48 protein-coding genes and 1 pseudogene (1 of these 49 running past the window's edge) are annotated in these 57,671 nt (G+C 70.4%); 33 read left to right on the top strand and 16 right to left on the bottom strand.

Annotated elements, in window-relative coordinates:
• Window positions 1-42, bottom strand: the 5' portion of a protein-coding gene (map, locus tag LY625_RS11225; RefSeq protein ID WP_233740300.1) for a type I methionyl aminopeptidase. Its footprint begins 735 nt before the window's first position; the window shows 42 of its 777 coding nt (coding positions 1-42); it begins with the start codon at window positions 40-42; the stop codon falls past the left edge of the window.
• Between the two features lie 305 nt (window positions 43-347).
• Between map and rpsB the strand changes: the two genes are divergently transcribed.
• A complete protein-coding gene (gene rpsB / locus LY625_RS11220) occupies window positions 348-1,211 on the top strand; it encodes a 30S ribosomal protein S2 (RefSeq protein WP_233740299.1) in 864 nt (287 codons plus the stop codon).
• Window positions 1,212-1,272: 61 nt separating this feature from the next.
• Entirely contained in the window at window positions 1,273-2,142 is an 870-nt protein-coding gene (gene tsf, locus LY625_RS11215) for a translation elongation factor Ts (RefSeq protein WP_233740298.1), read from the top strand.
• 144 nt (window positions 2,143-2,286) lie between these two features.
• Here tsf and LY625_RS11210 read toward each other — a convergent pair whose 3' ends face one another.
• Window positions 2,287-5,322, bottom strand: a complete 3,036-nt coding sequence (locus LY625_RS11210) for a TonB-dependent receptor (protein ID WP_233740297.1) — start codon at window positions 5,320-5,322, stop codon at window positions 2,287-2,289.
• Between the two features lie 231 nt (window positions 5,323-5,553).
• On the opposite strand from LY625_RS11210, the gene pyrH reads away from it, so the two are divergent.
• The 19 genes from pyrH (at window position 5,554) to LY625_RS11115 (ending at window position 25,419) form a co-directional block, all read left to right on the top strand.
• On the top strand, window positions 5,554-6,285 hold the full coding sequence (gene pyrH, locus LY625_RS11205; RefSeq protein ID WP_233740296.1) for a UMP kinase: 732 nt from the start codon (window positions 5,554-5,556) through the stop codon (window positions 6,283-6,285).
• A gap of 60 nt (window positions 6,286-6,345) precedes the next feature.
• A complete protein-coding gene (locus LY625_RS11200; protein WP_233740295.1) occupies window positions 6,346-7,248 on the top strand; it encodes a cation diffusion facilitator family transporter in 903 nt (300 codons plus the stop codon).
• 65 nt (window positions 7,249-7,313) lie between these two features.
• A complete protein-coding gene (gene frr, locus LY625_RS11195; protein WP_233740294.1) occupies window positions 7,314-7,871 on the top strand; it encodes a ribosome recycling factor in 558 nt (185 codons plus the stop codon).
• 23 nt (window positions 7,872-7,894) lie between these two features.
• Window positions 7,895-8,659 (top strand): polyprenyl diphosphate synthase, encoded by a 765-nt coding sequence (uppS, locus tag LY625_RS11190; RefSeq protein ID WP_233740293.1) that lies wholly within the window; start codon window positions 7,895-7,897, stop codon window positions 8,657-8,659.
• Window positions 8,656-9,492 (top strand): phosphatidate cytidylyltransferase, encoded by an 837-nt coding sequence (locus tag LY625_RS11185; RefSeq protein WP_233740292.1) that lies wholly within the window; start codon window positions 8,656-8,658, stop codon window positions 9,490-9,492. The genes uppS and LY625_RS11185 overlap by 4 nt, the downstream gene beginning before the upstream one ends.
• Window positions 9,489-10,724 (top strand): 1-deoxy-D-xylulose-5-phosphate reductoisomerase, encoded by a 1,236-nt coding sequence (locus tag LY625_RS11180; protein ID WP_233740291.1) that lies wholly within the window; start codon window positions 9,489-9,491, stop codon window positions 10,722-10,724. Before LY625_RS11185 ends, LY625_RS11180 begins: the two co-directional genes overlap by 4 nt.
• Before the next feature lie 24 nt (window positions 10,725-10,748).
• Window positions 10,749-12,110 carry an RIP metalloprotease RseP gene (rseP, locus tag LY625_RS11175; protein WP_233740290.1) on the top strand — a complete coding sequence of 454 codons (1,362 nt, stop codon included), beginning with the start codon at window positions 10,749-10,751 and terminating at the stop codon, window positions 12,108-12,110.
• A 96-nt stretch (window positions 12,111-12,206) separates the two neighbouring features.
• Window positions 12,207-14,693, top strand: a complete 2,487-nt coding sequence (gene bamA, locus LY625_RS11170; RefSeq protein ID WP_233740289.1) for an outer membrane protein assembly factor BamA — start codon at window positions 12,207-12,209, stop codon at window positions 14,691-14,693.
• A gap of 10 nt (window positions 14,694-14,703) precedes the next feature.
• Complete coding sequence (gene lpxD, locus LY625_RS11165) at window positions 14,704-15,753, top strand: UDP-3-O-(3-hydroxymyristoyl)glucosamine N-acyltransferase (protein WP_233740288.1); 1,050 nt, start codon at window positions 14,704-14,706, stop codon at window positions 15,751-15,753.
• On the top strand, window positions 15,750-16,211 hold the full coding sequence (gene fabZ / locus LY625_RS11160) for a 3-hydroxyacyl-ACP dehydratase FabZ (protein WP_233740287.1): 462 nt from the start codon (window positions 15,750-15,752) through the stop codon (window positions 16,209-16,211). The genes lpxD and fabZ overlap by 4 nt, the downstream gene beginning before the upstream one ends.
• The gene (lpxA, locus tag LY625_RS11155) at window positions 16,208-16,993 is read left to right on the top strand and encodes an acyl-ACP--UDP-N-acetylglucosamine O-acyltransferase (protein ID WP_233740286.1); all 786 of its coding nucleotides are present in this window, start codon (window positions 16,208-16,210) and stop codon (window positions 16,991-16,993) included. The genes fabZ and lpxA overlap by 4 nt, the downstream gene beginning before the upstream one ends.
• Complete coding sequence (gene lpxB, locus LY625_RS11150; RefSeq protein WP_233740285.1) at window positions 16,990-18,156, top strand: lipid-A-disaccharide synthase; 1,167 nt, start codon at window positions 16,990-16,992, stop codon at window positions 18,154-18,156. The genes lpxA and lpxB overlap by 4 nt, the downstream gene beginning before the upstream one ends.
• A gap of 31 nt (window positions 18,157-18,187) precedes the next feature.
• The gene (locus LY625_RS11145) at window positions 18,188-18,817 is read left to right on the top strand and encodes a ribonuclease HII (RefSeq protein ID WP_233740349.1); all 630 of its coding nucleotides are present in this window, start codon (window positions 18,188-18,190) and stop codon (window positions 18,815-18,817) included.
• Window positions 18,818-18,848: 31 nt separating this feature from the next.
• The gene (gene dnaE, locus LY625_RS11140) at window positions 18,849-22,394 is read left to right on the top strand and encodes a DNA polymerase III subunit alpha (protein WP_233740284.1); all 3,546 of its coding nucleotides are present in this window, start codon (window positions 18,849-18,851) and stop codon (window positions 22,392-22,394) included.
• 51 nt (window positions 22,395-22,445) lie between these two features.
• A complete protein-coding gene (locus LY625_RS11135) occupies window positions 22,446-22,703 on the top strand; it encodes a type II toxin-antitoxin system prevent-host-death family antitoxin (protein WP_233740283.1) in 258 nt (85 codons plus the stop codon).
• A complete protein-coding gene (locus LY625_RS11130; RefSeq protein WP_233740282.1) occupies window positions 22,691-22,996 on the top strand; it encodes a type II toxin-antitoxin system RelE/ParE family toxin in 306 nt (101 codons plus the stop codon). Before LY625_RS11135 ends, LY625_RS11130 begins: the two co-directional genes overlap by 13 nt.
• 65 nt (window positions 22,997-23,061) lie before the next feature.
• The gene (locus LY625_RS11125) at window positions 23,062-23,415 is read left to right on the top strand and encodes a DMT family protein (RefSeq protein WP_233740281.1); all 354 of its coding nucleotides are present in this window, start codon (window positions 23,062-23,064) and stop codon (window positions 23,413-23,415) included.
• 99 nt (window positions 23,416-23,514) lie between these two features.
• The gene (locus LY625_RS11120) at window positions 23,515-24,351 is read left to right on the top strand and encodes a hypothetical protein (RefSeq protein WP_233740280.1); all 837 of its coding nucleotides are present in this window, start codon (window positions 23,515-23,517) and stop codon (window positions 24,349-24,351) included.
• A gap of 108 nt (window positions 24,352-24,459) precedes the next feature.
• Window positions 24,460-25,419 carry an acetyl-CoA carboxylase carboxyltransferase subunit alpha gene (locus tag LY625_RS11115; RefSeq protein WP_233740279.1) on the top strand — a complete coding sequence of 320 codons (960 nt, stop codon included), beginning with the start codon at window positions 24,460-24,462 and terminating at the stop codon, window positions 25,417-25,419.
• 15 nt (window positions 25,420-25,434) lie between these two features.
• Here the strand turns inward: LY625_RS11115 and LY625_RS11110 are convergent, their stop codons facing one another.
• The gene (locus LY625_RS11110) at window positions 25,435-26,499 is read right to left on the bottom strand and encodes an NADH:flavin oxidoreductase/NADH oxidase (protein WP_233740278.1); all 1,065 of its coding nucleotides are present in this window, start codon (window positions 26,497-26,499) and stop codon (window positions 25,435-25,437) included.
• A 114-nt stretch (window positions 26,500-26,613) separates the two neighbouring features.
• Here LY625_RS11110 and tilS point away from each other — a divergent pair, with 114 nt between their 5' ends.
• The 3 genes from tilS to LY625_RS11095 are packed head-to-tail and all read left to right on the top strand — an operon-like array spanning window position 26,614 to window position 29,106.
• Window positions 26,614-27,936, top strand: coding sequence for a tRNA lysidine(34) synthetase TilS (tilS, locus tag LY625_RS11105; protein ID WP_233740277.1), 1,323 nt, complete (start codon window positions 26,614-26,616; stop codon window positions 27,934-27,936).
• Between the two features lie 32 nt (window positions 27,937-27,968).
• Window positions 27,969-28,232: an exodeoxyribonuclease VII small subunit gene (locus LY625_RS11100; protein WP_233740276.1), complete on the top strand. Its 264-nt coding sequence runs from the start codon at window positions 27,969-27,971 to the stop codon at window positions 28,230-28,232.
• The gene (locus tag LY625_RS11095) at window positions 28,225-29,106 is read left to right on the top strand and encodes a farnesyl diphosphate synthase (RefSeq protein ID WP_233740275.1); all 882 of its coding nucleotides are present in this window, start codon (window positions 28,225-28,227) and stop codon (window positions 29,104-29,106) included. Before LY625_RS11100 ends, LY625_RS11095 begins: the two co-directional genes overlap by 8 nt.
• Before the next feature lie 5 nt (window positions 29,107-29,111).
• Here the strand turns inward: LY625_RS11095 and LY625_RS11090 are convergent, their stop codons facing one another.
• Together LY625_RS11090 and pmbA are read right to left on the bottom strand one after the other, a co-directional pair.
• Window positions 29,112-29,567, bottom strand: coding sequence for a DUF4870 domain-containing protein (locus LY625_RS11090; RefSeq protein ID WP_233740274.1), 456 nt, complete (start codon window positions 29,565-29,567; stop codon window positions 29,112-29,114).
• A 77-nt stretch (window positions 29,568-29,644) separates the two neighbouring features.
• Window positions 29,645-31,012 (bottom strand): metalloprotease PmbA, encoded by a 1,368-nt coding sequence (gene pmbA, locus LY625_RS11085; protein ID WP_233740273.1) that lies wholly within the window; start codon window positions 31,010-31,012, stop codon window positions 29,645-29,647.
• 74 nt (window positions 31,013-31,086) lie between these two features.
• Here pmbA and yjgA point away from each other — a divergent pair, with 74 nt between their 5' ends.
• Window positions 31,087-31,641, top strand: coding sequence for a ribosome biogenesis factor YjgA (yjgA, locus tag LY625_RS11080; RefSeq protein WP_233740272.1), 555 nt, complete (start codon window positions 31,087-31,089; stop codon window positions 31,639-31,641).
• A 53-nt stretch (window positions 31,642-31,694) separates the two neighbouring features.
• Here the strand turns inward: yjgA and tldD are convergent, their stop codons facing one another.
• From tldD to LY625_RS11060, 4 genes are all read right to left on the bottom strand, one after another.
• Window positions 31,695-33,137, bottom strand: coding sequence for a metalloprotease TldD (gene tldD / locus LY625_RS11075; protein ID WP_233740271.1), 1,443 nt, complete (start codon window positions 33,135-33,137; stop codon window positions 31,695-31,697).
• A 97-nt stretch (window positions 33,138-33,234) separates the two neighbouring features.
• On the bottom strand, window positions 33,235-37,095 hold the full coding sequence (locus LY625_RS11070) for a YhdP family protein (protein ID WP_233740270.1): 3,861 nt from the start codon (window positions 37,093-37,095) through the stop codon (window positions 33,235-33,237).
• A 33-nt stretch (window positions 37,096-37,128) separates the two neighbouring features.
• Window positions 37,129-38,637 carry a ribonuclease G gene (rng, locus tag LY625_RS11065; protein WP_233740269.1) on the bottom strand — a complete coding sequence of 503 codons (1,509 nt, stop codon included), beginning with the start codon at window positions 38,635-38,637 and terminating at the stop codon, window positions 37,129-37,131.
• Window positions 38,634-39,239 (bottom strand): Maf family protein, encoded by a 606-nt coding sequence (locus LY625_RS11060; protein WP_233740268.1) that lies wholly within the window; start codon window positions 39,237-39,239, stop codon window positions 38,634-38,636. Before LY625_RS11060 ends, rng begins: the two co-directional genes overlap by 4 nt.
• A 186-nt stretch (window positions 39,240-39,425) precedes the next feature.
• Here LY625_RS11060 and LY625_RS11055 point away from each other — a divergent pair, with 186 nt between their 5' ends.
• On the top strand, window positions 39,426-40,166 hold the full coding sequence (locus tag LY625_RS11055) for an SIMPL domain-containing protein (RefSeq protein ID WP_233740267.1): 741 nt from the start codon (window positions 39,426-39,428) through the stop codon (window positions 40,164-40,166).
• A 6-nt stretch (window positions 40,167-40,172) separates the two neighbouring features.
• Entirely contained in the window at window positions 40,173-40,367 is a 195-nt protein-coding gene (locus LY625_RS11050; RefSeq protein ID WP_233740266.1) for a hypothetical protein, read from the top strand.
• Window positions 40,368-40,375: 8 nt separating this feature from the next.
• Here the strand turns inward: LY625_RS11050 and rlmH are convergent, their stop codons facing one another.
• The 6 genes and pseudogenes from rlmH to leuS form a co-directional block, all read right to left on the bottom strand.
• Window positions 40,376-40,846: a 23S rRNA (pseudouridine(1915)-N(3))-methyltransferase RlmH gene (gene rlmH / locus LY625_RS11045; protein WP_233740265.1), complete on the bottom strand. Its 471-nt coding sequence runs from the start codon at window positions 40,844-40,846 to the stop codon at window positions 40,376-40,378.
• Between the two features lie 98 nt (window positions 40,847-40,944).
• A pseudogene (gene rsfS, locus LY625_RS11040) lies at window positions 40,945-41,355 on the bottom strand (ribosome silencing factor); the annotation flags it as partial.
• 42 nt (window positions 41,356-41,397) lie between these two features.
• Window positions 41,398-42,066, bottom strand: coding sequence for a nicotinate-nucleotide adenylyltransferase (gene nadD / locus LY625_RS11035; protein WP_233740264.1), 669 nt, complete (start codon window positions 42,064-42,066; stop codon window positions 41,398-41,400).
• Window positions 42,059-43,105: a DNA polymerase III subunit delta gene (gene holA / locus LY625_RS11030; RefSeq protein WP_233740263.1), complete on the bottom strand. Its 1,047-nt coding sequence runs from the start codon at window positions 43,103-43,105 to the stop codon at window positions 42,059-42,061. The genes nadD and holA overlap by 8 nt, the downstream gene beginning before the upstream one ends.
• A gap of 1 nt (window position 43,106) precedes the next feature.
• A complete protein-coding gene (gene lptE / locus LY625_RS11025) occupies window positions 43,107-43,817 on the bottom strand; it encodes an LPS assembly lipoprotein LptE (protein WP_233740262.1) in 711 nt (236 codons plus the stop codon).
• Between the two features lie 59 nt (window positions 43,818-43,876).
• A complete protein-coding gene (leuS, locus tag LY625_RS11020) occupies window positions 43,877-46,642 on the bottom strand; it encodes a leucine--tRNA ligase (RefSeq protein WP_233740261.1) in 2,766 nt (921 codons plus the stop codon).
• Between the two features lie 186 nt (window positions 46,643-46,828).
• Between leuS and LY625_RS11015 the strand changes: the two genes are divergently transcribed.
• From LY625_RS11015 to LY625_RS10995, 5 genes are all read left to right on the top strand, one after another.
• Window positions 46,829-48,442 (top strand): GGDEF domain-containing protein, encoded by a 1,614-nt coding sequence (locus LY625_RS11015; RefSeq protein WP_233740260.1) that lies wholly within the window; start codon window positions 46,829-46,831, stop codon window positions 48,440-48,442.
• Window positions 48,443-48,508: 66 nt separating this feature from the next.
• The gene (gene trxA / locus LY625_RS11010; RefSeq protein ID WP_233740259.1) at window positions 48,509-49,387 is read left to right on the top strand and encodes a thioredoxin; all 879 of its coding nucleotides are present in this window, start codon (window positions 48,509-48,511) and stop codon (window positions 49,385-49,387) included.
• A 1-nt stretch (window position 49,388) separates the two neighbouring features.
• On the top strand, window positions 49,389-49,844 hold the full coding sequence (locus LY625_RS11005; RefSeq protein WP_233740258.1) for a DUF4442 domain-containing protein: 456 nt from the start codon (window positions 49,389-49,391) through the stop codon (window positions 49,842-49,844).
• 104 nt (window positions 49,845-49,948) lie between these two features.
• The gene (locus LY625_RS11000; RefSeq protein ID WP_233740257.1) at window positions 49,949-51,952 is read left to right on the top strand and encodes a bifunctional serine/threonine-protein kinase/formylglycine-generating enzyme family protein; all 2,004 of its coding nucleotides are present in this window, start codon (window positions 49,949-49,951) and stop codon (window positions 51,950-51,952) included.
• A 102-nt stretch (window positions 51,953-52,054) separates the two neighbouring features.
• A complete protein-coding gene (locus LY625_RS10995) occupies window positions 52,055-53,869 on the top strand; it encodes a DUF885 family protein (protein ID WP_233740256.1) in 1,815 nt (604 codons plus the stop codon).
• Here LY625_RS10995 and LY625_RS10990 read toward each other — a convergent pair.
• Window positions 53,799-55,937, bottom strand: coding sequence for a bifunctional diguanylate cyclase/phosphodiesterase (locus LY625_RS10990; RefSeq protein ID WP_233740255.1), 2,139 nt, complete (start codon window positions 55,935-55,937; stop codon window positions 53,799-53,801). The two genes, LY625_RS10995 and LY625_RS10990, sit on opposite strands and share 71 nt — an antisense overlap.
• 215 nt (window positions 55,938-56,152) lie before the next feature.
• Between LY625_RS10990 and LY625_RS10985 the strand changes: the two genes are divergently transcribed.
• Complete coding sequence (locus LY625_RS10985) at window positions 56,153-57,664, top strand: acetyl-CoA hydrolase/transferase family protein (protein WP_233740254.1); 1,512 nt, start codon at window positions 56,153-56,155, stop codon at window positions 57,662-57,664.
• The last annotated feature ends 7 nt before the right edge of the window (window positions 57,665-57,671 follow it).

Genomic DNA, 57,671 nt, shown 5'->3' with positions numbered 1-57,671 from the left:
CATCTTCTCGATTTCTTCGGGGGTCTTCAGGGTGATGGCCATTCGGGCATTATCCCCCACCCGCGCCCCACCGGGCGACCGCACGCTTCCAGGGCGGCTATTGCGCCCTACGGGGTGCGGGCGTAGAATCCGGCGGCTGCGTGTTTACGCGCCGCCCACGCCGGGCGTCACCGGTGAATACACACCTGCTGCAACAGCCCGTGCCGGGGTGCTCCAGTCCGCAAGGACGGGGTTCGGCCACGGAGGCAGCGGGGAGGCCCAACCCCGGAATCCCACGCCCGGCTCCAAGCCGGTGCAGCCGCCCCACCTGTCCGGCGGCCGGGATTCCACAGCCTGGAGTCACAGCAATGCCCCAGATCACCATGCGCCAGATGCTGGAAGCCGGCGTCCACTTCGGCCACCAGACCCGCTACTGGAACCCGAAGATGGGCCCGTACATCTTCGGTGCCCGCGGCAAGATCCACATCATCAACCTCGAGAAGACGGTTCCGCTGTTCAACGACGCGATGAACTTCATCTCGGGCATCGCCCAGAAGCGCGGCATCGTCCTGTTCCTGGGCACCAAGCGCAGCGCCCGCGAGTCGATCCGCGAAGAGGCCGAGCGCTGCGGCATGCCGTTCATGACCCAGCGCTGGCTGGGCGGCACCCTGACCAACTTCGCGACCGTGAAGAAGTCGGTGGGCCGGCTGAAGGAGCTGGAGTCGTTCGAGACCGACGGCACCTTCGAGAAGCTGGTCAAGCACGAAGTGCTGACCCTGCGCCGCGAGCGCGACAAGCTCGAGGCCTCGCTGGGCGGCATCAAGGAAATGAACCGCCTGCCCGACGCGCTGTTCGTGATCGACATCGGCCACGAGGACATCGCGGTCAAGGAAGCCCGCAAGCTGGGCATTCCGGTCGTGGCGGTGGTCGATACCAACTACGACCCGGCCCTGGTGGACTACGCCATCCCGGGCAATGACGACGCGATCCGCGCCATCCAGCTGTACGCCCGCGCCGCGGCCGACGCCGTGCTCGAGGGCAAGGCCGCCGCGCCGCAGGCCGCCAGCGTCCGCGAGGAGGACTTCGCCGAGTCCGCCGGCGAGGACAAGCCGCGCCGCGCCGCGAAGAAGGCCGCCCCGGCCAAGGACGCCGCCGCGGCAGGCGAGGACGCACCGGCAAAGGACGCGGCCCCGAAGAAGGACGCCGCAGAAGCACAGCCGGCCGCCGAGTAAGTACGGCGTAACGCGGCCGCCCGATGCTGGCGGCCGCACTCCCCCATAGAGAGGAATCCCCATGGCACAGATCACCGCATCCCAGGTCAAGGAACTGCGCGAGCGCACCGGCGCCGGCATGATGGAGTGCAAGAAGGCGCTCACCGAGAACAACGGCGACGTCGACGCCTCCGCCGAGTGGCTGCGCAAGCAGGGCCTGGCCAAGGCCGACAAGAAGGCCAGCCGCATCGCCGCCGAGGGCCGCGTCACCGCCGCCCAGGCCGACGGCAAGGCCGCACTGGTCGAGATCAACTCCGAGACCGACTTCGTCGCCAAGGACAGCAACTTCCTCGCCTTCACCGACGCGGTCGCCGAGGCCGCCCTGGGCGCCAGCGATGTCGAGGCGCTGAAGGGCACCGCCCTGCCGACCGGCGAAACCGTCGAGGACGCGCGCTCGGCGCTGGTCGCCAAGGTCGGCGAGAACGTGCAGGTCCGCCGCATGGCCCGCATCGACAGCAGCAATACCGTGGCCTCCTACGTCCACGGCGGCCGGATCGGCGTGCTGGTCGAGCTCAAGGGCGGCGACGCCGAGCTGGCCCGCGGCCTGGCCATGCACATCGCCGCGATGAACCCCCCGTATGTCTCCCCGGCCCACGTCCCGGCCGACTTCGTCGAGAAGGAAAAGGAGATCGCCCTGGCCCAGGTGAAGGACACCGGCAAGCCGGTCGAGATCCTGGAGAAGATGGTGGCGGGCAAGGTCGCCAAGACCGTCAACGAGCTGTGCCTGACCGGCCAGCCGTACGTGCTGGACACCAACCAGTCGGTCGAGCAGGTGCTCAAGGGCGCCGGCGCCGAGGTGCTGGGCTTCGTCCGCCTGGCGGTTGGCGAGGGCATCGAGAAGCAGGAAGACGACTTCGCTTCCGAGGTCATGAAGCAGGCCGGCTTGGCGTAAGCCGCCGGTCCCGCTGGACCCCGAAGGGCCCCGGATGTTCCGGGGCCCTTTTTTGTCTGCTGGAAGAAAAAGGCCACCGGCATGCCGGTGGCCGAATGACTTCAGAGGAGAGAGCGCCCGGTAACCGCCGGGCGCAGCGGGGGATCAGAAGTCGTATCGCACCGCGAAACGGACACTGCGGGGGGCGGAGTAGCTCACCACTCGCCCGGCATGGGCGTAGGGACCACCCGGACCGCCGTTCTCCCCATACTCGATCCGATTCTGGGCGACCTGCTCGTCGAACACGTTGAACACATCAACCGAGAACACCAGTGCGTTGTCGGCAAAGGCCGGAGCGTACGCTACGCCCAAGTCCACCTTGTTGGTCCAAGACAACCGCCCTTGGCTACCGCGCGGCGTGGGTTCGCCGTTGCAATAGAAGTAGTACGGTCCACCATATGCCCAGTTCGTATTGAAGTCTTCGTTCTCCGGGGTCTGGGGGTAATAGCCCATGCAGTTCTTCGGGCGTCCCGAATGGAAGGTCGCCGCGGCCGAGAAGCGCCACTCGGGGGTCAGCTGGTAGAAGCCGTAGGCCTTCAGGTAGTGGCGACGATCGTTGGGCAGGTAGCCGTCGGCGTGGTCCATCAGTTCCGGGTGATCCCAGTCCTGGGTCTGGGACACGTCCTCCTGTCCGATATCCGACTTCAGCTGGCCTTCGGCGTTGCCATAGTTTCGCGAGAGCGTGTAGTCCAGGCGGCCGTACCAGGTGCCGTCGAATGGCCGCTCCAGGAACAGGTCCAGCCCTTGGTACTTGCGCTTGAGCTTCGGGAAACCGAGTTCGTCGGCGGTCAATGCCACTTCGACCAGTTGCCCGCTACCGTCGTCGAGCATGAAGGTGTTGCCTTCGCCCGGGTTGAAAAGGCGGCAATTCGCCAGTTCGTTGCCGAGCTGGTCCGCCATCTCCTCCGACATACCCTGCGCGATTGCCCAGTTGTACGCCGGACGGTAGTCGCACATGTCGTCGATGGCGGCCTTCAGGTCACGATGAACGAAGCGCCCTCCCACATTGATGGACTCGGTCAGCTGCTTTTCAAAGCCGATGACAAACTCGTCCTGATAATGCGACTTCAGGTCCTTGGCAGTCACCGAATCCGGATGTGGAGCCTGGCCGTACTCGCGGTTGGACGAATACGGGCCATCGCCAAGTGGCGTGAGGCCGAGCGGTTCGCCGGTGACCGGGTCGATGTCGGTGAAGGCGAAGTATTCGTTGGTGTAGAGCGATGCGGCCGCACCGCGCAGGGCGACGTTGTTGGGCATCGCCAGGTGGTACCGGCCGGCATTGGCGAACACCTTGAAGGTCGAGTCGCCGAACACGTCCCAGCTGAGGCCCAGGCGCGGGGCCCATTGGTCGTCCTGCTCGGCATAGATGATGCCGTCGGCATTGAAGTTCTTGAAGCTCTCGTTGCGTACGCCCAGCGTCAGCAACCAGTTGTCGTTGACCTGCCACCTGTCCTCCAGGTAATAGGCGGCCTGCTCAACGGAGAACGTGCCGCCGTTGGCATACTTGTACTGCGAAACGTAATCACCGTTGCCGCCGGGGCACACGGCACCGCCGCCGCCCGGGATGGTGTTGACGTCCGCGGCGCACCGGTTGTAGATCCAGCGATACCCGGGACCCGAGGTCACCTCGCCGGCACGGGATGTCGAGTCCTGTCGGTCATAACCCAGGCGCAGCGCATGGCCGCCCACGCGCCACTCCACGTCTAGGCGCCCGCCTTCGGTTTCATCGAACGCATCCTGAAAGTCCAGCTGGGCGTAGGTGCCGCGCTGCACCGGATTGGCGATGGGACGGCTGTCGCTGACATAGACCACGGAGGGGTCGTAGCCGAACGGATCGGCGACATGGTCCTGGTCCTGCTTGCCGTACAGCGCAGTGAGGGTCAGGTCGTCGGTGATGTAGCCGGTGTACCGTCCGATGAACAACTCGCCGCCATCCTTGTAGTAGTACCCGCCGGTCTTGGTATCCCCCTGGACCGTCTCGTTACTGTCAGGCACGTACTCGTACGGGTAGTAGTCGACCGCGTTCTTGGTGATGTCCGAGACCGCGGTGAGCTCAAGGATGTGGTTGTCGGTGATGTTCCAGTCGACCTTCGCCATCCAGCGCGGAATGTCGTAGCGGTATTCGCGATACCCGTTGGTCGCGCCGCCGGGACGGCCCAGCACGCTGGTCTGGTCCTGCTGTTCAATTTCACCTGAGACATAAACGAACAGCCGGTCGCGGATCAGTGGCCCTCCCGCATAGGCGCCGTAGCTCCACGAATCTAGGCTGTGCTCCGTACGCTTCTGATAGATTAGGCCGTCGTTAGGGGTGCCGTTGTGCGGGTAGTAGATGTTGCGCGACTCGGCACGCAGCGAATCCGGCCGATAGGTAATTTGGCCACCGAACTCCCATTCGTTGCCGCCGCGCTTGGTCACGATGTTGACCACGCCACCGGTGGCGCGCCCGAACTCGGCGCCATATCCGCCGGTGATGACCTGCATCTGGCTGATCGCATCGAACGGCAGCGTGCTCGAGCCCATGTTGGTCAACGGGTTGGTGACCGCGTACCCGTTGATGTAAAACGCGTTCTCAGAAGCGGCGGAACCGCCGAACGAAGCGGTGTTCGGATAGCGCGAATCGGCCTCAACCACGCCGGGGGCGAGCAGGGTCACGGACTCTATGCTGCGTCCCACCGGCAGCATCTCGAGTTGGTCTGCGGTGAAGACGGTTCGTGTGTCGGTGGATGACACGTCAATGTATGACGCCGAGGACACACCGGTCACGACCACCCGATCGAGATCGGTAGCGCCTGCGCTGCTGGCCCCACCCGTAGTAGCAAACGAGACTTCCTGTCCACCACCAATGGTGACCTGTACGTCCTCGCGCGTGGCCAGCACTTGGCCATCACGCTGAACAGTCACCGTGTAGCGGCCGGTCGGCAGCGAACTGGCTGAATAACGGCCGTTGGCGTCCGCGGTGATCTGGCGGGTCAGCCCGGTGTCGGCATTGCGGATCACGATGGTGGTACCCGGCTCGCCGGCACTGCCAAAGATCGAACCCGCGGTATTGGACTGGGCATGAGCCGCGCCCGCTGCCATGCAGGCCAACAACGCGATGGTCAGGACACGCGGACGTAAACGTGGAATGTGATTTCGCGACACCTTGCAGCCTCCTGAATAGTGGATGAAGCAGTTGCACGCCTCTTCTACTACTGCACGGATGCACGCACAAGTCATTTTTTACCTTTTTTTTGCCAAATCCTGACAATTTCTGGCCACTTGGTGGGTTCCCGCCGGGGCACAGATGCGATCGCTTCCGTCCCGTGCCTGTGCGGGGCCGTCTGGCGTTGGTGCAGTACAATCGCACCCGCCTCCACAGTCCGGAACCACCCCATGTCCGACCTTGCCTACCGCCGCGTCCTGCTCAAGCTGTCCGGGGAGGCGCTGATGGGCGATGAGGACTACGGCATCGATCCCAAGGTGATCGGGCGGCTGGCGCGCGAGGTGATGGAGGCCCAGCAGGCCGGTGCGGAGATCGCGCTGGTGGTCGGCGGGGGCAACATCTTCCGCGGCGCCGGCCTCGCTGCCGGGGGCATGGACCGGGTCACCGGCGACCACATGGGCATGCTGGCCACGGTGATCAACGCGCTGGCCATGCAGGACGCGCTGGAGAAGCTCGGCGGCAAGGCCCGGGTGATGAGCGCGATCAAGATCAACGACGTGTGCGAGGACTACATCCGCCGCCGCGCGATCCGCCACATGGAGAAGGGCCGGCTGGTGATCCTGGCCGCCGGCACCGGCAATCCCTTCTTCACCACCGACTCGGGCGCCGCGCTGCGCGCGATCGAGATCGGCGCCGACCTGCTGCTCAAGGCGACCAAGGTCGACGGCGTGTACGACAAGGACCCGGCGCGGCACCCCGATGCGGTCCGCTACGACCGGCTGAGCTACGACGAGGTCATCGCCCGCGACCTGCAGGTGATGGACACCGCCGCCTTCGCCCTGGCGCGCGACAGCCACCTGCCGCTGCGCATCTTCAACATGGGCCACCCCGGCGAGCTGCTTCGCATCCTGCAGGGCGAGGCCATCGGCACCCTGGTCCAGGGTCGCGGCGCGACTTCCTGATCCGCGGGCGCAGTGACGCATGAAATAGTGTCCACCGCGACGCGGTGACACCATCGCGGCATGCACGGACATCACCACGACCACAGCCACCCCACCAGGGCGCTGGCCGCCGTCACCCTGATCAACCTGGCCTTCACCATCGTGGAGGCCGGCTACGGGTTTGCCACCAACTCCCTGGCGCTGCTCTCCGACGCGCTGCACAACCTCGGCGACGTGCTCGGCCTGGGCCTGGCCTGGGGCGCGGCGGTGCTGGCCCGGCGTGCGCCCACCGACCGCCACACCTATGGCTGGCGCCGGGCGACGCTGCTCTCGCCGCTTGCCAACGCGCTGCTGCTGGTCGGGTTCTCCGGCGCGCTGCTGTGGGAGGCGGCGCGGCGTTTCGCCGCCCCGCCGGAAGTACCGGGCACGGCGGTGATGCTGGTCGCCGCGCTGGGCATCGCGGTCAACCTCGGCACCGCCTGGATGGTCCGCGGCGGCCACGAGCACGACCTCAACCGCCGCGGTGCCTACCTGCACCTGCTCGCCGATGCCGGGGTGTCCTTCGCCGCGGTCCTGGCGGGGGCCGGCATCTGGTGGCTGGGCTGGGCCTGGCTTGATCCGGCAATCGCGGTACTGGTCGGCGTGGTCGTGGCGCTGGGTGCGGCCGGGCTGTTGCGGGCCGCGTTCGAGGCGGCGATGGACGCCGTCCCGCGCACGCTGGAGCGCTCGCAGGTGCTGGAGTTCCTGGCCGGCCAGCCCGGCGTGGAGGCCGTGCACCACCTGCACATCTGGTCGCTGGGCACCGGCGAGATCGCCATGACCACCCACCTGGTCCGTCCGCCGCTGGAGGACCACGACCGCTTCATCGACCGGCTGGTGCGGGAGCTGGACGAGCGCTTCCGGATCAACCATCCGACGATCCAGATCGAGCACGGGACCAGCTGCGAGCACGATCTCCATGACCGCGCCCCGCACGCCCACTGAGGGGCCCGCCGGCCGCACCGCTGACGCTATACTGGCGCGCTTACCGCACCTGACCGGAGCCGGCGATGCTCAACGAGATCAAGAATGACGCCCAGACCCGCATGCACAAGAGCGTCGAATCGCTGCGCGACGCCCTGCTGAAAGTCCGCACCGGACGCGCCAACACCGCGCTGGTCGACCACATCAAGGTCAACTACTACGGTTCGGACATGCCGCTGTCGCAGGTCGCCAGCGTATCGGTGACCGACTCGCGCTCGCTGACCATCACTCCGTGGGAGAAGCCGATGGTCTCCGCGGTCGAGAAGGCGATCATCAACTCCGACCTGGGGCTGACGCCGAACACCGCCGGCACCGTGATCCGCATCAACCTGCCGGCGCTGACCGAGGAGCGCCGCCGCGAACTGACCAAGGTCGTGCACGGCGAAGGCGAGAACGCGAAGGTCGCCATCCGCAACGTGCGCCGCGACGCCAACAACCAGTTCCGCGAGCTCCTGAAGGAAAAGGAAGTCTCCGAGGACGACGTGCGCCGCAGCGAGGACGAAATCCAGAAGATCACCGACTCGGCGATCAAGGACGTGGACGAGGTGGTCAAGGCCAAGGAGCAGGAGCTGATGGCGGTCTGACGGCCTCGCCGTTGCTGCCCGCCATGGCCGGACCCGAGTCCACCCCCCGCCTGCCCCGCCACCTCGCCGTCATCATGGATGGCAATGGCCGCTGGGCCGAGCGCCGTCGCCGCCCCCGCGCGGTCGGCCACCGGGCCGGTGCGCGGGCGGTCAACATCTGCATCGACTTCTGCCTGGAGCGCGGGATTGGCGCGCTGACCCTGTTCGCCTTCTCCAGCGAGAACTGGGGCCGGCCGCAGGACGAGGTCGGTGCGCTGATGAAGCTGTTCATGGGCGCACTGGAACGCGAGGTCGAGGAGCTCGCCCGGCGCGGCGTGCGCGTGCGCTTCATCGGCGAGCGCGGGCGCTTTTCCCCCGCGATCGTCGAGCGCATGGCGGCCGCCGAGGCGCACACCCAGGCCAACTCCACGCTGGAACTCGCGATCGCCGCCAGCTACGGCGGGCGCTGGGACATCACCGCCGCCGCCCGTCGGCTGGCAAGCGAAGCCGCGGCGGGACGCCTTGATCCGGCGGCGATAGACGAGTCGTTGCTGGCCGCGCACCTGTCACTGGCCGACCTTCCGCCGCCCGACCTGTTCATCCGCACCGGCGGAGACCAGCGGATCAGCAACTTCCTGCTGTGGCAGATGGCCTATACCGAGTTGTGGTTCACCGACGTGTTGTGGCCGGAGCTGGACACGGCGACACTTCAGGCCGCGCTGGACGACTACGCCGGTCGCGAGCGCCGCTTCGGCCTGACCGGAGCCCAGAGCCGGCAACCAGCACACGCCCCGGAGGGCGCCCGATGACCCGCATCCGCACGCTCGCCGCACTGGTGATGGCTCCCGTTGCGATCGCCGCGATCCTGTTGCTGCCCACCGGATGGATGATGGTGCTGGCCGCGGTGGTACTGCTGCTGGGCCTGTGGGAGTGGCTGGAACTGGCCGGAGTGGACGACAGCGTGGCGCGCTTCGCGCTGCTGGCCGCGCACCTGGCGGTCATGGTCGGCCTGGTCTGGGCCTCGCGCTCGGGCAGCGGTATCAGCCTGGTGCTGTTCCTGCTGGCCAGCGCGGTGGGCGTGGCCTGGTGGCTGGTCTCGCTGTTGTGGCTGCGCTACCCCGGTTTCGCCCGCGATCCGGGTGGCTACTCGCGCATGGCCAAGCTGGCCGCCGGCGCGCTGGCGATGATCCCGGCCTGGACCGCGGTGGGCTACATCCACGCCGGCCAGCCGCATGGCGACCGCTGGCTGCTGGTGGCGCTGTTCGTGGTCTGGGGCGCGGATACGGGGGCTTATTTCGTCGGTCGCAAGCTCGGCCGGCACAAACTGGCGCCGCGGGTGAGTCCGAACAAAACCATCGAAGGCCTGCTCGGCGGGCTGGTGGTCGGCGTCGGCGTCGGCCTGCTGGTCGCGCTGAGCACCGGCATCCCGGTCGCGCGGCTGCCCGGCCTGGCGGTGGTCTGCCTGGTCGCGGCGCTGTTCTCGGTGATCGGCGACCTGGTCGAGAGCCTGCTCAAGCGCCAGGCCGGGGTGAAGGATTCGGGCAAGCTGATTCCCGGGCACGGCGGCGTGCTCGACCGGGTGGATGGGGTGCTGGCCGCGCTTCCCGCGTTCGCGCTGGGCAAGGCGGTGCTCGGGCTGTGACCAGCGCCGGATCCAATCCGCAGCGCATCGCGGTGCTGGGGGCCACCGGCTCCATCGGCAGCTCGGCGCTGGACGTCATCGCCCGCCATCCCGGCCGGCTGCAGGCAACCGTGCTGGCCGCCGGCCGCAACGTGGAGGCACTGGTGGAGCTGTGCGTGCGCCACCGGCCGGCGCACGCGGTGATCGCCGACGAGGGCGGTTATCCGGCGCTGCGCGATGGCCTGCGCGCGGCCGGGCTGGACACCCGCGCGCAGGCCGGCGGCGATGCCCTGGAGGCGCTGGCCGCGAGCGATGCCTGCGACACCGTGGTGGCGGCCATCGTCGGCGCGGCGGGCCTGCCCTCCACCCTGGCCGCGGCCCATGCCGGCAAGCGCCTGCTGCTGGCCAACAAGGAATCCCTGGTGCTCGCCGGCGAGCTGCTGATGTCGGCGGCCCGCGCTGGTGGGGCAACGGTCATCCCGGTCGACAGCGAGCACAACGCGATCTTCCAGTGCCTGCCGCCGCAGCCCGCCGGCAACGGCACTGCCGGGCTGCCGGGCGAGGCGCTGCGTACCCAGGTTGCGCGGCTGGTGCTGACCGCCTCCGGCGGCCCGTTCCGCGGCCGCCCCCGCGACAGCCTCGACACGGTCACCGTGGAGCAGGCGGTCGACCACCCGAACTGGTCGATGGGGCCGAAGATCTCGGTGGATTCGGCCACCCTGATGAACAAGGGCCTGGAGGTGATCGAGGCCCACCACCTGTTCGGCCTGCCCGGCGGGCGGATCGACGTGGTGGTGCATCCGCAGAGCCTGGTGCACTCGATGGTGGAGTTCGTCGACGGCTCGACCCTGGCGCAGCTGGGCCTGCCGGACATGCGCACCGCGCTGGCGGTCGGCTTCGCCTGGCCGGAGCGCATCGGGTCCGGGGTCGCCGGCCTGGACCTGCTGGCCGGGGGCGGCCGGCTGGACTTCGAGCCGCCGGACACCGCCGCCTTCCCCTGCCTGGACCTGGCATTCCGCGCACTGGAGGCCGGGGGCACCGCTCCGGCGGTGCTGAATGCCGCCAACGAAGTCGCCGTTTCAGCCTTTCTTCAGCGCCGGGTGGGTTTCCTGTCGATTGCCGCGCTGGTCGAGGAGACCCTTGCCGCCCTGCCCGCCACCCCTGCCGGCTCGCTCGATGCACTGCGCGAGGCCGACGCCGCCGCGCGCCGCCACGCCGGCTCGCTGGTCGCTGCCCGTGGGCTGCCGGCATGAGCGCGCCCGCCTGCGAGGCCTGCGATGAGTGAGTTGCTGGGTTCGGTCTGGTGGCTGATCGTCGCGCTCGGCCTGCTGGTCACCTTCCATGAGTTCGGCCATTTCTGGGTCGCCCGCCGCTGCGGGGTGAAGGTGCTGCGCTTCTCGGTCGGGTTCGGCAAGCCACTGTGGCGGCGTACCGGCCGGGACGGCACCGAGTACGTGCTGGCTTTGCTGCCGCTCGGCGGCTACGTGAAGATGCTCGACGAGCGCGAGCAGAAGGTCCCGGCGGAGCTCGCCGGCCAGGCCTTCAACCGCAAGAGCGTGTGGCAGCGCATCGCCATCGTCGGCGCCGGACCGGCGGCCAACCTGCTGCTGTGCGTCGGGCTGTTGTGGGCGATGTTCGTGATCGGGCGCCCGGACTACGCCCCGGTGATCGGCGCGGTGGAGGGCATCGCCGCCGAGGCGGGCCTGGAACGCGGCGACACCGTGCTGGCTGTCGGCGAACGCCAGACCCCCACGTGGAGCGAGGTCCACATGGCGCTGATCCCGGCCGCGCTGGACCGGGCCGATGTCACGCTGACCGTGCGTTCAGGGGACGGACCGGCGCAATCGCGCGCGCTGCCGCTCTCGCGCCTGCCGGCGCAGATCGACGAGCGCCGGGTGCTTTCCGAGATCGGCCTGGCGCCGCGCCACCTCTCGGTGCCGCCCGTGGTCGGGCGGGTGGAGCCCGACACCCCCGCCTGGGGCGTGCTGGCCGAGGGCGACCGGATCACCGCGATCGACGCCACCCCGGTCGCGGACTGGCTGGACATCGGCCCCCTGGTCCAGCAACTGGGCGCGCACGGCGGCAAGGCGATGGTCGAGGTCGTGCGCGACGGCGACCGCTTGGCGCTCGAGCTCCTGCCGGCGCGGCTCGAGCGCCCCGACGGCGAAGCCTACTGGGCCCTGGGCGTGGCCGCGGCCCAGCCCCGGATGCCGGAAAAGGACGCACTGCTGCAGTACGGGCCGCTGCAGGCGGTCCCGGCCGCGCTGGCCGAGGGCTGGCACCAGACCGGCGAGCTGGTGGCGATGATCGGCCGCGCGTTCACCGGCCGGGTGGCGGTGGAGAACACCGTCGCCGGCCCGGTCACCATCGCCCGGGCGGCCAATGCCTACGCCGACCAGGGGGCCGCCTGGTTCCTTTCCCTGCTCGCGCTGCTCTCGCTGAGCCTGGGGATCCTCAACCTGCTGCCGATTCCGGTCTTGGACGGCGGTCACCTGCTGTATTACCTTATCGAGCTGGTCAAGGGCAGCCCGGTAAGCGAGCGCACGATGGTGGTCGGCCAGTACGTCGGCCTCGCCCTGATTGCCGCCCTGATGGGACTGGCGTTCTACAACGACATCATCAACAACCTGGTGCGCTGATGTCGCCCCCCGCCAAGCTCCTGCCCCCTATCCAGACCTGCCCCGATGTGGCGCCTGCCCAGGCCGGCGCCGCGTGAGACCGAACCGGACGTGATGATGACGCGACCCCTTTCCCGCCGCCTGCTCGCCGTTGCCCTGGCCACGGCGCTGTCCACTTCACCGGCCCTGGTGGCCGTGGCACAGGACACGTCCCTCGCCAGCCCGGTGGCGCCATTCACCGTGAGCGACATCCGCGTCGATGGCCTGCAGCGCATCTCCGCCGGCACGGTGTTCACCTACCTCCCGGTGGAACGTGGCGACACCGTCGACCAGGCCGCCGCCGGGGAGGCCATCCGCGCCCTGTATGCGACCGGCTTCTTCGAGGACGTGGCCCTTGGCCGCCAGGGCGACATCCTGGTGGTCACCGTGACCGAGCGTCCGGCGATCAACAAGCTCACCATCACCGGCAACAAGGACATCAAGACCGAGGACCTGATGAAGGGCCTCGACGACCTGGGCCTGTCGGAGGGCAACACCTTCGACCGCCTCGACCTGGACCGGGTCACCCAGGAGCTCACCCGCCAGTACAACAACCGCGGCAAGTACAACGTCTCGGTGGCGCCGACGGTCTCGCCGCTGCCGCGCAACCGGGTCGACGTCACCATCGCCATCGAGGAAGGCAAGGCCGCGCGCATCCGGCACATCAACCTGATCGGCAACGAGATCTTCGAGCAGGAGGACATCCTCGATCGCTGGGAGTCCGGTGAGCACAACTGGATGAGCTGGTACCGCCGCGACGCGCAGTACTCGCGCGAGAAGCTCTCCGGCGACCTGGAAAAGCTCAACAACTACTACCTGGACCGCGGCTACGTCGACTTCAGCGTCGATTCCCAGCAGGTGGCGATCAGCCCCGACCGGCAGGACATGTTCATCACCGTGGGCCTGCACGAGGGCGAGCAGTACACGATCTCCGACGTCCAGCTCACCGGCGATACCGTGCTGCCGCGCGAACGGGTCGAGCAGATGCTGCTGGTGCGTGCCGACCAGACCTTCTCGCGCAGCCTGGTCGAGATCAGCGCCGACACCATCACCGCCAGCCTGGCCAACATCGGCTACGCGTTCGCCCAGGTGAACCCGGTTCCCGACATCGACCGCGAGAGCCGGACCGTCTCGCTCAACATGCAGGTCGTGCCGGGCCCGCGGGTGAACGTGCGCCGGGTCGAGTTCAAGGGCAACAACCGCACCGCCGACGAGGTGCTGCGCCGCGAGATGCGGCAGTTCGAGGGCTCCTGGTATTCGCAGGCCGCGATCGACCGTTCCAAGATCCGCCTCCAGGGCCTGGGCTACTTCGACACCGTGGACGTGGAAACCACCCCGGTGCCCGGCACCAACGACCAGGTGGACGTGGTCTACACGGTCAACGAGGTGGCCGCCGGCAGCTTCGTCTTCGGCTTGGGCTACTCGCAGCTGACCGGCCTGAGCACCCAGGTGCAGGTGTCCCAGAACAACTTCCTGGGCAGCGGCAACCGCATCGCGGTGCAAGCGCAGCGCAACGACTACCTGCAGCGCTACGACTTCTCGTTCATGAACCCGTACTTCACCGACAACGGGGTGTCGCTGGGCTACAACCTGCGCTGGAGCGAGTTCGACAACTCCGACTTCAATACCGCGCAGTACTCGTCCACCAGCGGCATGGGCCAGGTGGTGATGGGCATCCCGATCACCGAGACCGACTCGATCACCGCCCTGCTCGGACTGGACAGCAACCAGATCTTCGCCTACCGCGGCTACACCCCGGAATCGATCGTCGACTACATCGATGCCGTCGGCCAGCGCACCTTCCATGCCTGGCGCGGCGAGCTCGGCTGGTCGCGCAACACGCTCAACAGCGCGCTGACCCCGACCCGCGGCACCCTGCAGCGGGTGTGGCTGGAGGCCACCCTGCCCGGTTCGACGGTCGAGTACTACAAGATCAACTACAACTGGTCCAAGTTCTGGCCGATCAACCGCCACCTGGTGCTCAACACCCGCACCGAGCTGGGCTACGGCGACAGCTACGGCGACTCGGTCACCCGCAACCTGTGCTACGACCCGGGCAGCATGCAGGACACCGACGGTGATCCCGAGACCCCGCCGGTATACGTGCCCGGCCCGCCGCCCAGCGCGCCGTGCCTGACCGATTCGCCCGACTACGTGAAGACCGTCACTGCCGACGGGCTGCCGTTCTTCGAGAACTTCTACGCCGGTGGCACCCGCTCGGTGCGCGGCTTCGACGACAACACCCTCGGTCCACGCGAGGCCGCGCTGGGCAGCAGCTACCTGCAGCCCATCGGCGGCTCGGTGAAGACCGTCGGCTCGGTCGAACTGATCTTCCCCACGCTGATCGAGAGCTCGGCCGCCCGTGTCTCGGCGTTCGTCGACTTCGGCAACGTGTACAAGGACTTCGACAGCTGGGACGCGGGCGAGCTGCGCGCGTCCAGCGGCCTGGCGCTGATGTGGCGCTCGCCGATGGGCCCGATCTCGATCAGCTACGCCTATCCGTTCAAGAAGAAGGAAGGCGACGAGCTCGAGCGGCTGCAGTTCACCTTCGGCGGCACGTTCTGACGGCCGCGCGATGGCCATTGCCGGGTCCCGCCACGCCGTAGCCGCGCTGGCCGAGCACTTCGGCCTGCAGGTGCATGGCGACCCCGACGTGGAGGTCACCGGCGTGGGCACCCTGGCCCACGCCGGACCCGGGCAACTGGCATTCCTGGCCAACCCGAAGTACCGCGGCCAGCTCGGCGCCAGCCGGGCCGCGGCCGTGGTGATGCGCCCGGCGGACGCGGAAGGCTACGCCGGTACCGCGCTGCTCGCGCCCGATCCCTACGTGGCCTTTGCCAAGGTCGCCGCGCTGTTCGAGTCCGCCCCCGCCCGCGGGGCCGGGGTGCACCCGGCCGCGCACGTCGACCCCGCCGCGGCGGTCGATCCCGGTGCCAGCATCGGCCCGTTCAGCAGCGTCGGGGCACGCAGCCGGATCGAGGCCGGCGCCATCGTCGGCCCCGGCTGCGTGATCGGCGAGGACTGCGTGGTCGGCGCCGGCTCGGAACTGGTCGCCCGGGTCACCCTGGTCACCCGGGTGCGGCTGGGCCGGCGGGTGCGCATCCACCCCGGGGCGGTCCTCGGCGCCGACGGCTTCGGCCTGGCGATGGACCGGCCGGACGGGGGCGAGCCGCACTGGATCAAGGTGCCGCAGCTGGGCGGGGTGGTGGTCGGCGACGACTGCGAGATCGGCGCCAACACCTGCATCGACCGCGGCGCGATCGAGGACACGGAGCTGGGCCGCGACGTGCGCCTGGACAACCTGATCCAGGTCGCCCACAACGTACGCATCGGCGACCATACCGCGATGGCCGGCTGCACCGCGGTCGCCGGCAGCGCCCGCATCGGACGCTACTGCATGATCGGTGGCGCGGTCGGCATCGCCGGCCACCTGGAAATCTGCGACCGTGTGGTCGTGACCGCCATGAGCCTGGTCAGCGCATCGATCCGCGAACCCGGCGAGTACTCTTCCGGCACCGGCTTGATGGACAATCGCAGCTGGCGCCGCAACGCGGCCCGCTTCCGCCACCTCGACGAGATGGCGCGCAGGCTGCGCGCGCTCGACACCCCAAAGGACAACGAATGAGCACCACCGTCAAGTTGCCGGTCGACGTACCCGCGATCCAGCACCTGCTCCCGCACCGCTACCCGTTCCTGCTGGTCGACCGGGTGGTCGAGCTGGAGCCCAACAAGCGCGTGCTGGCCTACAAGAACGTCACCGCCAACGAGAACTTCTTCAGCGGCCACTTCCCCGGCCAGCCGGTGATGCCGGGCGTACTGGTGCTGGAGGCGCTGGCCCAGGCCGGCGGGCTGCTGACCCAGCTCTCGGTGCAGGGCAACACCGACGGCAAGCTGTTCTACCTGGTCAAGATCGACGGGGCGAAGTTCTCGCGCATGGTGGTGCCGGGCGACCGGCTGGACCTGGAGGTCACCCTCAAGCGCACCATCCGCAACATGGCGCTGTACCAGGGGGTGGCGCGGGTCGATGGCGAACAGGCGGCCTGCGCCGACATCCTGTGCGCCGAGGTCGCCGCGCCGGCATGAGCAACGCGCAGGTCCACCCGTCGGCCGTCGTGGAACCGGGCGCCCGGCTCGGCGATGGCGTGCGCGTGGGCCCGTTCTGCTGGATCGGCGGTGACGTGGAGGTCGGCGACGGCACCGAATTCGGCCCCCATTGCACCGTCCACGGCCCGACCCGGATCGGGCCGCGCAACCGTTTCCTCGGCCATGCCGCGATCGGCGGCGAGCCGCAGGACAAGAAATACGCCGGTGAGCGCGTCGAGCTGGTGATCGGGGCCGGCAACACCGTCCGCGAGTTCGTCACCCTCAACCGCGGCACCGGCAATGGCGGCGGCTGCACCCGCATCGGCGACGGCAACTGGCTGTTGGCCTACACCCACATCGCCCACGACTGCATCGTCGGCGACCATTGCGTGTTCTCCAACAACGCGACCCTCGCCGGGCACGTGGAGGTCGGCGACCACGTCATCCTCAGCGGCTTCGTCGGGGTGCACCAGTTCTGCCGCATCGGCGCGCACGCGTTCATCGGCATGGGTGCCTTCGTCAACGGCGACGTGCCGCCATTCGTGATGGTCGCCCAGGAAGGCTACAGCCGGCCCCGCGGCATCAACGCCGAAGGCCTGAAGCGCCGCGGCTTCGATGCCGACCGGATCGCCGCCATCAGGCGCGCCTACCGCGCCCTGTACATGGGTCAGGGGCCGCAGGAAGAAGCGCGCACGCGGCTTGCCGCGCTGGCCGGCGAGAGCGCGGACGTGCGCGAGTTGCTGGACTTCATCGAGGCCGGCGAACGGCCGCTGCTGCGATGAGTACCGGCGCGCGACGGGTCGCCCTGGTGGCCGGCGAGGCGTCGGGCGACCTGCTCGGCGCCGGGCTGGTCGAGGAACTGCGCGAGCGCTGGCCGGGCGCCGAGTTCGCCGGCGTCGGTGGCCCGCTGATGCGCCGCGCGGGCATGGACACCTGGTTCGATGCCGGCGAACTGTCGGTGATGGGCCTGGCCGAGGTGCTGCGGCACCTCCCGCGCCTGTTGCGCCTGCGCCGCGACCTGCGGACCAGGCTGCTGGAGTGGCGCCCGGACGTGGTGGTCGGGATCGATGCCCCGGACTTCAACCTCGCCCTGGAGCGCTGGCTCAAGCAGCGCGGCATCCGCACGGTCCACTACGTCAGTCCCTCGGTCTGGGCCTGGCGCGAGAAGCGGGCGCAGAAGATCGGCCTCAGTGCCGACCTGGTGCTGTGCCTGTTCCCGATGGAGCCGGCGATCTACGCCCGCCACGGGGTGGACGCCCGCTTCGTCGGCCACCCGCTCGCCGACGAAATGCCGATGCGTCCGGACCGCGGCGGCGCGCGGGCACGCCTGGGCCTGCCGGCCGATGCACCGGTACTTGCGGTCCTGCCCGGCTCCCGGCTGGGCGAGATCAACCGGCTCGGCGAGGCCTTCATCGGCGCCGCCCTCCGCGTCGCCGAAGCGATGCCCGGCCTGCAGGTAGTCATTCCCGCGGCCAACGACGCGTGCCGCGACGCCATCGGCGAACTGCTCGGGGCCCACCCGCTGCCCGGCGCCCGGATCCTCGACGGCGGTGCGCGCGAGGCCATGGTGGCCAGCGACGTGGTCCTGCTGGCCTCCGGCACCGCCACCCTGGAAGCGATGCTGGCCAAGCGCCCGATGGTGGTCGGCTACCGCGTGGCGGGCTCGACCTACCGGCTGGTCAAGGGCTTGGGGATGCTCAAGGTCGACCACTACGCACTGCCCAACGTGCTCGCCGGCGAACCGCTGGTGCCCGAGCTGATGCAGGACCGGTGCACGCCGGAGAACCTGGCCGACGCCGTGCTTCGCTGGTTCCGCGAGCCGGACGAAGTCGCGGCGCTGTTGCCGCGTTTCGATGCGATCCACCGGCGCCTGCAGCGCGACGCCTCGGTCTACGCCGCACGGGCGATGGACGAGCTGCTGCGCGCGGAGCCGCCGGGTGGGTAGGGCCGGGCCGCTGGATCTGCAGCTGCCGGCGATGCCGGCCGCGCGCCACGTCGCCGGCGTGGACGAGGCCGGCCGCGGCCCGCTGGCCGGACCGGTGGTGGTCGCCGCGGTGGTGCTGGGCCCGGGCCGGACGCCGGTCAACGGCCTGGCGGACTCCAAGCAGCTGTGCGCGCGCCGGCGCGAGGAGCTCCACGACCGCATCATCGCCAGGGCGGTGGCCTGGAAGGTGGTCAGCGTGGAAGTCGAGGAGATCGACCGGATCAACATCTATCACGCCACCCTGGAGGGCATGCGGCGGGCGGTCGAAGGCGTGCTGCATGCCTGCGAACTGGCCCGCATCGACGGCAACGCCCTGCCCCGCGGCCTGCCCTGCCCGGCCGAGGCCTGGATCGGTGGCGACGGCCGTGACCGGGCGATCATGGCCGCTTCGATCCTGGCCAAGGTCACCCGCGACCGGATGATGGCGGCCCTGCACCAGACCTGGCCGCAGTACGGGTTTGCCGAACACAAGGGCTATTCGACCCCCGCCCACCTCGCCGCGCTGGCCACCCATGGGCCCTGTCCACAGCACCGCCGCAGCTTCGCGCCGGTGCGTGCCGCCCTGGACAACGGCGACTGCGATGCTCCGCGTTCATTGAAGGGGCCCGGACTGCTACCCTGACGGTCGCCTTTCGCCGGTACGCCACGGCAGCATGTCCGCACCGCCCTTCGTACACCTTCACCTCCACAGCGAATTCTCCCTCGCCGATTCCACCATCCGGGTCGGCGAGCTGGTCGAGCGCTGCGTGGAGCTCGGCCAGCCGGCGGTTGCGCTGACCGACCTGAACAACCTGTTCGCGGCGGTGAAGTTCTACCGCAAGGCCGAGGGCGCGGGCATCAAGCCGCTGATCGGTGCCGACGTGACCCTGGCCGACGGCAACGAGGCGGCCTCGCGGCTGACCCTGCTGTGCCGCGACCGCGAGGGTTACCTGACCCTGTCGCGCCTGCTCAGCCGGATGTGGCTGGAGGGCCACCGGCACGACGGCGTGGTGCTGCGGCCGGAATGGCTGCGCGCCGACAACACGGGCCTGTTCGCCCTGGCCGGCCCGTCCAGCCTCGCCGGCCGGCTGGCGGCCGGCAACCGGCCGGAACTGGCGGAGGCCTGGCTCGCCGACTGGCAGCAGGTCTTCGACGAGCGCCTGCACCTGGAGCTGGTCCGCACCGGCCGCGACGCCGAGGCCGCCTTCAATGCCCTGGCCCTGCACGCCTCCGGCAAGCGCGGCCTGCCGGTGGTGGCCAGCAACGACGCCCGGTTCCTGCTGCCCGACGGCTTCGAGGCGCACGAGGCGCGGGTGTGCATCGCCTCGGGCCGGGTGCTCGACGACCCAAGGCGCCCGAAGGACTACAGCGCCGAGCAGTACCTGCGCTCCTCGGAAGAAATGGCGGCGCTTTTCGCCGACGTCCCGGACGCGATCGACAACACGCTGGCACTGGCCACCCGCTGCAACCTCGAGATGCAGCTGGGCACCTACTACCTGCCGGCGTTCCCGGTCCCCGACGACCACACCATCGATTCCTGGCTGCGCAGCCAGTCGCGCAGCGGGCTGGCCGCGCGCCTGGAAGTGAACCCGCTCGCGGCCGGAATGAGCCGCGGGGATTACGACGCGCGGCTTGAGGCCGAGCTGGAAGTCATCATCAAGATGGGCTTCCCGGGCTACTTCCTGATCGTCGCCGACTTCATCAACTGGGCGAAGGACCACCAGATCCCGGTCGGTCCGGGACGCGGCTCCGGCGCCGGCTCGCTGGTGGCCTGGGCGCTGGGCATCACCGACCTGGACCCGCTGCCCTACGACCTGCTGTTCGAGCGCTTCCTCAACCCCGAGCGCGTGTCGATGCCGGACTTCGACATCGACTTCTGCATGGACCGGCGCGACGAGGTGATCGAGTACGTCGCCCGCAAGTACGGCCGCGACCGGGTCAGCCAGATCATCACCTACGGCACCATGGCCGCCAAGGCGGTGGTGCGCGACTCCGGCCGCGTGCTCGGCCACCCGTACGGCTTCGTCGACGGTATCGCCAAGCTGATCCCCAACACCCTGGGCATCAGCCTCGACGACGCCATGGGCATGTCGGAAAAGGCACGGGGCAATGCCGAACTGTCCTCGCCCGAACTGATCTCGCGCTACCACGCCGAGGAGGACGTGCGCGACCTGATCGACCTGGCGCGCAGCCTCGAGGACCTGACCCGCAACGCCGGCAAGCACGCCGGCGGCGTGGTGATCGCCCCCACCCCGCTGAGCGACTTCTGCCCGCTGTTCGCCGAAGACGCCGGCGACGGCCGCGGCAAGGGCCCGGTGACCCAGTTCGACAAGGACGACGTCGAGGCGGTCGGGCTGGTGAAGTTCGACTTCCTGGGCCTGCGCACGCTGACGATCATCGACTGGGCGGTTAAGGCGATCAACAAGCGGCTGCAGGCGCAGCCCGCCGACGCCGCCCTCGACATCTCCAAGCTCCCCCTCGACGACGCCGCCACCTACGAGCTGTTCGCCCGCGGCGACACGGTCGCGGTGTTCCAGTTCGAATCGCGCGGCATGCGCGAGCTGCTCAAGCGGGCCATGCCGGACCGCTTCGAGGACCTGATCGCGCTGGTCTCGCTGTACCGCCCCGGCCCCATGGACCTGATCCCGGACTTCATCGAGCGCAAGCACGGCCGCGCGGAGGTGGTCTATCCGCACCCGCTGCTGGAACCGGTGCTGGCGCCGACCTACGGCGTGGTCGTCTACCAGGAGCAGGTCATGCAGACCGCGCAGATCCTGGGCGGCTACTCGCTGGGCGGCGCCGACCTGCTGCGCCGGGCGATGGGCAAGAAGAAGGTCGAGGAGATGGCGCGCGAGCGCGCCAAGTTCGAGGCCGGGGCGCTGGAGACCCACGGCATCGAGCCGAAGGTCTCCGGGCCCATCTTCGACCTGCTGGAAAAGTTCGCCGGCTACGGCTTCAACAAGTCGCACGCCGCCGCCTACGCGCTGGTGTCCTACCAGACCGCGTGGCTGAAGGCGCACTACCCGGCCGAATTCATGGCCGCGGTGCTGTCCTCGGACATGGACAACACCGACAAGGTCACCATGTTCCTGGATGAGTGCCGGGTGATGGGGCTGGAGGTGCGGCCGCCGGACGTGGAAGCCTCGGCCTACATGTTCGAGGCGGTCGGGCCGGGCGTGATCCAGTACGGGCTGGGCGCGGTCAAGGGCGTCGGCCAAGGGACCTGCGAGGCGATCGTCGCCGCCCGCCGGGCCGGGCCGTTCGCCGACCTGCTGGACTTCTGCAAACGCGTCGACAACAGCCGGCTCAACCGCCGCACCCTGGAACAGCTGGTGATGTCCGGGGCGCTGGACCGGCTGGGGAAGAACCGCGCCAGCCTGATGCTGCAGCTGCCGGAGGTCCTGCGCGCCACCGAGCAGATCGCCCGCGAGCGCGAGGCCGGCCAGGTCTCGCTGTTTGGCGGTGGCGACGACGCCGCGGCCCCCGCGCTGGTGATGCAGCTGCGCGAGACCGACGAGTTCCCGCTCATCCAGCTGCTCAACGGCGAGCGGGAGACGCTCGGCCATTACCTCAGCGGCCACCCCTTCGATCCCTACCGCGACGAGCTGCGCGCCCTGGTCGGCCATGACCTGGGCGACCTTGAGTCGATCTGGGAAAGCCGCCCGGACACCGGCCGTGGCGGCTGGCGGCCGGAGGTCGAGAGCGTCATCGCCGGCCAGGTGGTCGGCCTGCGCAAGAAGGGCGAGAGCCAGTTCTTCGTCCAGCTCGAGGACGGCCGCGGGCGGATCGAGTGCGCCTTCTTCTCCGAGGCCGCCGTCGAATACGGTCCCCTGCTCACGCGCGACCGGATCCTGGTGGTCCAGGGCGGGCTGCGCGAAGACACCTTCAACGGCGGCTTCTCGCTCAAGGCCGCGCGGTGCTGGGACTACGCCCAGGTCTGCGCCGGGCACGCCCGCCGCCTGTCGCTGCGCCTGGACCTGCGCCAGCCCGGCACCCTGCAGCGCGTGGACGAGCTGCTTGCCGCCCACCGGCCGGGCAACACCCCGCTGCGCCTGGACATCCTGCGCCCCGGCGCGGCCGGCATGCTCGACCTCGACGGCGGCAACGCGGTACGGGTGGATCCCGAGTTGGCCGGCGTGCTCAAGGCAATCCCCGGCGTTCTTGCGGTGAAGCTCACGCTATTGCGACCTTGGGGAGCCAAAGAAGGCCAGGCCGGATAACCAATCCAACCCATCCTTGCCCCCGCGGGAGTGCCACTCTAGTATCACTCCATGCGCACCGAACTCGTCACCACCCTCAAGCGCCAGGCCACGGAATTGCTGGCGGATCTGCAGCGCGACCGCGAACCGATCCTGATCACGCAGCACGGATTGCCCAGCGCGTACATGCTGGACGTCGCCAGCTTCGAGCGGATGCAGGAACGGATGTCGGTGCTGGAAGGCATTGCGCGTGGCGAGATGGCCGTGGCGGAAGAGCGGGTCGCCACTCACGAACAGGCGAAGGAACGCCTGGCTCGATGGCTCGGATAGTCTGGTCTGATCCGGCGCTGGCCGATCTGGATGCCATCGCCGACCGCATCGCACTTGAGGACCGCGCCGCCGCGATTGCGTTGGTCAAGCGCGTGTTCTCACATGTCGAGCAGCTCGCCGCGCACCCCGAGAGCGGCAGTCGCCCACCGGAACTCGGCGACAGCCGCTACCGTCAGCTTGTTGAGCCACCCTGCCGCGTCTTCTATCGCCACGACACGGGTGCGGACCGGTTGATCGTTTTGCATGTGATGCGCTCGGAGCGCCGCCTGCGGCGAAGCCGACTGGGCCGATGATCGCCACCGCTGTTTTCGGCGCACATGCAGCCCACCTTCCAGAGCTTTCTTCCAGGACACATCCCATGCAAGCGATCTGGACCACCATCGGCCTGCTCACCCTGAGCAACGTCTTCATGACTTTCGCCTGGTACGCCCACCTCAAGGAACTGGGCAGCAAGCCGTGGATCGTCGCGGCGCTCCTCAGCTGGGGCGTCGCCTTCTTCGAGTACATGCTGCAGGTGCCGGCCAACCGGATCGGCTACCAGGTGATGTCACTGGGACAGCTGAAGATCCTGCAGGAGGTGATCACCCTGACGGTATTCGTGCCGTTCGCGGTGTTCTACATGAAGGAGCCGCTGAAGCTCGACTACCTGTGGGCCGGGCTGTGCATGCTCGGCGCGGTGTACTTCATGTTCCGGGGCAAACTGGGCGGCTGAAGTTTCTCGCACCGGCGGCGCGCCCATGCAAGAATCCACCACGACGCCAGGGAAGGCCCGTATGGGCTCTCCTGCCCACCGCCCAGGAAAGGAAGCCCCATGAAGCACTGCCGCGCCCATACGCTCGCCCTCGCCTCGGTCCTCGTGATCGCCAGCGCCCCGGCACACGCCCAGTTTTCCCGCCTGCTCGACTCGGTGAAGGACCGGGTGGAGCGCAAGGCCGTCGAACAGGTGGACCGGATGGTGGATGGCGAGCCCTCCAGGGCGGACGCCGGGCAGCCGTCGCCGTCGCGCATGCTGCAGGTGGACATGGCGTCCGATTTCGTACCCGGCGACCACGTCCTGCTGCACGACACCTTTGCCGGGGTCCACGCCGGAGCGATGCCGGGCACCTGGCGGACCAACGGCTCCGCGCAGGTGATGACGGTGCAGCAGGTCCCGGGGCAATGGCTGGACATGAGGACGAGTTCCCTGTTCAAGCTCGCCACCCCGCTCCAGCTGCCCGAGCGGTTCACGATCGAGTTCGAGCTGCTGGCGATCGCCGACAGCATCGGTGACCTCTACCCGGTCGAGTTCGGCTTCGCCCACGACGGCAGCGTCGCCAGGAGCCAGCAGATCAACGCCGTGCGCCTGCACTACTACAACGACGGCGGGGTCGTCGTCACCAGCCGGGCGACCGACCATTACACCGAGTCCGGTTTCGACCTGCGCGGCTACGCCAACCGGGTCATGCCGGTGGCCATCGCCGTCGACGGGGACCAGATGCGCGTCTACCTGGACGGCCACAAGATCAGCGATGCCCGGCTGTTCCGGGACAACGCGTCCCGGCACTTCTACATCGAATCGCCCTCGCGCCTGGACAACGGCTCGCACCTGGCGCTGGGCAATATCCGCATCGCGACCTTCAGCGGGGACCTGGTACGGGCGACGCCCTGACGCAGGCCCGTCCCGTGCCCCGCCGCCGGACGGCTCGGTACGGCATGGGGTGGTCGGCTAGACTGTCCGACTTGCCCGGCAGAGTGCCTGCCCCGGAAGCTGGTCCGCATGAATCCGAACTACCTCGACTTCGAACAGCCCATCGCCGACCTGGAAGCCAAGATCCAGGAGCTGCGGCAGGCCAGCCAGGGTTCTTCCCTGGACGCCGACCCGGAAATCCAGGCGCTGCGCGACAAGTTGCGCAAGCGCACCGCGCAGATCTTCCGCGACCTGTCGCCCTGGCAGGTCTCGCAACTGGCGCGGCACCCGGCGCGCCCGCACACCGTCGACTACCTGGACGTGATCTGCGACGAGTTCCAGGAGCTGGCCGGCGACCGCGCCTACCGCGACGACCCGGCCATCGTCGGCGGCCTGGCGCGCATCGACGGCCGGCCGGTGCTGGTGATCGGCCATGAGAAGGGCCGCGACACCAAGGCCAAGGTGCGCCGCAACTTCGGCATGCCGCGCCCGGAGGGCTACCGCAAGGCGCTGCGCCTGATGAAGCTGGCCGAGCGCTTCGGCCTGCCGATCCTGACCTTCATCGACACCCCCGGCGCCTACCCCGGCATCGGCGCGGAGGAGCGCGGCCAGTCCGAGGCGATCGCCCGCAACCTGCTGGAGATGGCCGAGCTGAAGGTACCGATCATCTGCACCGTCATCGGCGAGGGCGGCTCCGGCGGCGCGCTGGCGATCGGGGTGGGGGATTCGACGGTGATGCTGGAATACAGCACCTATTCGGTGATCTCGCCGGAAGGCTGCGCCTCGATCCTGTGGAAGGACGCCGCCAAGGCCAAGGACGCCGCCGAGCAACTGGGCCTGACCGCCAAACGCCTGCACGGCCTGGGCCTGGTCGACAAGGTGGTGCGCGAGCCCATCGGCGGTGCCCACCGCAAGCCGCGACAGATGGCGATCCGCCTCAAGAGCGCGCTGATGAACGAGCTCGACCGGCTGGAGGCGCTGCCGGCCGACGCGCTGGTCCAGCGCCGCTACGAGCGCCTGCGCGGGTACGGCGCCTACGAGAACGCCTGAGGCGCCCCGGCGCGCCTACCAGGCGCGCTCGTACTGGACCGGGACCGGCAGTTCCTCCACGCCCAGCTCGCGCGCGGCGCGCTGGGGGAAGTACGGATCGCGCAGCATCGCCCGGCCCAGCAACACCATGTCGGCCTGCCCGCCCGCCACCAGCCGCTCGGCCTGCCGCGCATCCAGCACCAAGCCCACCGCGCCCGTCGCGATACCCGCCTCCCGGCGGATCCGCTCGGCGAACGGCACCTGGTAGCCGGGGCCCACCGGAATCTCCGCCTTCGGGACCAGTCCGCCACTGGACACGTCGACCAGGTCGATCCCGCACCCCGCGGCCAGGCGGGCCAGCTCGACGCTGTCGTCCACGTCCCAGCCTCCCCCGGCCCAGTCGGTCGCGGAGATCCGCAACCACACCGGCAGCTCGTCCGGCCAGTTCCGGCGCACCGCCTCCATCACCTCGCGCACCAGCCGCATCCGGTTCGCGGCGGTGCCACCGTAGTCGTCCTCGCGCCGGTTGCTCAGCGGCGAGAGGAACTCGTGCAGCAGGTAGCCGTGCGCGGCATGGATCTCCACCAGCTTGAAACCCGCGTCGAAGGCACGGCGCGCGGCGGCGGCGAAATCCTCGACCACCTTCCCGATCCCGTCGGCATCCAGTCCACGCGGCTGCGCCGAGGCCTCGTCGAACGCCAGTGGTGACGGCGCGACCGGTGTCCAGCCACCGCCCTCCGGCGATACCCGGCCACGCCCGAGCCAGGGCGCATGCGTACTCGCCTTGCGTCCGGCATGGGCCAGCTGGATCGCCGGCACCGCGCCGCGCGCCTCGATGAAGCGGGCGACCGGTTTCCAGGCATTGGCCTGGGCGTCGTTCCACAGGCCGGTATCGGCCGGAGAGATCCGGCCTTCCGGCGAAACGGCGCTGGCTTCGGCCATCACCACCGCCGCACCGCCGACCGCGCGGCTGCCCAGGTGCACCAGGTGCCAGTCGTTGGGCATGCCCTCGCTCGCCGAATACTGGCACATCGGCGAGAGGACGATGCGGTTGCGGAACTCCAGCGAGCGCTGCCGCAAGGGTCGGAAAAGATGGCTCAAGTCGGTTCTCCGGATCGGCTGGGCCGGTCTGCATGGACCGCGAGGCTAGCAGCGCCGGGTGTACGTCCCGTCGCGGCAGCGCCCGAGCGCGCGAGGGCATGGCACCATCGCCCGATGGCCCGGCTGCCGCCCCTGTCCGACGCGTTCCACGACTTCCCGGATGCCCCGCTGCTGGTGGGCTACAGCGGCGGGCTGGATTCGACCGTGCTGCTGCATGCCCTGGCCCGGCGCGCCGGGACGGGCCGCCTGCGGGCGCTGCACGTGGACCATGGACTGCAGGCGGAGTCGGGCGACTGGGCGGCACATTGCCGGCAGGCCTGCGAGGCGCTGGGCGTCCCGCTGGCGATCCGCCGCATGGACGTCCGGGAAAGCGGCCGGGGCGTGGAAGCGGCGGCGCGCGACGCGCGGCACGCGGCCCTGGCGGCGGCGATGCAGCCCGACGAGGTCCTGGTACTGGCCCACCATCGCGACGACCAGGCCGAGACCTTCCTGCTGCGGGCGTTGCGCGGCTCGGGCGTCGACGGCCTGGCGGCCATGCGCCGCTGGCGCGGATTCGGTCCGGGACGGCTGTGGCGGCCGCTCCTGGATACCGGGCGCGACGTGCTCCTGGCCTACGCCCACGCGCAGCGCCTGCGCTGGGTGGAAGACCCGGGCAATGCCGGCGTGGAGTTCGACCGCAACTACCTGCGCAATGCGGTATTGCCGGCGCTGGCCGGGCGCTGGCCGCATGCGGCCGCCGCGCTGGCCCGCTCCGCCGCGCTGTGCGCGCAGGCCTCGTCGCTGCTGTCGGCGCACGACCACGCGCGCCTGGCGGAGGTCCGGGCCGGCGCCCCGGATCGGCTGTCGCGGCAAGCCCTGCTGGCCCTGGACGTGCCCACCCGCAGCCGGGTATTGCGGGCCTGGGTCGCCGCCCTCGGCCTGCCGCCGCTGCCGGCCGGCGGCCTGGAGCGGCTGCAGCGCGAGTTGATACCCGCCCGTCGGGATGCCGAGGCGGCCTACCGCTGGCAGGGCGCGGGCATCCGTGCCTGGCGCGACGTGCTGCAGGCCGGGCCGTTTCCGCCCCCGCTGCCGGCGGGCTGGCGGCAGGACTGGGACGGGACCGGGACCTGCCTGCTGCCGGGCGGCGACACGCTGCAGTTGGATCCGCAGGTGCCGCAAGCGCTGCCGGCAATGGAGGTCCACGCCCGCCGCGGAGGCGAACGCATCCGCCTGCCGGGTCGCGACCACAGCCATGCGCTCAAGCACGTGCTGCAGGACCTGGGCATCCCGCCCTGGGAGCGCGGGTGCATGCCGCTGCTGTCGACGGCCAGAGGCGAGCTGCTGGCCGCCGGCGACCGGATCCTGTCGGCGACCTTCAGCGACTGGCTGGAGCGCAACGGACTCCGGCTGCACTGGCACCGGGCACAGGGACGGGGAAGCGTGCCACCGGTCGATTGACCCGCTTCGACCCCGGCCGCACACTTGCATGCATGTCTTCCCAAGCCCCCCAGGAACCCTCCCCGGTCGCCGATTTCGAGACCTCGCTCGACGCGCTCGAACAACTGGTGGAGAAGATGGAACACGGCGAGATGAGCCTGGAGGAGTCGCTGGCCGCCTATGAGCGCGGCGTCGGCCTCTACCGCCGCTGCCAGACCGCCCTGGAGCAGGCCGAGCTGCGCGTGCGCCTGCTCAGCGACCCGCAGGACCCCGATTCCGGCGAGGACTTCGCACCGGCACCCGGCCACGATGCCTGAGCCGCGGCTGGCCGCCTGGCGCGACCGCATCGACGCCGCACTCGAGCGCGCCCTGCCCGATCCCGATGCCGGGCCCGATACGCTGCATCGGGCCATGCGCCACGCGGTGCTGCTCGGCGGCAAGCGCATGCGCCCGCTGCTGGTGCTGGCCAGCGGCGAGCTGGCCGGCGCCCCGGCCGGAACACTGGATGCACCCGCGGTCGCGATCGAACTGGTGCACGCCTATTCGCTGGTCCACGACGACCTGCCGGCAATGGACGACGACGAGCTGCGCCGTGGCCAGCCGACCGTGCACGTCGCCTTCGGCGAGGCCACCGCGATCCTCGCCGGGGATGCACTGCAGGCACTCGCCTTCCAGGTGCTGGCGCGGGCACAGGCCGGCGCCGACGTGCGGGTCGAGCTGCTGCACACCCTCGCCGTCGCCGCCGGCGCCGCCGGCATGTGCGGCGGGCAGGCACTGGACCTGGCCGCCACCGGTAACGGCGGCGGCATGACCGCGGCCGGGCTGGAGCAGCTGCACGCGCTCAAGACCGGCGCGCTGATCCGCGCCGCGGTGCGCATGGGCGCGCTGTGCGGTGGCGCGCCGGCGACCGTGCTGGACGCGCTGGACCGCTACGCTGCGGCCCTGGGCCTGGCCTTCCAGGTGCGCGACGACATCCTCGACATCGAGGGCGACAGCCGGGTGATCGGCAAGACCGCCGGCAAGGACGCCGAGCAGGACAAGGCGACCTTCCCGGCACTGCTGGGGATGGAAGCCTCGCGCGCCCGGCTTGCCGAGCTCGCCGCTGAAATGGAGAAGGCCCTGGCACCGTTCGGTGACAGGGCCCTCGCGCTGCGCCGGCTCGGCGAGATGGCGATCCGGCGCGATCGCTGAGGCGCTTACTTGATCAGCCGCACCGTCAGCGGATAACGGTAGGCCACGCCTTCGTTGGCCTTGATGGTTGCGATGATGGTCAGCACCAGCCAGTAGACGCCCACCGCGAAGGCGGCCAGGTAGAACAGGAAGCCGATCAGGATCACCAGCAGGACGGTGCCGACCGCCGTGAGGACCAGCGTCGCCACCGCCATGGTGATGTTGAAGTTCAGCGCTTCCTTGCCCTGGTCGTCGACGAACGGCATCGTGTCCTTCTTGATCAGCCAGATGACCAGCGGGCCGATGATCGCGCCCAGGCCGCCGGTGAACAGGGCGGTCAATGCCGACAGGTGGGCGAACATCGCCCATTGGCGCTGGTCGGCGGAAGTGCCGTTGGCCGCCGTTCCCGTGGGCGGGGGCGGCGGATCGAACGGCGGCGGCGCACCGGCGCCGTGGTGGTCGTTGTCGTGCGGCTGGTTCATGTGGATTCCTCCCCGGATCAGGTGTCGACTTTCAGCGCCAACGCGGCGGCGGTCAACTCCGTCACCTTACGCGCTGCTCAGCCTTCGCCGGCCACCGTCATCCGCCCGACCAGGATCGACCCGGTGCGCAGGTGCGAGCGCGGGTCGACATCGCTGCCCACCGCCTCGATGCCGGCGAACATCTCCTTCAGGTTGCCGGCGATGGTGAAGCCGTCGACCGGATGGCTGATCCGGCCGTTCTCCACCCAGAACCCCGCCGCGCCGCGCGAGTAGTCGCCGGTGATCGCGTTGACACCCTGCCCCATCAGTTCGGTGACCAGCACGCCACGGTCCATCGCGGCGATGAGGGAGGCCTGGTCGCCGGCATTGCTGGCCACCTGCAGGTTGTGCACGCCGCCGGAGTTGGCGGTGGTTTGCAGCCCCAAGCGCCGGGCCGAGTAGCTGCCCAGGATGTAGCGCTGCAGCACGCCGGCCTCGACCAGGGGCGATTCGCGGGTGCCCACGCCTTCGGCATCGAACGAGGCCGAGCGGAAGCCGCGCGGCAGGAACGGCAGCTCGTGGATGGAGAACCACTCCGGGAACACCCGGGTGCCGGCCGAGTCGAGCAGGAAGCTGGCGCGCCGGTACAGCGCCCCGCCGGACACCGCCCCGAGCAGGTGGCCCAGCAGCGAGCGGGCGACCTCGGCCGAGAACAGCACCGGGTAGCGGCCGGTGGGCACCTGGCGCGGATCGAGCCGGGACAGCGCGCGCGCGGCGGCCTCGCGCCCGACCTCGGCGGCGGCGTCGAGCTCGTCGGCGGCCACCCCGATGGTGTACCAGCCGTCGCGCTGCATGCCCTCGCCGCGGCCGGCGATCAGCGCGCAGCCCAGGCTGTGGCGGGTGCTGCGCTCGCGGCCGACGAAGCCATGCGAGTTGGCGTACACCGTCACCCCGCCGCCGGTGCCGACCGAGGCTCCGTCGGAGTTCTCCAGCCGCCCGTCGGCATCGCGCCCGGCCTGTTCGCAGGCCAGGGCCAGCTCGACCGCCTGTTCCGGCTGCAGTGCCCAGGGATGCCAGGTATCGAATTCGCGCAGCTCCCGTGCCATCAGCTCCGGGTCGGCCAGGCCCGCGGCCGGGTCGTGCTCGGTATGGCGGGCGATCGCCACCGCCTGGTCGACAGTGGCCGCCAGGCTGCCCTCGTGCAGGTCGGCGGTCGAGGCACTGCCCTTGCGGCCGCCGAAATACACCGTGAGCGCCACCCCGCGGTCGCGGGTGGACTCGACGGTCTCCACCTCGCCCATGCGCACGCCGACGTTCAGCCCGGTCTCCTCCGAACAGGAGACCTCGGCCTGGTCGGCGCCGGCGGCGCGGGCCCGCTCGAGCAGCCGGCCGGCGATCTCCGCCAGCCGGTCGAGCCGCGCCTGGCTGTCATCGTTGAAGGAAGCGTCGTGGTGGAGGTCGTTCAATGTCTTATCCTTGCGCACTGTCTGGTCAGGCGGCCGCGCATCCGCGCGGCGCCACGGATGATGGAAGCACTGCGATGCGTGGCATTGATGAGGAAACCGGTGAATTCCGCGGCCCAAGCCGCAGCCAGCGGCGTCGCGAGGCGCTGGACGTGCTCGGGCTGGGCGAGCGCCTGGCGGGGATGAGCGACGCCGAACTGGCGAAGCTCCCGGTCCCGGAGGACCTGCTGCCGCACATCCGCCAAGCCCGCCGCATCACCTCGCACATCGCCCACAAGCGCGAGCTGGCGTTCCTGGCCAAGCAGATGCGCCGCGAGGACGAGCAGGTGCTGGACGCGCTGCGTGATGCGCTCGACGAAAGCGGCGAAACCGCCCGTCGCGAGATCGCCGCCATGCACCGCGCCGAAACCTGGCGCGAACGGCTGATCACCGAGGGCGATGCCGCCCTGGCCGGGCTGCTGGCCGACTACCCCCACGCCGACCGCCAGGCGCTGCGCCAACTGGTGCGCAACGCGGCCGCCGAACGGGCGAAAAACAAGCCGCCGCGCGCGCAGCGCGAGCTGTTCCGGATGGTGCGGACGCTGCTGGTGGAAGGCATGGCCGCCGACGGACACGCCGATACCAGCGACTAGCCCCCTCTCCCGCTTGCGGGAGAGGGTTGGGGTGAGGGGCTCTTGACCTTGCTTCACGCCCTCGTGCCGCCGACGGTGATGCCGTCGATCAGCAGCGACGGCTGTCCGACGCCCACCGGCACGCTCTGCCCGTCCTTGCCGCACACGCCCACACCCTCGTCCAGGGCCAGGTCGTGGCCGATCATCTTCACCTTCTGCATGGTCTCCGGGCCGTTGCCGATCAGAGTCGCGCCCTTGACCGGCGCGGTGACCTTCCCATCCTCGATCAGGTAGGCCTCGGTCGCGGAGAACACGTACTTGCCGCTGGTGATGTCGACCTGACCGCCGCCGAAGTTCACCGCGTACAGCCCGCGCTTGACCGAGCGGATCATCTCCTCCGGGTCGTGCTGGCCGGCACGCATGTAGGTGTTGGTCATGCGCGGCATCACCAGGTGGGCGAAGGACTCGCGGCGGCCGTTGCCGGTCGGGGCCATGCCCATCAGCCGCGCATTGAGGGAGTCCTGCATGTAGCCGACCAGCACCCCGTCCTCGATCAGCGTGGTGCATTGGGTCGGCTGGCCCTCGTCGTCGATGTTGAGCGAACCGCGGCGGCCCGGCAGGGTGCCGTCGTCGACGATGGTCACCCCCGGCGCGGCCACCCGCTGGCCCATGCGCCCGGCGTAGGTACTGGTGCCCTTGCGGTTGAAGTCGCCCTCCAGGCCGTGGCCGACCGCCTCGTGCAGCAGCACGCCCGGCCAGCCGCTGCCCAGCACCACCGGCATCACCCCGGCCGGGGCGTCGACCGCCTCCAGGTTGACCAACGCCTGGCGCAGGGCCTCCCGGGCCCAGGCCTCGGGCTTGCCGCCGCCGAGCAGCTCGTCGTAGCCGTAGCGCCCGCCGCCGCCGGTGTAGCCGGATTCGCGGCGGCCGTCCTGCTCGACGATCACCTGCACGTTGAAGCGCACCAGCGGGCGCACGTCGGCGCCCAGGACGCCGTCGCTGCGGGCGACCAGGATGGTGTCGACCCCGCCCGACAGGCTCACCACCACCTGCCTGACCCGGGGGTCGGCGGCCCGCAGCAGCCGGTCGACGCGCCGCAGCGCCTCGACCTTGTCGCCGTTGTCGAGCGCGTCGATCGGATCCTGCGGCGCGTACAGGCTCTGCCCCGGGCCGCGGACCAGCGCGCGCGAGGCCACCGTGCCGCCGTCGCGGGCGATCGCGCGGGCGGAGCTCGAGGCCTCGATCAGCGCTTCGGCATTGATTTCGTCGGAATAGGCGAAGCCGGTCTTCTCGCCGCTGATCGCGCGCACGCCGACGCCCTGCTCGATGGAATGGGCACCGTCGCGGACGATGCCGTCCTCCACCGTCCAGCTCTCGCGCCGGGCGTGCTGGAAATACAGGTCGCCGAAGTCGATGCCGGGGCCGAGCAGGCTGCCGAAGGCGCGTTCCAGGCCGGAGGTGTCCAGGCCGGCGGGTTGCAGGAGGCGGGACTGGGCAAGCTGCAGCGGGAGGGTCATCAGGTATTCCGGCGAAAGCGACGAACGACGATATGCGGTCGTATGCCGGCGCTTCAACCGCAGGGCGCAACAGCCGCGCACCGCGGCGTATTGCGCCTCACGGGTCCTGCGGGTCCTGCGGGTCGGCGGGAGGCGTCGGGGTGGCGTGGTCATGGCGGATGACCTCCACCTCGGGGTCGGACCAGGGCCCGGTGACATGGTAGGTGCGCGCGCCGATCTGGCCCATCGGCTTCTGCAGTACCGCGTTGGCGGCCGCGCCGATCGCCGCGCCCACCGGCCCGCCGGCGATCGCGCCGGCGACGGTGAGCAGGTTGCCGGTGCTGGGCAGCACCTCGATGGTCTGGTCGTAGCGCTCGGCACGCAGGTCGGCGGCGCCGCGGATGCGGATCTCGGCGGCCGGGCCGTCGATGTGCAGGTCGCTGGTGCGCGCGGTCCCGTCGCCAAAGCGGATCGTTCCGCCGGCCTTGTTGAAGGCCAGGCCGCGGTTGAAGAAGTCACGGAAGTCCAGGGTCAGCCGGCGTGGCAGCTCGGCGATGCTCAGCAGCCCCAGCACCCGGCCGGCGCCCGGCTCGAGTTCCAGCAGCTGGCCGTCTCGCACGTCGATCACCAGCTCGCCCCTCGCGCGGGCCGCGGCGAACTCCGCCGGGGTGCCCTGCCAGTCGGCCCGCAGGGACATGCCGCCGGTGCCGCCGGCCAGCCGGCCCTGCAGCGGCGAGCCGTCCAGCAGCGCGCCCAGGTCGCCAGCGGACGCGCTCGCGGTCAGCCGGGTGCGCGACTGCGGGCCGCGGCCGATCCAGCTGCCATCGATGTCGATGCGGTGCCCGGGGCCACTCGCCTGCAAGGCATCCACCTGCAGCCCGGCCGGGGTCGGATGGGTCTCCAGCCGCGCCTGGCCGAGCCGCGCGCCAGCCAGGCGCAGGTCGTCGACCACGATCACCAGTGGCGGGATGGAGGCGGGGTCGAGCACCTCGCGGTCGGGCGCGGCGGTATCCGGCGCAGCCGCGCGCGCCGGGGCCGCCGGTGCCGCCGCGGCGCGCGTGGAACCCGTCACGGGCGCCTGCGGCGGGCTCCAGTACGCCCGCTCGAAGCGCCCGGCGATCGCGGCATCGTCACTGGCCGGCACCCGCAATTCGCCCTGCAGCGCGGCGCCTTCCGCCCTCACCCGCAGCGCACCCGTGGAGCCGGGCAGCACCAGCAGGCGGGTGTCCGGGAAGCGGCCGCCCAACAGCCGCAGCTCACCGGCCCGCACGTCGATCCGGCCCAGTGCGGTGCCACCGCCGTCGCCGCCGCCGGCCAGGCCGATCCACTCCAGGGCGTCCAGGACCGGGGCCCGCCCCCCGACCACCAGCCCGCGCGCCGGCGGTGCATCGACCCGGCTCGAACCCAGTGCGATGCGCACGCCGGTGTCATCGCCGCGACTGCGCGCCCGCAATGCCATCCGGCTGCCCAGGCTCACCGCGACCTCGCCACCCTCCAGCGGAAGCGGGGTCTCGATGGTGGCCGGCAGTGCCGTCGCGGCGGCCTTGTGCAATGGCTGCGGCAACTCCAGCGCGGTGCCCACCAGGTCCGACTGCAACCGCAGGCGTGGCTGCGCCCGCCCGCCCGGAGGCGGCCGGCCAACCAGGACGTTGGCGGTCCAGCGCGAGCTGCCGCTGATGTACGGACGCAGCCAGTCCAGGGTGCCGGCCTGCTCCAGCAGGGTGTTGGCGGCAACCTGCGCCTGCAGCGCGCCCTCGAACAGGTTGTCGCCATCGAGCACGTGGCCCTCGCCGGCACGCAGGCTCAGCCGGCCGGCGCGCCCCTCGTGGCTTACCTCCAGGTCCGCGGCGGTGAAGCCTTCCCCGTCGTAGGCCGCCCGGCCGCGCACGTCGTCGAAGGCCAGGCCGAAGTTCGGCGCGGACAGCCGCGCACCCTCCAGCGCCACCGCCCCGTCGATCGACAGCCCGCCCGGCCCGGTGGGCAGGCGCAGGCCGAATTCCACCGAGGCGGGGCCGCGGCCGGCAAGGTTGTCGAACACGTCGGGCTGCTGCGCCCTCAGCGGGCTGTTGCCGAGCAGCGCCAGCAGCGCCGCCACGTCGCCACTGCCGCCGGCTTCCACGCTCAGCGTGCCACCGGAGTAGTCGTCCATCGCCGCGTGCACCCGCCCGATCCGGATCCCGGACAGCATGCCGCCGCCGCGGATGTCGAAGCCATCGCCAATGAAGGCCAGTTCGGCGTCCAGCTGCTCGGCCGCCGGCCAGTCCGGCTGGAACCGCACCACCGCATCCGCGACCCGGCCGCGGGCCTCGAAGCGCCCGTTACCGGCGGTGAACGGCCAGTCATCCAGGTCGCCGCTCACCACCGCCCGGCCGTCGTGCAACGTGCCTCCCTGCAACGCGGTGTCCAGCCACTGCTGCAACGACCCGGGCATGAGATGGCGGACCAGGAAGCCGCGCGCGACCGGCAGCGCGGTTGGATCAACCTCGGCGGCGAGGTCGATCCGCGGCCGCCCGCCGCCGGCCTCCCAGCGCAACTGCCCGCGCGCGTCCACGCCAAAATCCTGGCCCTGCACCCGCAGCGCGCCGGTACCGACCGACCAGCCGTCCGCGTCACGCCAGCCACCCACGGTGCCTTCCAGCGCGATCGTGTGCGCCACCCCGAAACCCGCCGGCCAGTCGAACTGCAGCGACCTGCCCGGATCGATCCGCAGCGCGACCCCGGCCTCGTCGCCTTCCAGTTCGCCCGCCAGTCCGCGCAGCCCGGGGCGGTCATCCACCGGATCGAACGCCAGGCCTTCCACGCGGGCCTGCGCACGCAGGCGACCGCCGGGCCCGGAGGCCAGTTGCAGGTCATGCAGCAGCGCTTGCGGCGCGGCGGCGGCCAGCCAGGCGCGCACACCGGGTGGCAGGCGGTCGCTGAGCGCGGCCAGCTGCAGCAACGGCGCCACCTCCAGCCGCCGCGCCGCCAGCGCCGGGCGGCTGCCGCTCGCCAGCAGCAGCCCGTCGTAGGCATGCTCACGACCACCGTGGACCAGCCGCAGCTGCGGGGCGTCCAGGCGCCAGCCCCCGTCGGTGCGCTGCCAGCGCGCCAGCGCGGACACCGACTCGAACCCGAGTTCCGGCACCTGCCCGTCGGCGGCGCGCAGGCGCACCTGTTCCAGTGCCGCGTCGACGGTGACCTGCGCCACCCGCTTGCCGGCCAGCCCCGCGTGCACCTGTGCACGGCCACGCCCGCTGTCGACCTGCACGCCGGCAACGGCGAGCAGGGGCGCCCATGGCTGCAGGTCCACCGAGGGCGCGGAAATCCAGACCCGGCCATCGCCGGTGTCGCGGTCCAGCCGCAGGGCGGCATCGACCGCTTCGCCCCGGACGGCACCCGGCGCCTGCGGCCAGGCCCGCAGGCCGGCGCGCACCAGCGCGCCGTCGACCCGCAGCCGCAGGTCGACCTGCGGGATCGAGACATCCGTGCCGGTTGCCACCGACACCGCCCGCAGCCGGCCGTCGATCACCTGCAGCTCGCCGAGGCCTTCCAGCGCGGCAAACGGATCACCACCGGTCTCGCGCTGTCCCGGCAGCCCGCGCACCTGCCAGCGCCCATCCGCATCGCGCTCGAGCACCAGCTCCAGCCCGCGCAGGCGCAGCTCGGACAGCGGCACGCCGGGGAGCAGGCCGGCGTAGATCGACACCAGCATCTCGGCATCGCCGACGGTGAACGCCTGGTCGCCCTCGCCCACCCGCAGGCCCTGCAGCTGCAGCAGCGGCCCGCGCCGGGTCCATTCGGTCTGCACCGCATCGAAGCTGATCGGCCGTCCGGCCCGCACGCTGAGCCAGGCCGCCACCCGGTCGGGGTGCTGCTCGGCCAGCGGCAGCACCTGGCTCGCCGCACCGAGCACCAGCGCCAGCAGCACCAGGGCGACGGCGAGGGTGTAGGCGGTACCGCGGCGCACCCGCCGCAGGCGGCGGCGGAGGACCGTGGGCATCAGCCGTCCCCGCCCCCGCGCCTCGTCAGCGGCTCAGAACAGCACGACATCGAACTGCTCCTGGTTGTACTGCCCGTCGGCCTGGAGGCGGACGCTGCGGCCGAGGAACTCCTCCAGCTCGGCCACCGCCGCCGATTCCTCGTCGGTGATCCGCGCGACCACCTTGGGCGAGGCGATCACCAGCAGCCGCTCGGCCTCGAACTGGCGCACCTGGCGCACGATCTCGCGGAAGATCTCGTAGGTGACCGTTTCCGGGGTCTTGAGCATGCCGCGCCCGCCGCACTCGTGGCACGGCTCCGACAGCTGGTGCTCCAGGCTCTCGGTGGTGCGCTTGCGGGTCATTTCCACCAGGCCCAGCGGCGAGAAGTCGTACACCGTGGTCTTGGCGTGGTCGCGCGCCAGCGCCTTTTCCAGCTGGCGCAGCACCTGGCGGCGGTGCTCGGGATCGACCATGTCGATGAAGTCGATGATGATGATCCCGCCCAGGTTGCGCAGCCGCAGCTGCCGGGCCACCGACTGCGCCGCCTCCAGGTTGGTGCGGAAGACCGTTTCCTCCAGGTTGCGCTGGCCGAGGAAGGAGCCGGTGTTGATGTCGACGGTGGTCATCGCCTCGGTCTGGTCGATGACCAGATAGCCGCCGGACTTGAGCGGCACCTGCTTGTCCAGTGCGCGGCCCAGCTCGTCCTCCACCCCGTACAGGTCGAAGATCGGCCGGGCACCGGTGTAGTGCTCGATCCGTTCGGCAAGCCCGGGGCTGTCGGGGTCCGCATCCGCCGGCATGTACTGGGCGGCGAAGCGGCGCAGGCGCTCGAAGGTCTCGCGCGAGTCGACCTTGACCTTCTCCACGTCGCGGCGCATCAGGTCACGCACCGCCCGCAACGGCAGGGTCAGGTCCTCGTAGACGCACTCGCCCAGCCCGGCACTGGCGGACTTCTCCTCGATCAGCGCCCAGGCCCGGCCCAGGTAGGCGATGTCCTCGCCCAGCGCATCCTCGGGCTGGCCCTCGGCGTTGGTGCGCACGATGTAGCCGTGCTGCGGCCCGGCGCCGGACAACTCGCCGACGATGGCCTTCAGCCGGGCCCGCTCGAGCTCGTCCTCGATCCGCGCCGAGACCCCGATCACCCGCGAGCGCGGCAGCAGCACCAGGTAGCGCGAGGGCACGCTGAGCTGGGTGGTCAGGCGCGCGCCCTTGCTGCCGATCGGGTCCTTGACCACCTGGACGATGATCTCCTGGCCATCGCGCAGCAGCTCGGTGATCGGCCGCGGCGGCATCGGCGGCAGCGGCGCCTCGCCGGCCTCCCCGGCCACCGGGGCCGGGCGCACGATGTCGGCGGCATGCAGGAACGCCGCGCGCTCCAGGCCGATGTCGACGAAGGCCGCCTGCATGCCGGGCATCACCCGCTGCACCTTGCCCTTGTAGATGTTGCCCACCACGCCGCGCCGCCAGCCACGCTCGATGTGCAGCTCCTGCAGCATGCCGTTCTCGACCACCGCCACCCGCGTCTCGCGCGGGGTCACGTTGATCAGGATCTCCTCGGTCATGCGGGTACCTTCATGGGCATGTCGTCCATGGCAAACGAAATCTGCAGGCCGGCATCGCGCAGGAGCATGGCGGTCTCGTGCAGCGGCAGGCCCATCACCCCGGAAAAGCTTCCCTCCAGCCGGGTGACGAAAACCTCGGCGGCGCCCTGGATGGCGTAACCACCAGCCTTGCCATGCGGCTCGCCGCTGGCGGCGTAGGCCTCGATCAGCGCCGGATCGAGGCGGGCGAAGGTGACCTGCGAGATGGACAATGCCTGGCGCGCCTCGCCGCCGGCGAGCAGGGTCACCGCGGAGAGCACCTCGTGGGTGCGGCCGGACAGCCGCTGCAGCATGCCGCGGGCATCCGCGGCGTCGGCCGGCTTGCCGAAGACCTCGTCTTCGAGCACCACTTCGGTATCCGAGCCCAGCACCATCGCACCGGCATCGCCGAGCAGCACCCGTCCGGCAGCGGCCTTGCCGGTGGCGACCCGGCGCACATAGTCGTGCGGGGACTCGCCGGGCGCACGCTGCTCGGGGATCTCCACGTCGAGTGGATCGAAGGCGATGCCGAGGCGCGCCAGCAACTCACGACGGCGCGGCGATTTGGAGGCGAGATGGAGCATCGGGATCCTGGTGGCCGCGGCGCCGGGCGCACGGGGTCGGGCGTCCCGGACGGGCGGACGCGTCCGCAAGGATAACCGGACCCCCGCGGGCGCTGCGGGAACGCACGCACGTTCCCCCAGGCCGGCTCACGACCCATTCACCGCGCGCCGCCGACCCTCGCGGCCTGGATCACCGGAGAATCCTGCATGTCCCACACCACACGCCTGCGCCTGCCTCCGCTGCTGCTTGCCCTGGGGCTGGCCACCGCGGCGACCGCTGTTGCCACCGCCCATGCCCAGGTGCCGATGGTGCCCGCCAGCAACGACGGCACCCTGCTGACCATCGCCGCCAGCGCCGACGCGCGCCGGGTACCCGACATCGCGACGCTGTCGGCCGGGGTGATCAGCCAGGCGGCCGATGCACAGGCGGCAATGCGCGCCAATGCCGGGCAGATGGACGGAGTGATGGCCACGCTGCGCAAGGCCGGGATCGCCGAACGCGACATCCGCACCACCGGCGTCAACCTGCACCCGCAGTACCGCCACTCCGAGGACAGTGCGCCGCAGATCACCGGCTACCAGGCCAACAACACGGTCGAGGTGACGGTGCGCGACATCGCGAAGATCGGCCCGACCATGGACGCGCTCGTGGCCAGCGGCGCCAACCACGTCAACGGGCCTTCGTTCTCGATCGACCGTCCGGCCGAAGCCCGCGACGAGGCGCGCCGCGCGGCGCTGGAGGATGCCCGCGCCCGGGCGCGCATGTACGCCGAGACGCTGGGCCTGCGGGTACGCCGGATCGTCAGCATCAGCGAGGGCGCGCCGGGTGGCCCGGCCCACCCGATGGGCATGGCGCGGATGGAGATGGCCTCGGCCGACACTGCGATCTCACCGGGCGAAAACGTGGTCACTGCCAACCTCGAGATCGTCTTCGAACTGGGCAGGTAGGCACCGATGGGCAACGACACACGCAGGACCGCTCCACCCCCGACCGGACCGGAGCCGGAAGACCACCGCGGTTACGCCGAAACCCACCCGCGCGACCGCAAGGACGCCGGGATTTCGCGCCCGAAGCCGCGCGACGAGCGTCCCGAGAGCGGCGGCCCGGAGCGCGGCGGCGAGGACAGCCCGGGCGCCGCCGACGATTGAGCGGCGCCTCAGGCCCGGTGGTAGGGGTGGTTGGCCAGCAGCGCCGCGGCGCGGTAGAGCTGCTCGGCCACCAGCAGCCGCACCAGCATGTGCGGCAGTGTCAGCGGCCCCAGCGACCAGGACTCGTCGGCGCGCGCGATGACCGCCGGGGCATGGCCTTCGGGCCCGCCCACCAGCAGCGCCAGGTCGCGCCCCTGCCCACGCCAGTGTTCCAGGCGCGCGGCCAGCTGCGGCGATGTCCAGGGCCGGCCACGACCGTCCAGGGTGACCACGGTTGCCGACTTCGGCAGCGCCGCCAGCACCCGCTCGCCTTCATCCGCCATCGCCCGCGCGACATCGCGGTTCTTCCCGCGCAGGCCCGGCTGCACCTCGACCAGTTCCAGCGGAAGCCAGTGGTCCAGGCGCTTGCGGTATTCCTCGTAGCCTTCCGCGAGCCAGCGCGGCGGGCGTTCGCCGACGGCGACGAGTCTTGCCTTCATCGGCTTCAGCCGCGCGGGGCGTCGTCGTCCTCGTCGAAGTCGAGCTCGGCGCCGCGGGTAGTCCTGCCGGCCCCCTCGTCCGCGTCGCCGGCTGCATCCACGTCGCCGGCCTCGTCCGCGTCCCCTGCGGCCGCCCTGTCGCCGACCGTCCACAGCCGCTCCAGGCCGTAGAACTCGCGCACCCGCGGCAGCATCACGTGCACCACCACGTCGCCCAGGTCGACCAGCACCCACTCGGCCTCGCGCTCGCCCTCCACGCCCAGGGGCATGACCTCCAGCCGCTTGGCGAAACGCACCACCTCGTCGGCGATCGATTTCACGTGGCGGGTCGAGGTACCCGAGGCGATCACCATGAAGTCGGTGACGCTGCTCTTGCCGCGCACGTCGATCTCCACCACGTCACGCGCCTTCAGTTCCTCGAGGGCCCCGCGCACCGTGTCCAGCAGCGCATCCAGCGCCGGCGGCGGATTCGGGAGGCGGGTCTTGATGACTTGGGCTTGGCTGGTCAAAGGGCGGATCCGTTTCCTGCGGGGGCGGCGATTGTACCGGAGTCAGCGTGTCCGGCCCGTTGCATACAGCCTGTGACGGGCGATGTAGCCGGCGACCGCCGGTGGCACCAGCGACTGCCACGGCTCGCCGGCGGCGATGCGGCGGCGGACCGCGGTCGCGGAACCCGGGTGCAGTGGCTGCTCGAGCCGGAACACCCGCCCGGCCGGTGCCTGCAGCAACGATTGCGGGGCATCCACCCAGCGCCCGCCGAGCGCCGCCTGCAGTTCCGGCGCCAGGCCCGCATCGGCTTCGAGGCCGGGTCGCGCGGCCACCACGAAGTGCGCCAGTCCGAACAACTCGCGCCACTCCCTCCAGCCGGGAAGCCCGTGCAGGCTGTCGGCCCCCACCAGCAGCGCGACCGGCGCGCGCGCACCCAGTTCGGCGCGGATGCCGCGCAGGGTCTCGACGGTCCAGGAGGGGGTGTCGCGGTCCAGTTCGCGCAGGTCGGGCACCAGCCCGGGCTCGCCGTGGAGGGCCAGTTCCAGCATCCGCACCCGGTCCTGCGCGCTCGCCCCCGGTGGCGGGCGATGCGGTGGATCGGACGCCGGCATCATCCGCACCACCGTGCCCAGCCGGTCGCGGGCGTGGCGGGCAATGGCCAGGTGGCCACAGTGGAACGGGTCGAAGGTGCCGCCGTAGAACAGGGCCAGCGGGGCGGGCGCTTCAGGCATCGCCACGGGCCAGCAACCGGCCGGCGCCGCGCTCGGCCACCGCCAGCAGCAGCCGCTCCAGCGCGACCCAGGGATCGCCCGCCAGTCGCCCCTTGGCCATCCGGTCGACCTCGCCCAGGCGCGAGACGAACGCCTCCCAGTGTCCGGTCGCGTGCCGCTCCAGCGCGCGGCGGTAGGCGGCTTCGCGTGCTTTCCAGATTCCGCGCGACTTGAACTCGGCGGCCAGGTTGCCGCGCCCGGCCCGGGCGAGCGCGGCGGTGGTCTGCAGTTCGCGGGCGATGATCGGGACCAGCGCCGGGATGGCCTCGCCCTCGGCGCGCAGCCCGGCAAGCATCCGCGAAACGGCAACCGCCTGCCCGTTCAGGGCCGCCTCGGCCAGGCGGAACACGTCGAAACGCGCGGCATCGGCCACCAGGTCCTGCATGCGGGCGGCATCGAGCTCGCCCCCGTCCGCGTCGGCCAGCAGCGCGAGCTTGTCGATCTCCTGGGCGGCGGCGAGCAGGTTGCCGTCGATGCGTTCGACCAGTTGCTGCACCGCGTCCGCACTGGCACGCAGCCCGCGCGAGCGCAGGCGCTGCGATACCCATCCGGACAGCTCGTGCGGCTTCACCGGCCAGGCGGTCGCCTGCAGCCCGACCCGCGCCAGCGCCTCGCTCCACTTGCCCGCGTGGCGCTTGCTCCATTCGCTGCAGGTCACCAGCAGCACGACGTCCGGCGGCGGATCGGCCGCATAGCGGGTGAAGACATCGGTACCGCGCTTGCCCGGCTTGCCGGAGGGCAGGCGCACCTCCAGCAGGCGCCGGATGGAAAACAGCCCTGGCGCAGCGAAACTGGCCTCCAGCCGGTCCCAGTCATCCTCGCCGGAGCGGCCGTCGAATTCGAACACTTCGCGCTCGCTGATGCCCTGGGCACGCGCCGCCGCGCGCACCGCATCGGCCGCCTCGAGCACCCGCAGGGTCTCCGGACCGGCAATCAGGTAGGCGGGCTGCAGCGGACCGCCGGCGACCCGCGAGGCGAGCTGCTCCGGCGTAGCCTCCATCTCAGCCCGCCGGGACAGTGGCCGGGTCGCCGCCGGATCCGTCGTCTTCCGGCTCCGGGTCGGCAACGGGTGCCCGAACGGGCTCGGGCTCGGGCGCAGTCTCCGGCTCGTCTTCGGCCTCCGGTGGCGGCGCAAGCGCGGCCGCGGCATCCATCGCCGCCTGCGCGGCGTCGGTGGTGCCGGCGAACGGGTCCGGACCGATCATCCGCCCGCCGCGGCCGGCCGCCCCGATCCGGCGCAGCACCGCGGCCGACATCTCCCGCCGCAGTTCGCGCACCAGGATGTCGCGCTCGCCCTCGGTGCCGATCGCATCGCTGGGCACGGAGATGTAGTCGCGGGAAAGCTCGATCGACTGCTGCGGCACCAGTTCGCTGCCGTCGCCATTGCGCAGCTCGAACACCACCGCGTAGCGCAGGCTGAATTCCTGCGCGCGGCCGCGCGAGTCGACGCTGATCGGGGTATCGCCCCAGCGCTCGGCGAGGATGTCGAGTACCGCCGGCGCCGGCTCGCCCGGTCCGGCCGGCACCGCGCCGGCACGCGCCAGCGACTGCGCCAGGGAATCGGCCAGCGGGCTGTAGCGGTCGGGCGACTTGACCATCACCGGGTCCAGGTCCGGAGGCAACACCAGTGCGTCGCGCAACTGGAAGCCGCAGGCGGACAGGGCCGCAACCAGAGCGGACAGGAGGAGGACTCGCAGCGCGGGGCGTGTCATGCGGAGGGTCATGCAGGCGGTCTCGGGCAGGGTGCCGGGAGCGGGAAGGGTGCCACGGGTCAGGCGGCGACGATGTTCACGATCTTGCCCGGCACCACGATCACCTTGCGCACCGCCAGGCCCTCCAGGAACTTCGCCACGTTCGGCTCGGCCAGGGCGGCCGCCTCGGCGGCCTCGCGGCTGGCGGCGGCGGGCACCTGGATGGTCCCGCGCAGCTTGCCGTTGACCTGCACCGCCAGGGTCACCGCGTCCTGCTCCAGCGCCGACGGATCCGGCTGCGGGAAAGGCACGTCCTCGAGCAGGGTCTCGGGATGGCCGAGCACCTGCCACAGCGCATGGCTGGTATGCGGGGTCACCGGGTTGAGCATCAGCACCATGGCCTGCAGTGCCTCGCGCTTGACCGCCCGCCCCTGCCCGCTGTCGTCGCCGAAGCGCGAGACGTGGTTGAGCAGTTCCATCAGCGCGGCGATCGCGGTGTTGAACGCGTGGCGGCGGCCGTAGTCGTCGCCAACCTTGGTGATCGCCTGGTGCAGCTGGCGGCGCAGGGCCTTCTGCGCCGGATCCAGCGCGGCCACGTCCAGCGGCTCCGGCTGCGGGCCGGCGGCATGTACGGCCACCTCGCGCCAGAACCGGCGCAGGAACCGCGCCATGCCCTCCACGCCGGCCTCGTTCCATTCCAGCGACAGCTCCGGCGGGGCGGCGAACATCGAGAACAGCCGCACGGTGTCGGCGCCGTAGCGTTCGACCATCACCCGCGGGTCGACGCCGTTGTTCTTCGACTTGGACATCTTCTCCACGTGCCCGACCTGCACCGGCAGGCCGTCGGCGCGCAGCGTCGCGCCACTGATCCGGCCCTTGCCGTCGCGCTGCACCTCCACCTCGGCCGGGGCGATCCAGTCCTTCGAGCCGTTCGGCCCTTCGCGGTAGAAGGTCTCGGCCACCACCATGCCCTGGGTGAACAGGTTGCGCGCCGGCTCGTCGCTGTCCACCAGGCCCTCGTCGCGCAGGAGCCGGTGGTAGAAGCGGAAGTACAGCAGGTGCAGGATCGCGTGCTCGATGCCGCCGATGTACTGGTCGACCGGCAGCCAGTGGTTGGCGCGCGCGTCGACCTGCTGCGCGGCACCCGGCGAGGTGTAGCGCGCGTAGTACCAGCTGGACTCCATGAAGGTGTCGAAAGTGTCGGTCTCGCGCTCGGCCGCGCCGCCGCACTGCGGGCAGGTGGTCCTGCGCCACTCGGGGTCGGCCTTGATCGGCGAGGCGATGCCGCTGAACTCCACGTCCTCGGGCAGCACCACCGGCAACTGGTCCTCCGGCACCGGGAGCGCGCCGCAGGCGTCGCAGTAGATCACCGGGATCGGGCAGCCCCAGTAGCGCTGGCGGCTGACGCCCCAGTCGCGCAGGCGGAAGTTGACCTTGCGGGTGGCGCGTCCTTCGGCTTCCAGCCGGGCGGCGATCGCGGCGAAGGCCTGGTCGAAGTCCATTCCGTCGAACTCCCCGGAATTGAACAGCCAGCCACGTTCGGTGTGCGCGCCCTGCCCGTCGATGGCGGCGATGAAGTCCTCGACTACCTGCACCGCGGCGCGGGTGTCGTAGGCGTCGATCGAGCCGGCCTTGCCCAGCGCGCTGGTCATCGGATTGTGGTTGCCGCCCACGTCGCGGCGCATTTCCTCCAGCGCGTCGCGCACCGCCGCCGAGGCGACCACCGGCTTCATCGGCAGCCCGTGGGCGTGGGCGAACTCCCAGTCGCGCGCGTCGTGCGCCGGCACCGCCATCACCGCGCCGGTGCCGTAGTTCATCAGCACGAAATTGGCGACGAACACCGGCAGCTCCTCCCCGGTGATCGGGTGCAGCGCGTAGAAGCCGGTGAACATGCCGCGCTTTTCCTGGGTCTCCAGCTCGGCTTCGCTGACCCCGCCGCGGCGCAGTTCGGCGACGAAGGCCGACAGTTCCCCATTGCCGCGCGCAGCGGCCAGCGCGAGCGGGTGCTCGGCGGCCACCGACAGGCAGGTCACCCCCATCAGGGTGTCGGGGCGGGTGGTGAACACCGTCACCGGATCGGCGGCGTTGCCGTCGGCGTCGCGCACGTCGAAGCGGATCTCCAGCCCCTCGGAGCGGCCGATCCAGTTGCGCTGCATGGTCTTGACCGCGTCGGGCCAGCCGTCGAGCGCATCCAGCCCGTCGAGCAGCTCCTGGGCATAGTCGGTGATGCGCAGGAACCACTGCGGGATCTCGCGCTTTTCCACCAGCGCGCCGGTGCGCCAGCCGCGGCCGTCGATCACCTGCTCGTTGGCCAGCACGGTCTGGTCGACCGGATCCCAGTTGACCACCGAGTTCCTGCGGTAGGCCAGGCCCTTCCTCATCAGCCGCACGAACATGCGCTGCTCGTGGACGTAGTAGTCCGGGTCGCAGGTGGCGAACTCGCGCGACCAGTCGATCGCATAGCCCATCTGCCGCAGCTGGGCGCGCATGTGCCCGATGTTGGCCCGGGTCCACTTGGCCGGCGCGGTGTGGTTCCTGATCGCCGCGTTCTCGGCCGGCAGGCCGAAGGCGTCCCAGCCCATCGGCTGCAACACGTTGTAGCCGGTCATGCGCTTGTGGCGGCTGATCACGTCGCCGATGGTGTAGTTGCGCACGTGGCCCATGTGCAGCGCCCCGGACGGGTACGGCAGCATCGACAGGCAGTAGTACTTGGGCTTGCCGGAGGCCTCGTCCACTTCAAAGGCCCGGGTGCGGTCCCAGAACTGCTGCGCGGCGGCCTCCTGCGCATGCGGCGCATAGCCGTGCGCCTCGGCGGAGCTGGAGGGAACTGGGGCTTGGCTGGACACGGCTGGCACACGGTGACGGGGGATCGGAAAGCCTACCCCAGCGCACGCCACGCCCGCCATTCATACACATCCGTGTGCCTACACTGCCGCCCCGCGTAAATCCTGGAGGCCACCCGCGAGTGTCCCGCCTGCGTCCGTTGCGTTATCCCGCCCTCCTGTTCGCCGCCGGGCTGCTCCTGGCGGTCGGTGTCGGCATGGTCTTGGGGCCTGACCGAACTGCGCCAGGGGGTTGACCGCGTCGAGCACTCCTACCGGGTGCTGGTCGCGCTCAACACCGCGCAGGGCCACCTGCGCAGTGCCGAGAGCGCGGCCCGCGGCTATCGCCGCACCGGCGCGCCGGCGCTCTACGCCGAACTCCGCGAACTGGTACCCGACGTCCGCGAGCAGGCCGCACAACTCGCCAGGCTCACCACCGACAACCCGCCCCAGAACCAGCGGGTGCTGCAATGGCAGGAGCTGATCGAGTACCGGCTGCAGGAACTGACTGCCCTGGCCGACGGCGAGACCGGTGGCGCCAGCGCCGACGCTGCCCTGGCCGGGGACGTGCGTGCCGGCACCACCGCGCGCACGAGCGAGGCGGCCACCCGCATCCTGGAAGTCGAGGAGGAACTGCTGCTGGAGCGCCGCGCCATCATCGACGAGCGCACCGGTCGCCTTACCGGCTTCGTAGTGCTCGGCATCGTCCTGCCACTGGTGGTGCTCACCCTGTTGCTGCAGGGTCTGTTGCGCGAGAACCGGCGCTCGCGGCGGCTCGAGCGCGAGGCCCGGAACGCCGCGCTCGAAATGGAGGCTTCGCTGGTCGAGCGCGATCGGGTCACCGAGCAGCACCGGCTGCTCGGCAGCTATACCGGCCTGCTGCAGAGCTGCCAGACGCTACCGGAGGCCTTCGAGCTCACCACTTCGCTGCTGCAGCACCTGTTGCCGCACGCCGGAGGCCACTGCTACGCCCTGGACGCCTCGCGCAACCTCGCCGAGGTGGTGGCGACCTTCGGCACGCCAGTGGCTGCCAGCGCCGAGGTGCTGAGTCCGGACGACTGCTGGGCGCTACGCCGTGGCCAACCACACCGCACTGATGACCGGCACGGGCACGTGACCTGCCGGCATATCGACCGGCCCACGGCGGGCAGCGGTGTGTGGACGCTGTGCGTTCCACTGGTCGCCCAAGGCAACAGCCTGGGCCTGCTGCACGCCAGCGCGCTGGGCAACGATGGCCGGACGGACAATGACACTGCCCTGTTGGAGACGGTCGGCGAGCAGCTCAGCCTGGCGATGGTCAACCTCCAGCTTCGCGAGAGCTTGCGCCAGCAGTCACTGCGCGACCCGCTGACCGGCCTGTTCAATCGCCGCTACCTGGAAACGAGCCTGGAGCGCGAGCTGGCCCGCTGTCGCCGCCGTGGACTGCCGGTATCGGTGTTGATGCTGGACGTCGACCATTTCAAGCTCTTCAACGACACCCACGGCCATGCGGCGGGCGACGCCCTGCTGCAGAAGGTCGCCGGGGTGCTCGCCTCGCAGGTCCGCCAAGAAGACATCGCCTGCCGCTATGGCGGCGAAGAGTTCACCCTGGTGCTTCCCGAAACCGACGCGGCCATGGCAATGGCACGGGCGGAACAGGTCCGCGCCACGGTTGCGGCCACCACCATCACCCACATGGGTCAGCAGCTCGGTCCGGCGACGGTTTCGATCGGCGTGGCCTCCGCACCGGTCAGCGGCAACACGCCGGGCGAACTGCTGGAGGCGGCCGATGCCGCTCTCTACCGCGCCAAGGCCGGTGGCCGCGACCGGGTCGAAGCGGCCTGAGGGCCGGGTTGCAAAGCCGTTGCTGCGGCACCATGTCGCTCTTCGAATTCGCATGCAGGCAGGCAGATGACTCCGGAAAACACCTCTTCGCCGCACATTCTCGACGTCACCACCGAGGCCTTCGAGGCCGAGGTGCTGCAGCGCTCGCTGCAGGTCCCGGTGCTGGTCGACTTCTGGGCCGAATGGTGCGGCCCGTGCAAGCAACTGGGCCCGGTGCTGGAGAAGCTCGCCGGCGAGTACAACGGTGGCTTCGTGCTGGCGAAGGTCGACGTGGACGCGGAGCCGCAGGTCGCCGCGGCCTTCCAGGTCCGCTCCATCCCCACGGTGTTCCTGCTGCGCGGCGGCGAGGTGCTCGACGGTTTCCCCGGCGTGGCCCCGGAGGGCGCGATCCGCGAGATGCTGCAGCGGCACGGCATCGAGCCGGCCCCGGCTTCCCCTGATGCTCTCGAGGGGGCGGCCCCCGCCACGCCGCCTGATCCGGTGGCCGAAGCCGCGCGCCTGCGCGCGGAAGCCGCCGCCAACCCGGACAACGCCGAGCTCCGGCTGGACCTCGCGCTGGCGCTGCTGCAGACCGGCGACCCGGCCGAGGCCGCGCAGTTGCTCGATGGCCTGCCGGCCAACCTGGCGACCGACGACCGCACCCGCAACGCCCGCGCGCACCTGGACTTCGCCGCCGCGCTGAAGGATGCCCCGCCGGCCGCCGCGCTGGAGCAGGCGATCGCCGCCGACGGCGGCGACCTGCGCGCCCGCCACCTGCTCGGCGTCCGCCAGTTGCTGGCCGGCGAACCCGAAGCGGCCCTGGAGCAGTTCATCGAGATGCTGCGCCAGGACCGGGAGTTCGACGGCGGCCTGCCGCGCAAGGCCCTGATCGATGCCTTCCGGGTCATCGACGACCCGGCGCTGGTCGGCAGCTACCGCAGGAAGATGTCGGCTTTGCTGTTCTGAGATGAAGGCCGGCCTGTTCCGCCACGGAATCAACCTGTGGCCGCCGTTCCTCGCCGCCGGCATCCACGTCACCCGGCTCGACGAGGATTACCGCCATGCCCGCGTCGAGCTGCGCATGCGGCCCTGGAACCGCAACTACGTCGGCACCCACTTCGGCGGCAGTCTGTTCGCCATGACCGACCCGTTCTGGATGCTGCTGGTCCTGAACAACATCGGCCGCGACCACCTGGTCTGGGACCAGGCCGGCAGCATCGAATTCGTGCGCCCCGGCCGGGGCACCGTGCACGCCGAGTTCGCCCTGGAGCCGCGGGTGATCGAGGAGCTGCACCATGCCACGGCCGGCGGCGACAAGGCGTTGCGCTGGTTCGACACCGAGGTGCGCGACAGCGACGGCGAAGTGGTCGCCAAGGTGCGCAAGCAGCTGTACGTGCGGCTCAAGCGCGACCGCCGTCCGTGACCTTCACCCGCCCCTAACGCGCCGCGGTCACAGACTCGCGAAATGCTCGCCCGCCCCCGCCGGGGTGGCGGTATGCTTGATCGTCGCGAGGCAGGGGGGCCGCGATGTCGTCCGTGCACACCGAACCGTCGTTGACGCCGATGCCGGAGATCCGCGGCTACCGGCTGCTGCGTGCGCTCAACCACGGCGGCATGTCCACCGTGTTCCTCGCCGAACAGCTTTCACCACCGCGCCAGGTCGCGGTCAAGGTGATGGCGCCCCATGCCCTGAGCGACGAGGTCAGCCGGCGCCGGTTCGAGAACGAGGTGCGTACCATCGCCCGCCTCGAACATCCCCACGTGGTGAGCATCCACGAACTCGGCCGCACCACCGGCGGGCTGCCCTATTACGCCATGCCCTACCTGCCGCGCGGCCACCTGGGCCAGCGCAGCTTCCTCCTGCCTGACGGGACTGCCGACGAGAAGCGGGTGGTCGCGGTGCTGCGGGACCTGCTGTCGGCGCTGCGCTATGCCCATTCGCGCGGCGTGGTCCACCGCGACGTCAAGGCCGAGAACGTCCTGTTCGACGATACCGAGCGGCCGCTGCTGGCCGACTTCGGGGTCGCACTGCGACGGGGCTACGGCCCGCGGGTCACCGCCGCCGGCCTCGCCGTCGGCAGTACCGCCTACATGGCGCCGGAACAGGCCCGTGGCGAGGAGGTCGACGGCCGCGCCGACCTGTACAGCCTCGGGGTACTGGCCTGGGAGATGCTCACCGGGGAACTCCCCTTCCGTGCCGCCGACGCGCTGTCCATGGCGGTGATGCACGCGCAGGACCCGATCCCGCGGCTGCCGCCCGGACTCCGCCACTGGCAGCGCTTCATGAACCACGCGCTGGCCAAGGTCCCGGTGGACCGGTTCACCGATGCCGCGGAGATGGAAGCCAAGCTGGCCCGGGTCGAGCGCCGGCGGCGCTGGCCGCGCCTTGCGGCCATGGCGGAGCGCGGCGGCACCCGGCTGCGCACGGTTCCGCGGATGGCCTGGGGCGTCCCCCTGCTGGCCGCGCTGGTGGTCACCGGGGTATTGCTGGCCAACGGACGCGATGCCGGCGGTTTCCTGGTGGCCGGAGCGCCGGGAAACCCCCTCCAGCTGTCCCCCGATCCCATCGAGGCGATGCTCCAGCCGCTCAGGGAAGCGCCGGTGCAGCTGGCGCTGGAGCAGGCACGCCAGCAGATGCGCGCACGCGACCTGACGACGCCGGCGGGGGCCAATGCCCACGACAGCGTGTTGCGGGCCTGGGAGGCCGAACCGGGCAATCCACAGGTGGTTGCGGTCGCCGGCGAGCTTGCCGGGCTGCTGGGCGCCGAGCTGCTGGCCTCGCTGGACCGCGGCAGCAACGAGCGCGCCATCGACTATGCCGGGCGCATCGACCGCCTGCATGGGCTCACCGGTGGCCCCGGCGAGGATGGTTCGAGGCTGTGGCGCCAGGCCGGGGACCGGCTGGCGGCAAGGATCGACAGCGCCGCGTCGAACGCGGACCCCGCCGCGGCCGGGCGGGCGGTTGAACTGGCACGTGAGTTGGCGCTTCCGCAGGACTTGATCGACGGCCTGGCGACGAAGGCGTCCAGGGTGCCGCGCCGCGGCCAGCCGCTGCCGGGCGATCCTGCCGGCGCGGTGGTCGCCGATGGCGGGATCGCGATCAGCCGGCGACCGGTCAGCCGCGCCGAATACGCGCGCTTCGTATCCGAGACCGGGCGTGAATCCGGCCGCTGCCGACTGCGCGGCTCGGTGCTGCGGGTGCTCTCCCCGCGCGACTGGCGGGATCCGGGATTCGGCCAGGACGAGGACGAGCCGGTGGTCTGCATCTCGCTCGACGATGCCCAGGCCTACGGCCAGTGGTACAGCGGGCACACCGGCCACCGCTACCGCCTGCCCACGACGGCCGATGCCCGCAGCCTCGCGCCCGAAATCAGTGGCCGGCCGCTGTCGCTGTGGCTGGCCGATTGCGGCAGCGACTGCCAGCAGCGGCGCGTCTCGGGCTCCTCGTGGCGCAGCGACGAGGCCGAGCGCCTGCTCGATTCCGGCCGCGGCTACGACGACGTGGGATTCCGCCTGGTGCGCGAACTGTAAGGCCGGTCGCGGCGGCGGTGACCTTTGGCCCATGCTGGCGACCTGCCTGGCCGGCGAGGCTTCGGGAATCCGCCGCCGCACCGGCCAGACAGGAGCCCCCCCTTGACCAGCGCCACCCGCACCCTGCTTGCACTCGCCCTGGCCGCCGCACTCGCGGGCTGCGGCGCGGCGAACGACGCGCCCCCGGCTTCCGGTACCACCAGTGCGCAGGAGGCGTCGGCCAAGGCCGAGCGCCTCGACGCGCTGTACGCCACCTACTGGGAGGAGATGCTCGAGCTCAACCCGCTGGCGGCCACGTTCCAGGGTGACCCGCGCTACAACGACCGGCTTCCCAACTTCCTGTCGCAGGACTTCCGCGACCGCAGCCATGCGTTCACCCAGCGCTGGCTGGCCCAGGTGGAGGCCGTAGGCCCCGACGGGCTGGAAGGCCAGGCCCTGCTGAGCTACGAGATCTTCACCGGCGACCTGCGCGACGAACTGGAGGGCGAGAAGTTCCCCGGCTGGATGCAGCCGGTCAACCAGTTCTACAACATCGCCTCCACCGTGGTGCAGTTGGGCTCCGGTACCGGTGCCCAGCCATTCGCCACGGTCGAGGACTACGACAACTGGCGCACGCGTGCCTCGCAGGTTCCGGTGCTGTTCGAGCAGGCGATCGCCAACATGAAGCAGGGCGTGGAGGCCGGCGTCGTGCAGCCGCGCGCACTGATGGAGAAGGTGCTCCCGCAGCTCGATGCGCTGATCAGGGACCGGGCCGAGGACACCCTGTTCTGGCGCCCGGTGGCGGAGATGCCGGAGGGCATCGACGCCGCCGGGCGCGAGCGCATCACCGGCGAGTACCGCGAGCTCATCGAGCGGCAGCTCATGCCCGCCTACCGGGAACTGCGCCGGTACATCGCCGACGAATACCTGCCGCACGCCCGTGACAGCGCCGGGCTGGACGCACTGCCCGACGGCGAGGCCTGGTACGCCCATCGTGTCCGGATGTCGACCACTACCGACCTGTCGCCGGTGCAGATCCACCAGATCGGCCTGGACGAGGTCGAACGCATCCACGGCGGGATGCACAAGGTCATGGAACAGGTCGGCTTCCAGGGCTCGCTGCAGGAGTTCTTCCAGTTCATGCAGAACGACCCGCAGTTCACCTTCGAGTCCGAGGAGGCGCTGCTGGAGTACTACCGCTCACTCGAGCACAAGGTCGACGAGCGGGTGGGCGAGCAGTTCTCGCTCACCCCGGAGGCGCCGTTCGAGATCCGTCCGGTCGAGCCGTTCCGCGCCCAGTCGGCTGCCGGTGGCTCGTACATGAGCCCCAGCGAGGACGGCACCCGTCCCGGCATCTTCTACGTCAACACCTACGACCTGCCCACGCGCAAGACCTGGGACGCCGAGGACCTGTTCCTGCACGAGGCGATCCCCGGCCACCATTTCCAGATCGCCCTGCAGCAGGAGCTGACCGGCCTGCCGGCGTTCCGCCGCTTTGGCGGGCAGACCGCCTTCATCGAAGGCTGGGGGCTGTACGCCGAGTCGCTGGGTCGCGACGTCGGCCTGTACACCGATCCCTACAGTTACTTCGGCTACCTGCAGAACGAACTGTGGCGGGCGATCCGCCTGGTGGTGGACACCGGCCTGCACAGCAAGGGCTGGACCCGCGAGCAGGTGATCGCCTACATGCTGGAGAACTCCGCCGAGAGCGAGACCCAGGCCACCGCCGAGGCCGAGCGCTACATGGCCATCCCGGGTCAGGCACTCGCCTACAAGCTCGGTGAGCTGAAGATCCAGGAGCTGCGCGACCGCGCGGAGACTGCGTTGGGCGAGGACTTCGACGTGCGCGAGTTCCACGCCGAGGTGCTCAAGGACGGCTCGGTGCCACTGGACGTGCTGGAAGCCAAGATCGATCGCTGGATCGCGGCGCAGGGCTGATCCGGGGCGCGGCCGACACGGGTACCGCCAGTATCTGCGTCAGCCGTTCCGGCGCCATGGGACGACCCAGCAGGTAGCCCTGCAATGTGTTGCAGCCCAGCCGCGTCAGCAGTTCCTGCTGTTCGCGGCTCTCCACTCCCTCCGCGACGATCTTCATGTCCAGCGTCTTGCCGAGGGCGATGATGGCCGAGATGATCGCCGCGTCATCGTTGCCCTGCGCCAGTTCGGTGACGAACCCGCGGTCGATCTTCAGCTCGTTCGCCGGCAGCCTCTTGAGATAGAGCAGGCTGGAGTAGCCGGTACCGAAGTCGTCGATGGAGATGTTGACGCCCAGCTGCGCCAGCTGCTCGAGAATGGCAAGGCTCGCCTCCGCATCGCGCATGGCGGTGGACTCGGTGATTTCCAGCGTGAGATGGCGTGCATCCAGGGCGTGCCGCGTCAGGGCATCGCGCACGCTGTCGACCAGCCCGGAGTGCGAGAGCTGCACCGTCGAGAGGTTGACCGCCACGGTCCAGTCGCCATGTCCCTGCTCCTGCCAGCTCCGCATCTGCCGGCATGCCTCGTCGATCACCCATGCACCGATCGGCACGATCAGGCCGGTGCGCTCCGCCAGCGGCAGGAAGCGATCGGGCGGGAGCAGCCCCTGCCCGGGATGCTCCCACCGCAACAGCGCCTCGACACCGGTGACCGGGCCGCTGGGAGCGATGAACTTGGGCTGGTAATGCAGCCGGAACTCCTTGCGCTCCAGCGCCCGCATCAGTTCCTGGTGCAGCTGGCGCTGCTGGTGCGCAGTCGTGTTCATGGCGCTTTCGAAGAAGCAGTAACCGTTCCGCCCCTGCTCCTTGGCGTGATACATCGCGGCATCGGCGTTGACCATCAGCTGGTGTGCCGTGGCGCCGTCCGACGGATGCACCGCGATGCCGATGCTGGCCGACACGGTCAGTGGTGCTCCCCTGATCGTGTAGGGCGCCACGATCTCGTCCACCAGGCGTTGTGCCAGCGCCGCGGCATCCTCGGGTTCGCCCGCTCCCAGCAGCAGCACGAACTCGTCGCCACCCAGGCGCGCGGCCGTGTCCCCTCCACGCTTGGTCCGCAGGATGCGCTGCGCCACCCCGGCCAGAAGCTCGTCACCGGCATGGTGACCATACACGTCATTCACCGCCTTGAACCCGTCGAGATCCATGAACAGCACGGCAAAACAGGTCGCGTCGCGTTGTGACTTGTGGATGGCCTGCTCGAGGCGGTCCTCGAACAGGACCCGATTGGGCAGTCCGGTGAGATTGTCGTGCAGCGCCAGCCGGAGCAGGTCGCTGTTGGCCTGGTCGAGCGAGCTCGCAAGCCTGGCGGTGCGCGCGTCGAGCATCGACACGACCAGCGCAATGGCAATGACCGCAAGCGTCACCACGATGACCAGCACGGCCAGCCAGTTGGCATCGATACCGCTGTTGGCCGCACCGCATATGCTGCCTTCGGGAAACCGCGCCGCGGCCATGCCCGTGTAGTGCATGCCGACGATGGCGCAGCCCATGACCAGGGAGGCGCCGACCCGGGCATGGCGTGCGTGCCGCCCACCGCTGCGCAGCCGGAAGGCGATCCAGAGCGCCGCACCGGATGCCAGCACCGCGATGACGACCGACAGCACGAAGAATGCCGGGACGTAGACGATGCCCGGCGACATGAGCATCGCCTCCATGCCCAGGTAGTGCATGGTGGCGATGCCGGCGCCCATGAGCAGGGCACCGAGGACGAGCCGTGGGACGGGCAGCGTGCGCCGGCATACCAGCCAGAGCGCGAAAGCCGACGAGGCGATGGCGGCCAGCAATGAAACCGCGGTCAGCCCCAGGTCGTATCCCAGTTCGATCGGCAGGCTGAAGGCCAGCATGCCGATGAAGTGCATCGACCAGATGCCCAGTCCCATGGCGATCGAGCCACCCAGCAGCCAGAGCCGCGCCGCACGCCCTTTGCTGCTGGCAACCCGGGATGCCATGTTGAGTGCGGTGAAGGACGCGAGGATCGCGACAACGAGCGATGCAACGACCAGCAGGTCGTCGTGGGAACTGGGAAGCATGGGGGAACTCGTCTTCCGGGGACCGTACGACGGGGTGTGGTCCAGCGGGGCGGTGACTATACGCCCGCGTCCCGGTTGTGGATCCTGTCCCGGGAGCGCTTCGCTTCCCCCGGGCTACGCGCTGTTCATGATCGTCAACACTCTCCGTGCTCCGCTTACCCGGGCTGCGGGCGGGCGATAGAATCAGGTCCATCCCCCACGCAGGACCCGATTCCATGCACGAACGCATCCGCCACGCCGGCCTGGCAGAGCGCCTGATGTCGGCCGGGCAGGCCGCGGAACTGATCCAGCCCGGCATGACCGTCGCCATGAGCGGCTTCACCGGCGCCGGCTACCCCAAGGCGGTCCCGCAGGCGCTGGCGGCACGGATGGAGAAGGCGGCCGCGGCAGGCAGTCCGTTCCGGATCAAGGTGCTGACCGGCGCCTCCACCGCGCCGGAACTCGACGGCGCACTGGCCCGGGTCGAGGGCATGGAGCTGCGCCTGCCCTACCAGTCCGACCCCAACGTGCGCGAGCGGATCAACGCCGGCACCCTGAACTACATCGACATCCACCTCAGCCACGTCGCCCAGCACACCTGGTTCGGCTTCTTCGGCGACATCAACGTGGCGGTGATCGAGGCCGCGGGCATCCTGGAGGACGGACGCCTGATCCCGTCCTCGTCGGTCGGCAACAACAAGACCTGGCTGGACCTGGCCGACAAGGTGATCGTGGAGGTCAACCGCTGGCAGCCCGAGGCGCTGGACGGGATGCACGACATCTACTACGGCACCGCCCTGCCCCCGAACCGCAAGCCGATCCAGATGACCCGGCCCGACGAGCGCATCGGCGAGCCCTACCTGCGGGTGGACCCGGCCAAGGTGATCGCCGTGGTCGAGACCGACGCGCCGGACCGCAACTCCCCCTTCAGCCCGCCCGACGAGGCCTCGCGGCAGATCGCCGGGCACCTGATGGACTTCTTCGCCCACGAGATCAGGCGCGGCCGGCTGACCGACCGCCTGCTGCCGCTGCAATCGGGCGTGGGCAACATCGCCAATGCGGTGCTGCTGGGCCTGGCCGATGCCGGCTACCAGGGCCTGACCGCCTACACCGAAGTGATCCAGGACGGCATGCTCGAGTTGCTGAAGAACGGCACCCTGCGGATGGCTTCGGCAACCTCGTTCTCGCTCAGCCCGGCGGGCATCGAGGCGTTCAATGCCGACGTGGAGTTCTACAGCAAGCGCATCCTGCTGCGCCCGCAGGAGATCTCCAACCATCCGGAACTGATCCGCCGGCTGGGCTGCATCGCCATGAACGGCATGATCGAGGCCGATATCTACGGCAACGTCAACTCCACCCACATCGCCGGCAGCCGGATCATGAACGGCATCGGCGGCTCGGGCGACTTCGCCCGCAACGGCTATCTGTCGTGCTTCATGTCACCGAGCACGGCCAAGGCCGGGAAGATCTCGGGCATCGTGCCCATGGCCAGCCACGTCGACCACACCGAGCACGACACCATGGTGATCGTGACCGAGCAGGGGCTGGCCGACCTGCGCGGGTTGGCACCGAAGCAGCGCGCGAAACTGGTCATCGAGCGCTGCGCGCACCCGGACTTCAAGCCGCTGCTGCAGGACTACTTCGACCGCGCCAGCCGCGAGAGCTACGGCAAGCACACCCCGCACCTGCTGGGCGAGGCGCTGTCGTGGCACGAGCGCTTCGTGCGGACCGGGTCCATGAAGGCGTAGATAAAGC

Origin of the sequence: Lysobacter sp. GX 14042 (assembly GCF_021390425.1) — a bacterium.
GTDB lineage: Bacteria > Pseudomonadota > Gammaproteobacteria > Xanthomonadales > Xanthomonadaceae > Novilysobacter.
Note: the sequence above shows the minus strand (reverse complement) of the source record. Positions and strands in the feature narration are given on the sequence as shown.

Coding starts and splice junctions, on each gene's coding strand:
- rpsB (WP_233740299.1), top strand. CDS start 348: ATGCCCCAGATCACCATGCGCCAGATGCTGGAAGCCGGCGTCCACTTC.
- tsf (WP_233740298.1), top strand. CDS start 1,273: ATGGCACAGATCACCGCATCCCAGGTCAAGGAACTGCGCGAGCGCACC.
- pyrH (WP_233740296.1), top strand. CDS start 5,554: ATGTCCGACCTTGCCTACCGCCGCGTCCTGCTCAAGCTGTCCGGGGAG.
- LY625_RS11200 (WP_233740295.1), top strand. CDS start 6,346: ATGCACGGACATCACCACGACCACAGCCACCCCACCAGGGCGCTGGCC.
- frr (WP_233740294.1), top strand. CDS start 7,314: ATGCTCAACGAGATCAAGAATGACGCCCAGACCCGCATGCACAAGAGC.
- uppS (WP_233740293.1), top strand. CDS start 7,895: ATGGCCGGACCCGAGTCCACCCCCCGCCTGCCCCGCCACCTCGCCGTC.
- LY625_RS11185 (WP_233740292.1), top strand. CDS start 8,656: ATGACCCGCATCCGCACGCTCGCCGCACTGGTGATGGCTCCCGTTGCG.
- rseP (WP_233740290.1), top strand. CDS start 10,749: ATGAGTGAGTTGCTGGGTTCGGTCTGGTGGCTGATCGTCGCGCTCGGC.
- bamA (WP_233740289.1), top strand. CDS start 12,207: ATGACGCGACCCCTTTCCCGCCGCCTGCTCGCCGTTGCCCTGGCCACG.
- lpxD (WP_233740288.1), top strand. CDS start 14,704: ATGGCCATTGCCGGGTCCCGCCACGCCGTAGCCGCGCTGGCCGAGCAC.
- fabZ (WP_233740287.1), top strand. CDS start 15,750: ATGAGCACCACCGTCAAGTTGCCGGTCGACGTACCCGCGATCCAGCAC.
- lpxA (WP_233740286.1), top strand. CDS start 16,208: ATGAGCAACGCGCAGGTCCACCCGTCGGCCGTCGTGGAACCGGGCGCC.
- lpxB (WP_233740285.1), top strand. CDS start 16,990: ATGAGTACCGGCGCGCGACGGGTCGCCCTGGTGGCCGGCGAGGCGTCG.
- LY625_RS11145 (WP_233740349.1), top strand. CDS start 18,188: ATGCCGGCCGCGCGCCACGTCGCCGGCGTGGACGAGGCCGGCCGCGGC.
- dnaE (WP_233740284.1), top strand. CDS start 18,849: ATGTCCGCACCGCCCTTCGTACACCTTCACCTCCACAGCGAATTCTCC.
- LY625_RS11135 (WP_233740283.1), top strand. CDS start 22,446: ATGCGCACCGAACTCGTCACCACCCTCAAGCGCCAGGCCACGGAATTG.
- LY625_RS11130 (WP_233740282.1), top strand. CDS start 22,691: ATGGCTCGGATAGTCTGGTCTGATCCGGCGCTGGCCGATCTGGATGCC.
- LY625_RS11125 (WP_233740281.1), top strand. CDS start 23,062: ATGCAAGCGATCTGGACCACCATCGGCCTGCTCACCCTGAGCAACGTC.
- LY625_RS11120 (WP_233740280.1), top strand. CDS start 23,515: ATGAAGCACTGCCGCGCCCATACGCTCGCCCTCGCCTCGGTCCTCGTG.
- LY625_RS11115 (WP_233740279.1), top strand. CDS start 24,460: ATGAATCCGAACTACCTCGACTTCGAACAGCCCATCGCCGACCTGGAA.
- tilS (WP_233740277.1), top strand. CDS start 26,614: ATGGCCCGGCTGCCGCCCCTGTCCGACGCGTTCCACGACTTCCCGGAT.
- LY625_RS11100 (WP_233740276.1), top strand. CDS start 27,969: ATGTCTTCCCAAGCCCCCCAGGAACCCTCCCCGGTCGCCGATTTCGAG.
- LY625_RS11095 (WP_233740275.1), top strand. CDS start 28,225: ATGCCTGAGCCGCGGCTGGCCGCCTGGCGCGACCGCATCGACGCCGCA.
- LY625_RS11090 (WP_233740274.1), bottom strand. CDS start 29,567: ATGAACCAGCCGCACGACAACGACCACCACGGCGCCGGTGCGCCGCCG.
- yjgA (WP_233740272.1), top strand. CDS start 31,087: ATGCGTGGCATTGATGAGGAAACCGGTGAATTCCGCGGCCCAAGCCGC.
- tldD (WP_233740271.1), bottom strand. CDS start 33,137: ATGACCCTCCCGCTGCAGCTTGCCCAGTCCCGCCTCCTGCAACCCGCC.
- LY625_RS11070 (WP_233740270.1), bottom strand. CDS start 37,095: ATGCCCACGGTCCTCCGCCGCCGCCTGCGGCGGGTGCGCCGCGGTACC.
- rng (WP_233740269.1), bottom strand. CDS start 38,637: ATGACCGAGGAGATCCTGATCAACGTGACCCCGCGCGAGACGCGGGTG.
- LY625_RS11060 (WP_233740268.1), bottom strand. CDS start 39,239: ATGCTCCATCTCGCCTCCAAATCGCCGCGCCGTCGTGAGTTGCTGGCG.
- LY625_RS11055 (WP_233740267.1), top strand. CDS start 39,426: ATGTCCCACACCACACGCCTGCGCCTGCCTCCGCTGCTGCTTGCCCTG.
- LY625_RS11050 (WP_233740266.1), top strand. CDS start 40,173: ATGGGCAACGACACACGCAGGACCGCTCCACCCCCGACCGGACCGGAG.
- rlmH (WP_233740265.1), bottom strand. CDS start 40,846: ATGAAGGCAAGACTCGTCGCCGTCGGCGAACGCCCGCCGCGCTGGCTC.
- nadD (WP_233740264.1), bottom strand. CDS start 42,066: ATGCCTGAAGCGCCCGCCCCGCTGGCCCTGTTCTACGGCGGCACCTTC.
- holA (WP_233740263.1), bottom strand. CDS start 43,105: ATGGAGGCTACGCCGGAGCAGCTCGCCTCGCGGGTCGCCGGCGGTCCG.
- lptE (WP_233740262.1), bottom strand. CDS start 43,817: ATGACACGCCCCGCGCTGCGAGTCCTCCTCCTGTCCGCTCTGGTTGCG.
- trxA (WP_233740259.1), top strand. CDS start 48,509: ATGACTCCGGAAAACACCTCTTCGCCGCACATTCTCGACGTCACCACC.
- LY625_RS11005 (WP_233740258.1), top strand. CDS start 49,389: ATGAAGGCCGGCCTGTTCCGCCACGGAATCAACCTGTGGCCGCCGTTC.
- LY625_RS11000 (WP_233740257.1), top strand. CDS start 49,949: ATGTCGTCCGTGCACACCGAACCGTCGTTGACGCCGATGCCGGAGATC.
- LY625_RS10990 (WP_233740255.1), bottom strand. CDS start 55,937: ATGCTTCCCAGTTCCCACGACGACCTGCTGGTCGTTGCATCGCTCGTT.
- LY625_RS10985 (WP_233740254.1), top strand. CDS start 56,153: ATGCACGAACGCATCCGCCACGCCGGCCTGGCAGAGCGCCTGATGTCG.